We start from the raw sequence: 57,077 nt of genomic DNA on the forward strand, positions 1-57,077 counted from the left end.
TGACACGCATCCCCGAATACGTGTCGCGCGCGTGGACAACAGCGCTCTCCGGCAGGCCTGGTCCCGTCGTCGTCGCTCTGCCCGAGGACGTATTGTCGGCAATGTCCGGCGTCGCGGCCCTCAGCAAACCCGCTGTAATCGCCGAACCCGCTCCCTCTGCCGGCGCTGTTGCTCAGATTGCGGCGCGACTGGATGCGGCAGAGAGGCCACTGATCATCACCGGTGGGCAGGGCTGGACAGCACAGGGCCGCGAGGCATTGCAGGACCTTGCCCACAGATCCGACGTACCGGTTGTCGCCGCCTTCCGGTTTCACGATCAGTTCGACAATCACAGCCCCTGTTATGCCGGTGAGGCCGGTGTCGGCATGCATCCGACGACACAGGCCCTGATCCGGGAAAGCGACGCCATTCTGGCCATCAACATCCGTATGGGCGAGATGACCACCGGTGCCTTTGAGCTGATGACCGTACCCGAGCCTGCGCAGTCATTGTTTCATGTGCACAGCTCGGATGCAGAGCTGGGCAAGGTGTACATTCCTGACATAGCCGTGCACGCAGGCCCCAATGCTTTCTGTGCGGCCCTGCTCGAACAGGTCGCCGAACGCTCGGACAGGGCCTGGCGGGCAAGCGCGCGCGCGGGTTATGAGGCGACATTCAGTGCGCCGGCCCAGCCGGGACCGGTCGATATGGTAGCAATCATGGCATACCTGCGTGATCACTTGCCACAGGATGCCGTTCTTACAAATGGTGCGGGCAATTTTGCGGCCTGGCCGGGCAAGTTCTTTCTGTTCGGGCCCGGTCAGCGTCTGCTAGCGCCCCAGTCCGGCGCGATGGGCTTTGGTGTTCCGGCGGCAATTGCGGCAAAGGTCGCAGATCCGGGACGCACTGTTGTCTGCTTTGCCGGGGACGGTGATTTCCAGATGACATGCCAGGAACTCGGAACCGCCGCACAGGCGGGCGCGCAGCCGATTATTCTGATCCTGAACAACGGTGTCTACGGCACGATACGCATGCACCAGGAAGCACATTACCCGGAGCGTGTTTCCGGCACGACGCTGGAGAACCCGGACTTCGCTGCTCTGGCACGGTCCTATGGTTTTCATGGTGAAACCGTGCACAGCACCGAAGCCTTTGCCGACGCTTTCGAGCGCGCACTGGCGTCAGAAACCGGCGCGGTGCTGGACCTGCGGGTATCCGCTGAGGCACTGACCCCCGGACGTACGCTCAGTCAGATCCGGGATGCGGCGCTTCGTTCCGGCGGCTGACCGTCCTGTTCTGCAGGCGGTCTCCGCGCGGTGCCGGGCGGGGGTTATCTGACCGAGTCACGGTTTGTTCCGGAGATTCGGTGTAAAACATGACAAAATTTGTCGGTTTCCCTTGAGATCGGGCGTAAAGTGGCACATTTAAAGACGAACTTTTTTGGCCTGCAGATCAGGAGTTCGCGTGTCCCTCTTCCTTATCGTCGCCCTGCCATTCCTCGGAGCACTGCTCCCGGGACTGATGAATTCAGCCGGGCGCCAGGCCTGTGCCGGCATCACGTTTACCGTTTCGCTCGCTGCGTTTATCGGTCTGCTGACCAATGCGCCCGCTGTGTTTTCGGGAGAAGTTGTCCAGGCCGGCGTTGACTGGCTGCCTGCACTTGGCATGAATTTCACGCTTATGCTCGACGGCCTGGGGTTCTTTTTCGCACTGCTGATCCTCGGGATCGGATTGCTGATCATCACATACGGCCGCTTTTATCTGTCCCGCGAGGACAATATGGGCGAGTTTTTCACCTATCTGCTGCTCTTTCAGGGCGCAATGGTGGGGATCGTCCTGAGTGACAACATACTGTTGCTGCTGGTTTTCTGGGAACTGACGTCTTTGTCGTCCTTCCTGCTGATCGGGTACTGGAAACACCTGCCCGAGGGTCGTCAGGGCGCGCGCATGGCGCTCACAGTGACGGGTATGGGTGGCCTTGCCATGGTTGGCGGTATGCTGATTCTGGGCCAGATTGCCGGCAGTTATGATCTGAGCGTTATCCTGCAGAACCGCGAGTTGATCCAGGAAAGCCCGCTTTATCTTCCGGCCCTGCTGCTCATCCTACTGGGCTGCTTTACAAAGTCTGCACAGTTCCCGTTTCACTTCTGGCTGCCGCACGCGATGGCGGCCCCGACACCGGTTTCCGCCTACCTGCACTCTGCTACAATGGTTAAGGCCGGTATCTTCCTGATGGCCCGCATGTGGCCTGTCCTGTCGGGAACACCGGAATGGTTTGGGATCGTGACCACGGCGGGTCTGGTGACCATGGTTCTCGGCGCTGTGATTGCTGTCTTCAAGCACGACCTCAAAGCACTGCTTGCATTTTCAACGGTCAGCCACCTGGGTCTGATCACGATGTTGCTGGGGACCGGCACAGCCTTTGGCGCTATGGCGGCTGTCTTTCACATCCTGAATCACGCGACCTTCAAGGCGGCCCTCTTCATGTCCGCCGGTATTGTGGATCACGAGGCGCACACGCGCGACATCCGACGGCTGGGCGGTCTGCGTCACCTGATGCCGATCACATTTGTAATCGCCACCATCGCAGCCTTGTCGATGGCCGGTATCCCCTTGCTCAACGGTTTCCTGTCCAAGGAAATGATGCTCGAAGAAGCGCATCACACTGTGCTGTTCGGATCTCACTGGCTGGTGCCGGCCCTTGCGGTTGTCGGCTCCCTCTTTTCGGCGGCATACTCGTTCCGCCTGATTGCTCATACCTTCCTTGGGCCAAAGCGGAACGATTACCCGGCCACGCCTCATGATCCGGGCCCCGGCATGTGGCTGCCCCCTGCAATCCTCGTCGTTCTGGTTGTTGTGATCGGCGTCGCGCCGTTCCTGGCGGAGCCTTTTGTGAAAATGGTGACCGCCTCTGTCCTTGGCGATGCTGCCGCTGTGCCAAAGGCATACTTCAAAATCTGGCACGGACTGGTTCCGGCGCTCTTTATGTCAATGGCGGCTGTCGCCGGTGGCCTGCTCCTGCTGGCGGCTTTCCGGCCTGCCCTGCGGTTCTGGGACGCAGCGCCGCGACCTGAGGCAAAAACGATATTCGAGGCGCTTATCGCCTCTGTTGTCGCTGCTGCGCAGGGTTTCACACACCGCCTGCACAACGGCGCCTTTTCGCGCTACGGCGCGATCATGGCTGTCACGGTTATTGCGGCCGGTTACTTTGCCTGGACAACAGGAACCGTCGGCGCAGCGACACGCGAAATGCAGCCTGCCGGTCCGGTCCCGATCGCGGGCTGGGTCATGCTGGTGGCGGCGACATCTGCTCTGGTGTTCCAGCACCGCAACCGTCTGCTGTCACTTATCCTCATCGGGATTGCCGGTCTGATGGTCTCGGTCGGGTTTGTTTTCTTCAGCGCCCCGGATCTTGCGATGACACAGATTACCGTCGAGGTAGTAACAATCATCCTGCTGCTGCTGGCGCTGAATTTCCTGCCGAACCACACACCTGTCGAGAGTGATGTGCTGCGTAGGACCAGAGACGCGGTGGTCGCGCTCGCGGGCGGTCTGGCGACTATGGCGCTGTCTTTCCATTACCTGATGCGTGATGCCATCACGACGCCGATTTCGGAATTCCATCTCGCGAACTCCTACAAAGGTGGTGGCGGCACCAACGTTGTAAACGTGATCCTCGTGGATTTCCGTGGGTTCGATACCTATGGTGAAATTATCGTGCTGGGGATCGCGGCGCTGCTGATCTATGCCCTGACCGAAACACTGCTTTCGGGACCGGTGCGCGCAAGACTGCTGAACCGCAAACCCGACAAGCCGCTGGCCGGAGACATGCACCCGACAATGATGGTGGTGCTCACCCGCGTGATCATGCCTGTCGTGCTGATGGTCGGTTTCTACATTTTCCTGCGGGGCCACAACGAGCCCGGTGGCGGTTTCATCGCGGGGCTGGTCGTGTCGATTGCTGTTGTGATGCAGTATATGGCCAGCGGGTTCAGCTGGACATCTGCGCGGCTGAAATACCCGTATCACGGGGTCATCGGTGCGGGGGTCCTGATCGCGGGCCTCACCGGCATCGGCTCCTGGTTTGTTGCAAAACCATTCCTTACTTCGGACTTCACTTATGTACGTATCCCTCCGTTCCAGGAGTTCGAGCTGGCCACTGCGGCGCTCTTTGATCTTGGTGTGTTCCTTGCCGTGGTTGGTGCTGTGATGCTGTCGCTTGAGAGCTTTTCGCGGCTTGCCCGCCGGGCGCATGTGCGCGACAGCGAACATCCTATGGACATCGACCCGTCCCGTGACGATCCGGACACTGCAGAGGGGAGGGCGTAACATGGAATTTCTCGTTGCATCCGCAATCGGTGTTCTGACCGCAGGAGGCATCTATCTGATGCTGCGGCTGCGGACCTTCCCGGTGATCCTGGGCATTTCGCTGCTGACCTATGCCGTGAACGTCTTTCTCTTTGCATCCGGCCGCCTGACCGTGGGCGCGCCACCCATCCTGCAAAAGGGCGTTGAAACCTATACGGACCCGCTGCCGCAGGCGCTGGTTCTGACGGCCATCGTGATTTCGTTTGGTATGACGGCCGTTGTGGTGATGATCGCGCTCGGGGCCTATCTGGGGTCGGATGATGACCATGTGGACGATCCTGCCGGATCCGCCGGCTCCGACGGGAGGGACGCCACATGATTCACTGGATTGTTGCCCCCGTAGTTCTGCCTGCTCTGCTGGCACCATTTATCGTACTGGCGGCCCGCTATCATCTGGGCATTCAGCGTGTCTTTTCGGTGGTCGGTGTTCTGGCACTGATCGTTATTTCCGCAGGCCTCGCATGGCAGGCATCTGACGGAACAGTCACGCTCTATCAGCTTGGGGACTGGGCCGCTCCTTTTGGTATCGTGCTGGTCGGTGACAAACTGTCGACGATGATGGTGCTGCTGACATCCGCCCTTGCGCTCTTTGTCCTGCTCTATGCCATAGGCTCAGGCTGGGATGACCGCGGACGTCATTTTCACGCGCTTTATCAGTTCCAGCTCATGGGCATCATGGGGGCCTTTCTGACCGGCGACCTGTTCAACCTGTTCGTCTTCTTCGAAGTTCTGCTGATTGCCTCCTACGGCCTGATGATCCACTCCGGTGGAAACGAAAGACTGCGCGCCGGCGTGCAGTACGTTCTGTTCAATCTGCTGGGTTCCACCCTTTTCCTGTTCGCGCTGGGCTCGATCTATGCCGAAACCGGTACGCTGAACATGGCTGATCTGGCCGAAAGGGTGGCCTTGATTGATCCGGCTGAAACGGTCGGTATCCGTGTCGCCGCGGTGCTGTTGCTGCTGGTCTTTGCCATCAAAGCCGCGCTTGTTCCGCTGCATTTCTGGCTGCCCTCCAGCTACGCAGAAGCGCCTGCGCCGGTAGCGGCCCTGTTTGCCATTATGACAAAGGTCGGGGCCTACGCGATCATCCGCGTCTATACGATCGTCTTCCATCCTGATCTTGAGGTCACTGCGGGGCTTCACGACACATGGCTTCTCCCTGCGGCACTGATCTCGCTGGCCATCGGTATGGTTGGCGTTCTCGCGGCGCGCGAACTGAACCGTCTGGTCGCCTTCTCGGTGATTGGTTCAATGGGTATGGTGATGATCTCGATTTCGCTTTTCACACCCGTCAGCATAGCTGCTGCGCTGTACTATATTGTCCACTCGACGCTGGCCGCCGCTGCACTTTTTCTGATCTCTGATCTGGTTCGAACCGGGCGGCGCGACCTTTATCTGACGCCCCAGCCGCCGGTTGCGGGCGGTACAGTGACTGCGATGCTGTTTTTTGCGGCTGCCATTGCGATGGCAGGTCTGCCACCGTTATCAGGCTTTCTGGGCAAGCTTCTTGTCATGGATGCGGCCTTTGACAACGGGCAGATGGCGTGGATCTGGGCGGTTATTCTGATTTCCAGTCTTATCAGCGTCGTTGGTTTTGCCCGCGCCGGCAGCGTGGTTTTCTGGAAATGCCGCAGTATCGAGCGGGACCCGGAAGCACCGGAGCCTGCTAGGCCTGCTATAATGTCATACGCGGCCGTGGGTGGACTGCTGGCGTTGCTGGTGGCCCACACGGTGTTTGCCGGGCCGGTGCATCGTTACACATCCGGCATCGCGGCTGACCTGTTCAGCCCGGATGCTTATATCTCGACCGTGCTCGAGACTCCGGGAAAACTGAGTAAACCCAAGGAAGAGGAGGCGCACTGACATGTTAGGCAAAGCTTTCAGCTGGCTACTGCCGCATCCGTTGCTGACAGTCCTTCTCGCGATTGTCTGGACACTTCTGCAAAACGACGTATCCGCCGGAATGGTCGTTTTTGGTCTGATCCTCGGTGTTATCATACCTCTGATGACGTCGATCTGGTGGCCGGAGTCCCCTCGGGGTTTTCACATGGGCCGGATGATCCGCTACAGCATCGTTGTGATCTGGGACATCCTTGTCGCCAACGTTCAGGTTGCGTGGATCGTCCTGACGGTGCCGAATTCGAAACTGAAACCTGCGTGGATCGTTATTCCGCTGGAACTGCGCCAGCCCGAGGCAATTACGCTGCTGGCAGGCACCATCACTCTGACGCCGGGAACTGTTTCTGCAGACCTGTCGAACGAAGGGCACAGTCTGCTGGTCCACGTGCTGCACACCGATGACCCTGATGCCGTCTGCAGAGACATCAATACCCGCTACCAGCGACGCCTGAAGGAGATTTTCGAATGAGCTTTGCTGCTGATCTTCTCGACATCGCAATTATCGTGGCATTTGTCGCCGTTGTGATCGGTCAGATCCTGGCCATGGTGCGACTTGTCATCGGGCCAGAGACCGGCGACCGCATTCTGGCGCTGGATACGATGGTTGTGAATGCCATCGGCCTCATTGTGCTGCTGGGTATTTCACAGGGCACGGGCATCTATTTTGAGGTCTCACTGATCATTGCAATGCTCGGTTTCGTGTCCACCGTCGCCTATACCCGTTTTGTACTCCGGGGGGACATCATCGAATGACACTTGAACTGATAGGAACCTGGGCTGCGGCCCTGTGTCTGCTGATCGGGGCAGGCTTCACGCTCGTCGGATCCATTGGCCTGCTGAAGTTCAACGACCCCATGACCCGGCTTCACGCCCCGACAAAGGTCGGTACTGTCGGCGTTGGTGCGCTGCTGCTTGCCTCTGTTATTCACGCTTTTACGTTCGAGGGCGGATCGCTGCATGAACTGCTGATAATGGGCTTTCTTTTCGTGACCGCGCCGATTTCTGCCAATTTCATCGCCAAAGTGAATATTCACCGTCGCTCCTGCGAAACGCCACCGCCGCCACCGCGTGATGATACCTGGTCGACGCTGGACGTGCCCGAGGCCGACCGGCAGACAGAACCTGTTTCGCAAAGATGACCCCGGCGTCTCGCGGGATTTCCCCGTGGTTTCGATACCGTTTCATAACCAGACGTGGCACCAAGGTTCTTCAAGCCGGAGAGTTGAGGCTTCGATCAAGCTACTTACGACTGTAGGAGGTGTACCGCAGAGAACCTGAGCTGCTGCGCCGCTATAGCTGTAAGGTCTACCGGAGCGGCAAACTGACCCGTGTCTGCGCGCGGGATCGCTCTAGTCTGAACAGGGCGGGACGCCTGCCGATTATTCGGCTGTGACGCCGCAGATCACCTTGACTTCCTGGCCGCGAGCGAGTGTATCTGGCCGGAAATCTGACCCCCGGAGGGATACAATATGCACGCCTATCGCAGCCACTCCTGTGCTGATCTGACCGTTGAAAACGTCGGGCAAACTGTCCGTCTGTCCGGCTGGGTGCATCGTGTCCGTGATCATGGCGGGGTCCTGTTCATCGATCTGCGCGACCACTACGGTGTCACCCAGGTGCTTTGCGACCCGGACAGCCCGGTTTTTGCCGAGGTTGAGAAGGTACGCGCAGAATGGTGCATCCGCATCGATGGTGAGGTCAAAGCGCGGGACGCCTCTCTCGTGAACGACAAGATTCCGACAGGTGCGGTTGAGGTTTTTGTCCGTGACATCGAAGTGCTGGGCCCCGCCGGGGAGTTGCCGCTTCAGGTCTTCGGGGACCAGGAATACCCCGAAGAAACCCGTCTGCGGTATCGCTATCTCGATCTGCGACGCGAGAAGATGCAGAAGAACATGGCCCTGCGCTCAGATGTGGTTGCATCAATCCGCAAACGCATGTGGGACGGAGGCTTCCGCGAATATCAGACGCCGATCATCACCGCTTCAAGCCCTGAAGGCGCGCGCGATTTTCTCGTGCCGAGCCGGCTGCATCCGGGCAAATTCTATGCGCTGCCCCAGGCACCGCAGCAATTCAAACAGCTGTTGATGGTTTCCGGGTTTGACCGCTATTTCCAGATTGCACCCTGTTTCCGGGACGAAGACCCCCGCGCCGACCGCTCACCGACCGACTTCTATCAGCTTGACCTCGAAATGAGCTTTGTCACGCAGCAGGACGTGTTTGATGCGATCCAGCCGGTTCTTACCGGCGTCTTTGAGGAATTTGGCGGCGGGAAATCCGTCGATCAGGAATGGCCGCAGATTTCGTATAAGGACGCAGCGCTGTGGTATGGTTCGGACAAACCGGACCTGCGCAACCCGATCAGAATGCAGGTGGTGTCCGAACATTTTGCCGGCTCCGGTTTTGCCATTTTTGCGAAACTGCTGGAGCAGGAAGGTACTGAAATCCGCGCAATCCCGGCGCCAACAGGTGGTAGCCGTAAATTCTGTGACCGCATGAACGCCTTTGCTCAGAAAGAAGGACTGCCGGGCATGGGTTATATTTTCTGGCGCGACCAGGGAGAGGGCATGGAGGCCGCCGGGCCGCTTGCCAAGAACATTGGCCCGGAACGCACCGAGGCGATCCGTCAGCAGCTGGGGCTTGGTGTCGGCGACGCGGCATTTTTCCTCGGTGGCAGGCCTAAAACCTTTGAAGCTGTTGCAGGCAAGGCGCGCAATGTCATCGGTGCCGAGCTGGGGCTGACAGACAAGGACCGTTTTGCCTTTGCCTGGATCGTCGATTTCCCGATTTATGAAAAAGACGAAGAGACCGGCAGGATCGATTTTGAGCACAATCCGTTTTCTATGCCGCAGGGTGGCATGGAGGCATTGGAGGGTGACCCTCTTGCCGTGCGTGGCTATCAGTATGACCTGGCGTGCAACGGATATGAGCTGGTCTCGGGTGCCATCCGGAACCACCGTCCGGAGATAATGTTCAAGGCCTTTGAGATCGCCGGTTATGGCGAGGAAGAAGTGCGCAAGCGTTTTGGCGGTATGGTCAACGCGTTCCAGTATGGCGCACCGCCGCATGGTGGATGTGCCGCCGGTATCGACCGCATCGTGATGCTGCTGGCCGAGGAGAGCAATATCCGTGAGGTTATCCTCTTCCCGATGAACCAGAGGGCCGAAGACCTGATGATGTCTGCCCCCTCGGAGCCTATGAGCGACCAGCTGATGGAACTGGGACTGCGCGTCATCCCGCAGGACTGAAAACTGCCGGAGCAGGCACCGGAGGCGCAGTATGATCCCTGATGGACAAAGCCCGCAGTTCGGCGCACCTGTGCCGGACTGGAGACAGCCGCCTGCACCAGCCGGCGCGCCCTTGTCCGGTCACTACGTGACACTCGAAGCGCTGGATCCGGCGGCTCACGCAACAGATCTGTTCAGAGCATTTCACAGTGCCGATGCTGTGTGGGATTACCTGCCCTACGGGCCATTCCCCGATTTTGGCGGCTATCAGAACTGGTTGAGAGAGACTGTCGCGCATTCAGGCCACCTCTTTTATGCAATCCGCAATGAAGCAACCGGCAACTGGGAAGGTGTTGCGAGCTATCTGCGTATTGATCCTGCCAACGGGTCGATTGAAGTCGGGAACATCAATTACAGTCCCGCGCTGCAGCGCACCCGGGCGGCGACCGAAGCGATGTACCTGTTGATGAAATGGGCGTTCGAGAACGGATACCGGCGCTATGAATGGAAGTGTAACGCGCTCAACCTGCCCTCCCGCCGGGCGGCCCAGAGGCTGGGTTTCAGCTACGAGGGCGTTTTTCGCCAGGCCACGATTGTCAAAGGGTGCAATCGGGATACGGCCTGGTTTGCTGCTATCGACAGCGAGTGGCCGCGGCTTGAACAGGCGTTTCAGGCGTGGCTGTCGCCGGATAACTTTGATGGTGCGGGGCGCCAGATTACTGACCTTGGCACGCTGACCAGACCGGTGCGTGTCAGCTCAGACCCTGCTTTGGTCGGGTAACCCCCGCCGCTCAGATGGCCAGTTTGCGCGTCAGACGTTCCTGGATCAGATGGGAGAGCCTTGCCGCTTCATTCTTTGCTGACTGACCCGCCGCGCGTTTCGCCGCGATTGCCGCTGCTGCGGCTTCCAGCCCGTCGTCACTGGCGGAACGGGCAACCCCACCCAGAAACTGCGCGACATAATCGAGGGTTGTTTCATCAGACTGCTCGTCCAGAACACCCGCGATATGTGCCATGTCGTCCTGAAAAGCCATGATATCAGGGCTGATCTGATCGTCCGGCAGCTCGCGCAGACCAGCAGGCTGCCGGTCTGGCGGAAGATTGGACAAAACAGACTGCTGGAACACCGACAGCGATGTAATAGGTTTGGCGAGAAAATCATCCGCACCAGCGGCAATACACAATGCCTCGCCGTCCGGATCGCCGGACGTACCAAGCACGACGTCAACGCGTGGATCGCTCTGAGACAGTTCAGCAATCAGGTCAAGGCCGTTACCATCGGGCAGACCGATATCAACGATTACCACAGACGGGCGGTACACCTGCAGGTGCCTGCGCGCGGATTTCAGGCAGTCCGCACGTCTGATCCGTGCGCCGCTGCGCAGACAAAGAAGGCGCATCGCCTCGCAGGCAAAACGGCTGTCTTCGATAACCAGAACAGTAAGCCCAAGAAGCGGTCGCAGGGCAGTCGGCGCCGGGATTACCGGCGCAAAAGGGTCTGTCTCGTCCATCGTTATCTCCAGGCGGGTGACTCGTGATGCGACTCAGCATGGCGATACTTGGCTAACAGCCGGTTAATTTAAGCTCCTGGCTCTGACTGCGGCGGTGCGTCACTTGCACAGCGCCCGCCTGCGCAGCATATACGCAACAGCAAACATCACCGGAGCCGGAAATATGATTGGTCGCCTGAACCACGTCGCCATTGCAGTGCCAGATCTTGAGGCCGCAGCGGATCAGTACCGAAATGCACTGGGCGCAAAAGTGGGCGCGCCACAGGATGAGCACGACCACGGTGTGACAGTTGTTTTCATCGAGCTGCCCAATACCAAGATCGAGCTTCTCTACCCGCTGGGAGAAAACAGTCCCATCCAGGGGTTTCTGGAAAAGAACCCCGCCGGTGGTATTCACCACATCTGTTATGAGGTGGATGACATTCTGCAGGCGCGCGACCATCTGCTGGAAACCGGTGCGCGGGTGCTGGGCACAGGCGAGCCTAAAACCGGCGCCCACGGCAAGCCGGTGCTGTTTCTGCATCCGAAAGACTTTAACGGCTGCCTCGTTGAACTCGAGCAGGTCTGAGGACTGAGTATGGGAATTACATCCGCGCTGGTACTTTTTGCGGTCATCTGGTCGATGACCTTTCTGATTATCCTGCCGATCCGGGTCAAAACTCAGGGCGATCTTGGCGAGATCGTGCCCGGCACGCACGCAGGCGCGCCGGAAGTGCACAACATCGGTAAAAAGGCAAAGATCACGACGGCAATCAGCCTGGTGCTCTGGGCGGTAATCGCCGGAATTATCCTGTCAGAGGTGATTTCCGTCAGGGATCTGGACTGGTACGGTCATATGGGGCCTGAGGCGCCAGCTGATGGAACAGATGGGTAAAGGTTGCAGCCCCGAGGATCGGGATCAGCAGGTTCAGCAACGGGACTGACAGAGGCACGGCCATCAGAATACCTGCGATCCAGATCCGGATCCGGAACCTGCTGCGCAGTTCCCGCGCCCTTTTGCGCCCGACCCTGCGCATTGCTGCAAGGGTAAAATACTCGCGTCCCAGCAGGAACCCGTTCAGCCCCCAGAAAATGAACGGTGCAAACGGCGCAAAGATCACATAGAGCACCAGCGCCACGAGGTTTGCGGCCAGCAGCACACCCAGAAAATTAATGGTATCCCGCAGCGCGTCTCCGAAAGGCACACTCTGGGCCGGCCCCAGCTGTGGATAGTGCTCGTCCTCGACGGCCTGAGCCACCGTTTCGAGAAACATAGAGGTGATGGCCGATGCGACGGGGACCATCAGAAAAACCGAAAGCAGCGCCAGCAGAATTGCAGAGCCCCAGCTGGCCAGATCGTTCAGCCAGCGGACCTCGCCAACAAGCGGCAGGGTTGTCTGATCCCCCACGACCCACCCGATCAGCCAGACGAATCCGGCCGAAGCGCCGATGAGCAGCAGAAGGGTCAGTGCGATTCCGGTCAGAAAAACCCGGCGAAATCGCGGGTCAGAAAGTTGCCCAAGCGACCGGAAGAACGCATCGAGTATCACGCGGACACCCATGTTGTAATTGCTGCCATATCCGGACGCGGGCGTTCCGGCGGCGCTGTTGTTTCCGTCGCAATATGTACAAAACCGGCAATACGTTCGTTTGCTTCAAGGCCAAGTGCGTCGGTCATGAAGCCACGGTCATGGCTGGGCCACCCGGACAACCAGTTCGCGCCCCAGCCGGCCGCCAGAGCTGCATTCAGCAGCGAGAGACAGACCGCACCAGCTGAATATGTCTGCTCCAGCGCCGGGATCTTTTCTGAGGGTTTCTGTACCTCGATGACAGCAACTGCCAGCAAGCCCTGATCGAACTGGTTCCTGCCTTTTGCGATCTGCTCCGCGTCCATTCCCATTGCTGCTCCCCGTGCACTGACCACGTCTGCCAGCCTGGCCATAGCGGACTGTTCGATCACTATGAACCGCCAGGGTTCAAGTTTGCCATGGTCCGGTGTGCGCGCTGCGGCCTGCAACAGAGGCGTCAGTTCCTCGGGGCCCGGCGCAGGTAACTGAAGCGTTTTGGCGGGACGCGACCGCCGTGTTTGCAGAAAGGCGGTTGCGCCGGAATTGGGTGCGGGCATCTTGAGACTCCGTGATGTCACAGCTGACTTGCGAGATAGTCAATTTCTGCTTTGAGAAAAGCGTCAAAGCGCGGTCCGGGCTGACGGATATTCAGGGCATGTGCCATGGGATCAGGCGCTGATTTACTGCTGCCCGACAGCGCTTCGAGGGTCGCGTGACCGCAAAACGGGACATAGACCTCTGAATACCCGCCTTCGTGGACCAGTACCAGACGCCCGCTGCAAAGCTCCTCGGCGGCCTGCCGGACGCGCAGTGTCATCTGGCGGAAGGTCTCGGCAGTTGCCAGCATCCGTGCCAGCGGATCAATGGCCGAGGCGTCGAATCCGCAGGCGACAATGATGACGTCGGGGCGGAAGGCTTCGATCTGCGGCAGTATGACTGTGTCCATCGCGTGCAGGTAGGCACTGTGCCCCGCACCGGCCGGCAGTGGCAGATTGACGTTACAGCCGGTACCCGCGCCCCGGCCTCTGTCGGTCACGGCACCGGTATCCAGTGGATAGTTGCCTTCCTGGTGCAGTGACAGAGTCAGCACGTCATCCCGGTCATAGAAAATAGCTTCTGTGCCATTGCCGTGGTGCACATCCCAGTCCAGCACAACAAAACGCTGCGCCAGTCCTCTGGCCCGGGCGGATTCAATCGCGATTGCGATGTTGGCCAGCAGGCAAAAGCCGTTGGGAAAGTCAGGAAGGCAGTGATGTCCGGGGGGGCGCGACAGCGAGTAGGCGTTTGTCACCGAACCGGTGAGCACGTCTTCCAGAGCGGTTTTCGCCAGCCCGGCGGACAGCGCCGCGATTTCATAACCACCGCGCGCGAAAGGCGTGGCCCGGCCTATTTCCCCGCCCCCCGCGTCTGACATTTCCCTGAAAGCGTCCAGATAGTGCGCCGGATGAACCCGCAGCAGATCTTCGCGCGTGGCCTCCGGAGCACTGCGCATCTCCAGATCGGCGGTGATGCCGGTGACATCCATCAGGTTTTTCAGGCGGCGTTTGGTTTCGGGGTTTTCGGGCAATCCGCCCGCTGCGAGCGGTTGCACATAGCCACCGAGCGGTATTGTGAAAGCGTAGTTTCCGCCCGCATGCCAGAAGCAGCGCTCGTCGTGATAGAACCCGGTTGTCACAGCTTTTCTCCCGCGCAGATGTTATCGCGAAACTGACTTATGGGTCCTGATTTGTCCATCGGCGCGGGACCGAATTCAGGAACCTTCGCGGATAATGGCATCGACATCGAGACGGACGTTGACCATCGCCAGAGTGCCATCTGCGCCGCGGGGCCAGTCGGCGGGCGCACGGTCACGGTAAAGCTCGACCCCGTTCCCGTCCGGATCACGCAGATAGACCGCTTCGCTGACGCCGTGATCTGCCGCGCCATCCAGAACATAACCAGCGTCAAGAACGCGCCTGATGACGGCCCCGAGAGCGGCGCGGTCCGGGTAGAGGAATGCGCTGTGATACAGACCGGTTGTTCCCTGCGCCGGGGCTGCGCCATTCTTGCTGTGCCATGTATTCAGACCGATGTGGTGGTGATACCCGCCAGCGCCCAGAAAGGCCGCCTCGTCGCCGAAACGCTGTGTCAGTTCGAATCCGAGAATGTCCCGGTAGAACTTAATTGCCCGTTCAAGGTCCGCCACTTTAAGGTGAACATGCCCGACGCTTGGGTGTGGTTGCTGGGCCATACCGGTCTCCTTTTCAGCAAAGCTTGAAAGGAGATATTGGCTGCCGGGACCCATTGCCAGCCCCACCGCTGCGCATAATCTGTGCGCAGGCGCAAACAGTCTTTCGGCAGATTTTCGCCTTATGCGGGAGATCAGTGAGACAAAATGCGCCTGGTGTGATATTTTATCCTTTGTTCTGAGGGGGTAAGGAAATGCCACGTTTCGCAAATATTCCGGCTTTGTCCAATCTGATGCAGTCGGTCACCCATTCAAAGCACACTGGCTGGGTCTCTTTGAGCGTGGCGCTTGTGCTTTGTGTCGCCGTGCTGTGGACAGCCTTCTTCTTTATCGTCGTCTCAGGCCTGATCGGTGCGGGCGCAGGAATCTGGCTCCACTACGGCCAGAACCGGGACAACCCTGTTCAGGTGCTGCGCCCTGTACGGGGGATGAAGCGTATCTGGATTGTTCTGATTGTCAGCGGTGCTGGGATTGCGTTCTCACTGAGCCTTTTCTTTTCCGGGCTTTTCACACCGGATACCCGGCCGTTTCTGTCCGGCCTCTATATGACCGCTGCAAATGGCCTGTTCTCGTTCAGCGCTGCGTTCTTTACAGCAGGCCTGCTGGTGATTGCGGACGCGCGCGACCGCATCCTCGCGTCAGATGCTGTTCAGATGCATGCCTGGCAGCAAGACGCCCGGCCGATCGGGTTCGCGTTTCTGCTGCGCAGCCTGCGCAAGGCTTAACGCACCATGCCCATAATCTCGTAGGTCCGCGCCAGGACCGGCGCGGTGATCTCGCGCGCCTGTTCCGCGCCGCGTGCCAGAATACGGTCGATCTCTGCCGGGTCAGCCATCAGTCGCGCCATCTCGCCTGAAATCGGGGACAATCTGGAAACGGCCAGCTCGGCAAGCAGCGGCTTGAAGGTCCCGAACTGCTGTCCGCCGACCTCGGCAAGCGTCTGTTCCACGGTCTGTTCGTTCAGCGCGGCGTAGATATTCACCAGATTGCGCGCCTCGGGCCGGTCGGCAAGACCCTCGACTTCGGAGGGCAGGGCGTCGGGATCCGTTTTTGCTTTGCGGATTTTCTTTGCAATCGTATCAGCATCATCCGTCATATTGATGCGGCTGGCGTCTGACGGATCAGATTTGGACATTTTCTTGGAGCCGTCGCGCAGGCTCATGACCCGCGTCGCAGCACCTTCAATCACCGGCTCTGTGATCGGAAAGAAATCAACACCATAGTCATGGTTGAACTTGGTCGCGATATCGCGCGTCAGCTCCAGGTGCTGTTTCTGATCCTCGCCTACAGGAACGTGCGTCGCGTGATAGATCAGGATATCTGCCGCCATCAGAGCGGGATAGCCGAACAGCCCCAGGGATACGTTCTGGGCATTCTTGCCCGCTTTATCCTTGAACTGTGTCATGCGCTGCATCCAGCCCATGCGGGCCACACAGGAAAAGACCCAGCCCAGCTGTGCATGTTCGGGTACCTGGCTCTGATTGATCAGAATGGATTTCTCGGGTGTCAGACCTGACGCAATGAAACCTGCAGCCAGTTCACGTGTGTTGCGCGCCAGATCCGCAGGGTTCTGCCAGACGGTTACGGCGTGCAGGTCGACCATGCAGTAGATCGTTTCCATGCCTTCGTCCTGCATCTGCACAAAGCGTTTGATCGCACCGAGATAGTTGCCCAGCGTCAGACCGCCCGACGGCTGGATGCCGGAAAAGACACGCGGAGTGAATTGCGGGCTGGTCATTCTGTAGCTCCATTCCTGGCTGGCGTTACGCGTTGGCGTGGCTTACCCATGGGGCACAGCATCGTCAAGGAATGCCGCACAGATGGATGATTATCGCGAAGCCCCGCCGGTGAACCCGCTGCCGCCCGTTGTGGTGGTGCTGTTTCTCGCCATGGCGATCCCTGAGGCACTTTTTTCACTGGGAGCCTCAGGTATGCTCGGCGGACCAGAGGCGGTCGGCTGGCGGCTGGAATTCGTTCAGCGTTTTGCCTTTTCGGGCGACATCTTTGACTGGATGGTGCGCAACGGGCGGTGGCCTCCTGAACATCTGCAGCGGTTTGTGACCTACAGTTTTGTGCATTCCGGCTTCACGGCGGCGCTCTTTGCTGTCGTGCTGACGCTGGCGCTGGGCAAAATGGTGGGCGAAACGCTGGGGCAGCTGGCAGTGGTCGTTCTGTTTTTCGGAGGCGCTTTCTTCGGCGCGCTGGTTTACGGGCTCCTGCTGAATGATCCTGCATGGATCGTTGGCGGATTTCCTGCGGTCTATGGCCTGATCGGCGGATACTCCTTTGTTATGTGGCTGAAACTCAGCCTTGCGGGGGAGCAGCAGATGCGCGCGTTTTCCCTGATCGCAATGCTCATGGGGCTCCAGCTCATCTGGGGTGTGTTTTTTGGGCCATCCACCGAATGGGTTGCTGACCTTGCGGGTTTTGCGTTTGGCTTTGTCGCCTCGGCGCTTCTGGTGCCGGGTGGAATGACCCGGCTGATCCGCGCGCTCAGGCGGGACTGATCAGCCGCGGCGCAGAGCGGCCCGGAACTCGGACAGCCTGAAAGCCCCGAAAAGCTGTCCCGATCCAAAGTAAACAAGCATCCCGATGCCGATCAGAACTGCAAGCGCCAGTGCCCTCCACCATGCCAGGCCAAGGAACGGGTTGAGCGCGGCTGCTGATACCCAGAGCGCTGCCGCCATCACCACCGATGCCACAACCATCCGCCAGATCCGCTGGCGGAACCTGTCGTCAAAGCGGGCAACTTCGCCATACTGGCGCGCGCCGGTCTGCAAAAGCAGCACCATGATCCATGCTGCAACGGTGGTGGCGATCGCGGGCGCCAGCCAGCCGATCACCGGCGCGAGACCTATTGCAAGAACGGCATTGATCACCATCGAGACGACCGCGTAATGAAAAGGTCTCCGGGTGTCTTCGCGCGCAAAGTAAAGCGGTTGAAGGATTTTCTGCAGCACAAAGGCCGGCAGGCCAAGGCCATAGATCGCCACGGCGCTGGCGATAGCGGCGCTGTCATCGGTTGTGGCAGCGCCGCGCTCGAAAAGAACTGACACAAGCGGGAAGGGGATCACAATCAGGGCAAAGGCGGCAGGGATTGTCAGAGCCAGAGAAATCTCGCCCGCCCGGCTGAGCGCGATCCGCGCACCTGTGTCGTCTTTTGACTGAAGTTTGCGCGACAGATCCGGCAACAGAACAACGCCCACCGCGATACCAACCACCCCCAGGGGCAGCTGGTAGAGACGGTCAGCGGCAAAAAGCCAGCCGACGGCCTTGTCGAAATAGCTGGCGACCTGCTGACCGACCAGCAGGTTGATCTGAACAACTCCTCCGGCGAGGGCCGCGGGGATGGCAACGCGCACCAGGTTGCGCATCTGCGGTGTGAGACGGGGTCGCCTTATGCTGAGACGGAATCCGGCGCGGCGCACCGCGATCCAGAGCAGTCCGAACTGGGCGACGCCTGCAACCGGAATGCCCCAGATCAGCGCGCGGGCAATATCCCCGCCGGTTGTCGCGGCGACAGCCATGGCAGCGATCAGCAGGACGTTGAGCAGCACAGGTGCGGCTGCCGCAGCCGCAAAACGGCCAGAGGCGTTCAGCATGCCCGACAGCAGTGCGGCAAGTGAGATAAAGAGCACATAGGGAAAAGCTATGCGCCCGAATTCGACAGACAGGTCAAACTCTTCCTGCCCTGCAAAACCAGAGGCAATTCCATAGATCAGCCAGGGCATTGCGGCCATTGCCACAAGCGTCAGCGCGATCAGAACTGTGGTAAGCCCGGCAAAGGCGTCTGACGCGAACCCGTCGGGATCGTCCCCGCCCTCGACTTTCTTCGAGAACATCGGGACAAAGGCCATGTTGAATGCACCTTCGGCGAAAAACCGGCGGAACATATTTGGCAGTCTGAAGGCCACCACATACGCCTGGTAAAGCGGCCCGGTGCCCAGATAGGCGAGGATCATCGCGTCACGGATAAACCCCAGTACGCGCGACATCAGCGTCCAGCCACCTACAGTGAAAAAGCCGGACATCAGGCGGATGGGCTTCAACTCTTCGCCCTTTCGACGCCTTCTTCGATCGCCGCACGAAGCCGCTTCTCAAGGCTGCGCTGCTTGCTTTCAGAGTGGTACTTCAGGCCGAACATATCCTTGACATAGAAGGTGTCGACCACCTGTTCGCCATAGGTCGCGATCACCGCATTGGCGATATAGACGTTTGAGGCCGCCAGCGTCCGGGCCAGGTCATAAAGCAGGCCGGGACGGTCGCGGGTGTCCACCTCGATGATCGTGTAGATCTCGGAGCCTTCGTTGTCGAATGTGATATGCGTCGGCACCCGGAAAGCACGCTCGCGTTTCTTGACCTTGTCGCGGTCCTTGAGGGCGTCGCGCGCAACGACTTCGCCGTGCAGCGTACGCTCGATCATGCGCCGCAGACGAGGCAGGCGCGAGGCGTCATATGGGTTACCGTCTGCGTCCTGAATCCAGTAGGCGTCTGTGACAAACCCGTCTTTGGTCGTGTAGCTGCGGGCATCGACAACATTGGCGCCGACCAGCGCGAGGGCACCGGCGAGGCGGGTAAAGATGCCCGGATGATCCGCCATCACAAAACAGGCGCGTGTCGCATCACGGTCTTCATCCGGGTGAAGATCAATCCTGATCTCATCTTCTTTGATGTCGCGCAGCATCTCGGCAAAGGTGGCGTGTGCGGTGACGTGCAGACCCTGCCAGTACGGGTCATAGTGGCGGCCGGTTTCCGTCTGCAGATCCTTGCGCGGCCAGTCGCTGAGTGCCTCACGCAGAGCGCGTTTGGCCTCTGCACCGCGGTTCTCGCGGTTGAGATCCTCGAGGCCGGTTTCAAGCGCTTTGCGTGTCTGGCGGTAGAGTGCGCGGATCAGCACAGCTTTCCAGTTGTTCCAGGTATTGGGCCCGACACCACGGATGTCGCAGACCGTCAGAACACAGAGCAGGTCGAGGCGTTTTACCGTCTGTACCGCTTTGGCAAATTCGCGGACAGTACGCGGGTCTGCAATGTCGCGTTTCTGCGCCATATCAGACATCAGCAGGTGATACCGGACCAGCCATTCGACTGTATCTGTGTCCGTCTTGCTCAGCCCCAGCCTGGGCGCAATTTTGCGCGCCATCTGCGCGCCGAGTATCGAATGGTCTTCGGGGCGCCCCTTGGCGATATCGTGCAGCAGAAGCGCTGTGTAGAGCACCTTGCGGTTCACCCCGTCCTTGAGGATGGAGGAGGCAACGGGCAGGTCTTCTTCCAGCTCACCACGTTCTATCTGGCTCAGTGTTGTGACGCACTGAATGATATGTTCGTCGACGGTGTAGGAGTGGTACATGTTGAACTGCATCATTGCGACGATGAACTCGAACTCCGGAATAAACGTACCCAGGACGCCCAGTTCGTTCATACGCCGCAGCGCGCGTTCAGGGTTGCCGTGTTTGAGCAGAAGATCAAAGAAGATGCGTCGCGCCTCGGGTGCGTTCCGCATGTCATCATCAATCAGATCCAGGTTGGCTTTGACCAGCCGCATTGCGTCGGGGTGGATCAGCATGCCGGTCCGCAGACCTTCCTCGAAAATCCGCAACAGGTTCAGTTTGTCGGATAGAAACGCCTCATCGTCCCTGATCGCGAGCCGGTTGTGCACAACAACATATCCCGGGCGTGTGCGCGGACGCCGCCTGAAGATCCGTTCGAGCAGCGGATCTGCCTTGACGTGATCTGCTTCCATCTTGGTCAGGAAAATGCGGGTCAGGTCACCGACTTCAGTGGCATGCCTGAAAAACGCTTGCATAAAGACCTCGACACCGCGCCGGCCCGAGGTGTCTTCGTACCCCATGGCCTCCGCGACCTGGGCCTGCATGTCAAAAGTCAGCTGTTCGGTCGGGCGTCCGCTGAGCAGGTGAAGGTGACCGCGCACGGCCCAGAGAAAGTTTTCGGCCGAAACGAAATTACTGAATTCCTCGGCAGTAAACACGCCCAGACGGACCAGTTCGGCCGTGTCCTTGACGCCATGAACATATTTCGCAATCCAGTACAGGGACTGCAGGTCGCGCAGGCCGCCCTTGCCTTCCTTGACATTCGGCTCCACCACATAACGCTGGCCGTGTTTCTTGTGCCGCGTTTCGCGTTCCGCCAGTTTTGCTTCGATAAAAGCGCGTTCTGATCCGGTGAAAAGATCGGCACGGAGCTTTTCCGCGAGCTTGTCAGCAAGGGCTTTGTCACCAGCCAGATACCGTTGTTCCAGCAGTGCTGTACGGATTGTGAAATCTTCCGCGCCCAGCCGCAGGCATTCTCTGACAGTGCGACTTGCGTGGCCGACCTTAAGCTTCAGGTCCCAGAGCATATACAGCATCGTTTCAATGACACTCTCGGCCCAGGGGGTCATTTTGTAGGGTGTCAGAAACAACAGATCAACGTCCGAAAAGGGCGCCATTTCGCCCCGGCCATATCCGCCCACTGCGATCAGAGACAGATGCTCACCTGCCGTCGGATTCGGGCGACGGTGCAGAACGTCGGTGGCCACCCAAAGTACGGTGCGCACCAGTTCATCCGTCAGGAACGTGTAAGCGCGCGTCATCGGACGGGCATCAAAGGGATTTTCCGCAAAGGCCGCGGCAATCGCGCGCCGGCCGGAAGTCTGTGCTTCCCGGAGAACAGTTACGGTCACGTTGCGTGTTTCAGCAGCCGAGAGTTCGGCCTCAAAAGCTTCCCGAAGCCGTGCCGTCACCCCGGCGCGATCAAACACTGCCTCCTGCGGACAGATCAGGTCTGGTGTCTCCACAGGTATTTCCTGTGGTTCGGTCAGGGTCATGTCTGTGCCTTACAAACCCGCGCCGCCGAAACTCTGCGGGGCAGGGCTGAGAATTTCCACCTGGGCATTGGTAATCGTGGCGACGGCCAGACCGCGCTGATTTGTGCCGTCGGGCAGCAGCCGGAAGATGCCGCTGGCGCCCCGGTATCCTGCGCCCTGGGTCAGCGCTGCGCGGGTCAGGGCGTCGCTGTTGCCCTGGCTTACCAGAGCACCGATGGCGGCAATCCCGTCAAAGGCCAGCCCACCGATCGGGTGCGGGGCCGCCCCGTAGGCAGACTGATACTGACCGCTGAACAGGGATGTGGCGCCCGGATCAGGAACCGCAAACCAGCCTCCCTGAACGCCCGGCAGGCTCAGGGTCTGCGGCGGGATATCCCAGCGGGTCAGGCCGATGAACTGTGCGGTTGCACTTGATACCCCGGCCTCGGGCAGAAGCTGTGACAACAGCGGCAGCGCGGTCGCTGTATCGGTAGTCATAAAGATCGCATCCGCGCCGGTCGACTGAACCGTGCTTTTGATGTTCGGAATCGCTGCAATTACGTCCTGCTGGGACAATGCATAGCTGACTGTGCCCGTTACCGCAGCACCCTGGCTGGTCACAGCGCGCTGGATGGCATCGCGGCCCTGCGTACCGGCGGAGTCCTGCCCGTGCACGGTTACAAACCGGCTTTTCCCCTGCGCGCGCGCGAAGGCCGTCATGCGGTTTGCCGTGTTCTGAAAGGTCTGACCCAGCACGAACACATTGCCGCCCGCAATGGCTGCATTGTTGGAAAACGCCAGGACGTTGACGTTGTCGCCGGCCACTGCGACGCCCACAGCATTCGCAGGCCCTGCAAATACGGGTCCGAGGATAATCTTGGCGCCGTCATCCACCGCCTGCCGCGCGGCACCGGCGGCAGTGGTCGCATCCGCAGCTGTCGGATAAACGCGCAGGTCGATCTGTACGCCGTTAAGGTCACGCATTGCGAGCCGCGCCGCGTTTTCAAGGCTTTGCGCGAGAATATCATTCGTGACATTGCCGGAACCTGCAGGCACAAGCAGAGCAACCGGTACCGGTTTGGAAGGGTTGATCGACGCGCCGGTTCCGAATCCACCGGGAACAGGTTCACAGGCTGCCAGAGCCAGCGCGGCCAGGGGCCAGACAAGCCAGGTCAGAAGCTTGCGGGCGGCGGGGAAAACGGCAAACATAAGCGATACTCCGGTTTTTGCGCATTCTGCGCAGATTTTCGGCAATCATAGACGTCACGAAAGGCGGGTCCAGCTTTGAATTTCCAAAAGGTGCCTCTCGCCGCCGGAGTATGGTTCGTTGGTGTTCCGATCGGGACGGCCCGGGACATCACCCTCCGGGCGCTTGATGTCCTGGCATCAGCAGACGTGCTGGCAGCTGAGGATACGCGCAGCCTGCGTAAGCTGATGGATATTCACGGGGTTCCGCTGAACGGCCGGCGGATTGTGGCGCTGCATGATCACAGCAGAGGCGGGGCAACAGAAGAACTGCTGGAGACTGTCCGGTCGGGCAGATCTGTCGCATATGCGTCAGAGGCAGGAATGCCCCTGATCGCAGACCCGGGGTTTGGTCTCGCGCGGGATGCCGCAGCCGCGGGACTGACCGTCACCTCGGCACCGGGCCCGTCCGCAGTTCTGACGGCCCTTGTTCTGGCTGGGCTGCCCACAGATGCATTCTTTTTTGCCGGTTTTCTGCCGAATGCTTCTGCAGCGCGGCGCTCGGCGCTTGAAGCCGTCAGGGACATACCGGGTACACTGGCATTTTACGAGTCGCCAAAGCGTCTGGCGGCGATGCTCGCGGATGCCTCAGCGGTGCTGGGCGCGGAGCGGTCGGCGGCAGTCTGCCGCGAGCTGACAAAGAAATTTGAAGAAGTGCGCCGCGGAACTCTTGGAGAACTTGCCGGCGCACTGGCCGACGAAAAGGTCAGAGGCGAAATCGTGGTGCTGATCGATCGGGCGCGTTCGCAACCTGTTAGTACTTCCGGGATAGAACAGGACCTGAAAGAGGCGCTGGAGAAGATGTCTGTGCGCGATGCCGTCGATATGGTTGCCAGGGCCCACAACATGGCAAGGCGTCAGATTTACCAGATGGCACTTGTCCTGACCAGGGAGTAATTATGCCAGTCACCAATGCCAGGCGCGTCCGGGGCCAGACCAGTTTCCAGGCGGGTCTTGCCGCCGAGGAGATCGTCAGTCGGGCCTATCTCGCGCGTGGCTATGAACTGGCAGCTGAACGCTGGCGGGGCGTGGCGGGTGAGGTTGATCTGATTTTTCGCCGCAACGGTGCGCTGGTTTTTACTGAAGTCAAAAAGAGCCGTTGCTTTGACACTGCCGCCCTTCGGATCGGGGCCCGTCAGATGGCACGAATTACGGCAGCAGCGCAGGAGTTCGCGGCCGGGGAGCCACGGGGGCTGCTCACGGAGATGCGATTTGATGCGGCACTGGTGGATGGCCGGGGCGGTCTGCGTGTATTGCCAAATGCCTTTGCGGCAGGCTGAGGTTTTCGCCGCGGGCCATTGCACTGCCCGGTTTCCTGGCCCATTTAGTGGGTGTCAACACAGGGAGCGGCCATGAAAATCGCCTTTCAGATGGACCCGATCGGGGATGTGGATATCAACGCAGACAGCTCATTCCGGCTGGCTGAGGAGGCGCAGGCCCGGGGCCACATCCTGTTTTTCTACACACCGGATCATCTTGCCTATCAGGAAGGCAGAATAACCGCCCGCGGGCATGATCTGCAGGTGCAGCGGGTACAGGGAGAGCACGCAACGCTTGGACCTGAGAAAGAAGTTGACCTGGTTGATTTCGACGTTGTCTGGCTGCGCCAGGATCCGCCGTTTGACATGCACTATATTACGTCGACCCATCTGCTGGACCGGCTGGCACCGGGCACGCTGGTCGTGAATGACCCGTTCTGGGTGCGCAACTATCCCGAAAAACTGCTGGTTCTTGATTTTCCGGATCTGACACCGCCGACGACAATTGCCAGAGACCTCGCCACAATCAAAGCATTCAAGGCCAGACATGGCGATGTCATACTGAAGCCGCTCTATGGCAACGGCGGCGCGGGTGTGTTCCGTCTGGATGCGGCAGACCGCAATCTGACCTCGCTGCACGAACTGTTTACAGGATTTTCGCGCGAACCGCTGATTGTTCAGAAATTCCTGCCGGATGTGTCCAACGGAGACAAACGGGTCATTCTGGTGGATGGTGAACCGGTTGGTGCGATAAACCGTGTGCCTGCTGCGGGCGAAACACGGTCTAACATGCACGTGGGCGGGCGACCGGAAAAGATCGGTTTGTCCGAGCGCGATCTCGAAATCTGTGCCGCCATAGGGCCGCTTCTGAAAGAGAAGGGTCAGGTGTTTGTCGGCATTGATGTGATCGGGGATTACCTGACCGAAATCAATGTGACGTCGCCGACCGGGATCCAGGAGCTGGAACGCTTTGACGGCGTGAATATTGCCGAGAAAATCTGGCAGGCCATCGAAAAGCGCGCGAGCGCCTGAGCGTCACGCGCGTGGCCCGGCGACCAGCCGGAAACTGACGGCTTCTGCGATATGCGGCTGCCGGACATCTGCTGAGCCATCAAGGTCGGCGATCGTCCGCGCGACGCGCATAACCCGGTGATAGCCACGAGCGGTCAGGCTGAATTTTTCCGCCACGCGCACCAGCAGATCACGGCCTTCACTGTCCGGTGCTGCAATTTCTTCAAGAGCCTCGCCTGCGGCATCGGCATTGGTGTGCATGTCAGGCCGGTCTTCGTAGCGTTTGTGTTGTACCGCCTGCGCTGATGCGACCCGGGCTGCCACGGTTTCAGAGCTGTCACCGGCCTCTGGCAGATTAAGGTCCGTGTAGCTGACCGGGGGAACTTCGACGCGCAGATCGAAACGGTCCATCAGGGGGCCCGATATACGTCCGAGATAGTCAGTACCGCAGTCCGGCACCCGCGCGCAGGCCCGCGCCGGGTCGGTCATAAAACCGCATCGACAGGGATTGGCGGCAGCAATGAGCATGAAGCGGCAGGGATACCTGATATGTGCGTTTGCCCGCGAGATCATAACTTCTCCGGTTTCGAGTGGCTGGCGCAGGGTCTCCAGCACGTTGCGCTGAAATTCGGGGAACTCGTCCATAAACAGCACGCCGTTGTGTGCCAGAGACACCTCGCCCGGGCGCGCGACGCGACCGCCGCCGATGATTGCTGCCATCGAAGACGTATGGTGTGGATCGCGGAATGGGCGGGTCCGCGAAATACCACCGGCATCAAGAAGGCCCGCCACAGAGTGGATCATCGAGGTCTCGAGCGCTTCATGCGGTGTCAGGGGGGGCAGGATACTGTGGAGGCGTTGTGAAAGCATGGATTTGCCGGATCCCGGCGGGCCAACGAACAGCAGATGGTGACGGCCGGCGGCGGCGATTTCAAGCGCACGTTTTGCCCGTTCCTGTCCTTTGACATCGCGCAGATCAATGCCTGTCTGTGCCTGCAGGACTTCGCCGGGCAACGACGGAGCAACAGGAACCTGGCCGTTGAAATGCCGGACAACGTCACCAAGCGTTTTTGGCGCGATCACCTCGGCTCCGCTGACCCATGCAGCTTCACGTCCGCAATCCGACGGGCAAAGCAGCGTCATTTCTGTCTCAGACGCGGTAACGGCGGCGGGCAGACTGCCTGAGACGGGAACGAGTGTCCCATCCAGCGACATCTCGCCGAGAGCAATCACCGTGCGCGGGGCATCTGCCGGCACGATTTCCATGGCAGACAACAGCGACAGCGCAATTGGCAGATCAAAATGACTCCCCTCTTTGGGAAGGTCCGCAGGGCTGAGATTGATCGTTATCTTCTTTGCGGGAAATGCGATCGCCATACTCGCCAGCGCAGAGCGAACACGGTCCCGTGCCTCGGACACGGCCTTGTCCGGCAGTCCGACAATGCTGAACCCCGGCAGGCCCGGCGTCAGGGAGCACTGCACCTGCACAAGACACGCGTCCACACCGCGAAACGCCACGGAATGAGTGTGACTGATCATGAGGCCCCCGCAACCGGTAATTCGTGGTTAACGCTACCGCCACCACTGTTACCGAAGCGTTAACGCCAGCGTTATTCCGGCCAGGGAACGGTCGGCAGGCTCATCGGATACGGGGATGGGTCATAAGTCTGTTTCAGACCTTCAGCCCGCCATGCCTTAAAGGCCGGATCGGAGATTACCTGCATGCAGTAGGATCGCGACGCAGCAGACACAGGCAGGTCGTATCCGATGATCCGTGCCGCGACCGGCGCGTAAAAAACATCGGCCAGACTGTAGTCGCCAAACAGCCAGTCGCAGGCGATATCCTGAGAGTTGCGCGCCCAGGCCCAGAGGGTCTCGATGCGGTCAAGGTCCGCGCGGACGCCTTCGGGGACGCGAAACCCCCCGTACACATGCTCCAGCTGCATCGGGCAGTCCCGGCGCAACGCGCCGAACCCACTGGCCATCTCTGCGCAGAGCCAGCGGGCCCGGGTGCGCTGGCGCGCGTCCTTTGGCCAGTGTCCTGCATCAGGGTGCCTTTCCGCCAGTGTCTCCGCCATGGCGATCGTCTCGCCGATCACGTCGCCCTCGGGAGTTCTCACCATTGGAACCAGCCTTGCCGGTGCAAAAGGCGCAAGGTCCTCTGCCATTGTGCCCCCATAGAGGCCAATGTCATGCGTGTTGAAAGAAAGACCAAATTTTTCAAACATCAGCCAGCCACGGAGGGACCAGCTGGAAAAAGTACGGTCGCCGATGTAAAGGTCATATGTCATGCCGCGACGCTAGCGCGTGCACACAGGCGACGGCAAATGGTCAATTGTGAGGAATGCGATCACGGAAGGTGATTGATAACACCTGCAATCCCGTTACCGCCCTCGCGGGTAATACTGGTAACAGACAGATTGTCGATCGGCTGCGCCAGAGTATCGTAGGGCGCGACCTGCAGCGCTCTTTGCAACTGGGTCAGAATGACACCGAAATGCGCGACCGCTATGATGTGCTTGCCCGGAAATTCTGCACTGATGCGTTGCACGACTTTTTCAACGCGCAGGGATGTACGGTTCCAGCTTTCACCTTCCGGGGCGCTGATATCACCGGGCTGCTCCCAGAACAACCGGCTCAGCTCGGGATCGCGGGCGGCGACATCGCTGAAGTGCATACCGTCCCAGGCGCCAAAGTGTATTTCACGAAGATCAGGTTCGTGTGGCAAACGGCGGTGGCCGTCTCCGGAAACCGCATCGGCCGTGGCAGTCGCCCGCACCAGATCTGAAGATACAAGCAGAGCCTCTGCGGGCAGATGCGCACGCAGCCTGGCAATCTGTGCAGTGTCCGACAGATCAGCGGGGACATCACGCCAACCAACGAAAGCTTTCTGATGCGTGGGGCCATGGCGTACCCAGTGCCAGGTGGTCACGGCAAAGATCCTTTCAGAACCTGCGGCAGACCTGCTGTGACCAAAACGGCCAGATCAGATGCTTCTGCCAGAGCGATGTTCAGCCGGCCCTGTTCCTCGCGAAACTGTCGGGCCAGCGCGTTGTCAGGAACAATTCCGTGCCCGACCTCATTGGATACGATCACAACCGGTGCCGCGCAGATCCTGATATCGTCCAGCAGGCGGGCCTTTTCAGCGGCGATGTCCATTTCATCCAGAAGGACGTTCGTGAGCCACATGGTTGCGCAGTCAATCAGGACTGCCTGAGTCTCCCGCAGCGTGGAAAGTGCCTGCCCCGGGTAAATATCTTGCTCAAAATTGCGCCAGTCTTCACATCTGCGCGATTTATGAGCGTCCACCCGCATTTTTATTTCGTCATCAAAAATCCGGGATGTGGCAAGGTAAACAGGTTCTAAACCACTGGTTAACAAAAGGTTTTCTGCCCATACCGACTTGCCGGATGCGGCGCCGCCTAGAACGAAACTCAGTTTTGGCAACATTTTATAAACCTTTGCGGTGAACCAATCGCATGTATGGTGCGTATCTATATCAATTGTACACGGCAAGGTGTGCTTCATCTGACTGGGAGATGTCGCTATGGCTTTGGACTCGGCAAGAGATATGTCACTTTCGCGCAGGGCGATGAAAGCAGAACTGCTCGACGCGGAAACGGAACTCCGACTGGCGTACGCCTGGCGCGATGAGCGCTGCGAGGCGTCGCTGCACAGACTGATCACAGCCTACATGCGGCTCGCCATCTCAATGGCATCCAAGTTCAAACGCTACGGCGCGCCGATGAACGACCTGATTCAGGAAGCAGGTCTCGGGCTTATGAAAGCCGCTGACAAGTTCGATCCGGATCGCGGCGTCAGATTCTCCACCTATGCTGTCTGGTGGATCAAGGCATCCATTCAGGACTATGTGATGCGGAACTGGTCCATGGTCCGCACCGGTTCAACGTCTTCGCAGAAATCGCTGTTCTTCAACATGCGGCGTGTTCAGGCCCGGCTAGAGCGCGAAAGCGCCGCCGCCGGCGAAACGCTGGACCGTCATCAGCTGCGTCAGATGATCTCGACCGAGATCGGCGTGCCGCTGCACGATGTTGAGATGATGGAAGGCCGGCTGTCCGGCTCTGACTATTCGCTGAACGCCACACAATCCACCGAGGATGAAGGCCGCGAGTGGATTGACGCCCTTGAAGATGACAGTGTTCAGGCAGCCGAAACGGTCGAACACGCGCATGACACTGAACAACTGCGCGCCTGGTTGTTGCAGGCGATGAACGATCTCAACGATCGTGAGCGTTTCATTGTCCGCGAACGCAAACTGCGTGAATCGCCCCGGACACTCGAAAGCCTTGGTCAGGAGCTGAAACTCAGCAAAGAACGGGTACGTCAGCTCGAGGCTGCTGCATTCGGCAAGATGCGCAAATCACTCGAAGGTCAGTCAAAAGAAGTGTTCCACTTCCTCGCATGAGGTTTTTCAGAAACCTTCTGCTTTTTCTGATCAGCCCGTTGCCTCTGGCAGCGGGCTCATTTGTCGGCGATGTCATTGTCATCGGGGAGTATCATGACAACCCACATCACCATGAAAGACAGGCTGAAATCGTAGCCGAGGTTGCACCCGGTGCGATCGTCTTCGAAATGCTCACCCGGGAGCAGGCCGCGCGCCATGTTCCCGGCGCAGACGCCACAACCCTGGAAAATATGTTCGACTGGCAGAACTCAGGCTGGCCACCGTTCTCGATGTACTATCCGATTTTTGCCGCAGCACCGGATGCCCGTATATTTGGAGCCGGTGTACCGCGGGCTGAAGCGCGGCTGGTGCGCGAAAAGGGCATCGCATTTGCCTTTGGTATCGGCGCCGGCGCATATGGTCTGAATGATCCCCTGCCGGAGTTCGAACAGTCGGCACGCGAAGCGGATCAGATGGCAGCACACTGCGATGCGCTTCCCGAAGAACTGCTGCCCTTTATGGTAGACTTCCAGCGCCTGCGGGACGCGCGCCTTGCTCAGCAGACGGTACGGGCGCTGGAGTTGACCGGCGGCCCGGTGGTGGTCATTACCGGCAATGGTCACGCACGTCGTGACCGGGGCATGGCCGTTTATCTGCAGCGGGTAAAGCCCGCCGCCGCCATCCTGGTGCTGGGTCAGGGCGAGGAGGGATCGCCGCCACCCGCGGGGACCTTTGACCGGATCACGACAGCTCCTGCGGTTGAACGGGACGATCCCTGTACCGCGTTTCAATAACGGACGCAGGGCTGGTGGTCCCGTGTCTGCCGTTTTAAGGTCGCGCAGACAGAAATCATGAACAGGCGTCTTATGCTGGCCGGGAAACACATTCTGCTGATCGTCGGTGGTGGTATCGCGGCGTTCAAATCGCTGGACCTGATCCGACGCCTGCGCGAACGGGGCGCGACCGTAACACCGGTTGTCACTGAGGCAGCAGAGCAGTTTGTCACCCCGCTGTCGGTGTCGGCTCTTGCGGGCACACGGGTTTATCGTGACCTCTTTGATCTCACCGACGAGGCCGAAATGGGGCATATTCAGCTCAGCAGGGTCGCTGATCTGGTTGTCGTGGCACCGGCGACGGCCAACCTGATGGCCCGGATGGCGGGCGGGCTTGCCGACGATCTGGCGACAACCCTTTTGCTGGCGACGGATACGCCGGTGATGATTGCACCTGCGATGAATGTCCGTATGTGGGAACACGCCGCGACCCGGCGCAACGTTGCGCAACTGCGTGCTGACGGTGTTTCAGTTGTCGGCCCGGAAGAAGGCGATATGGCCTGCGGTGAATACGGACCCGGACGGATGGCGGAACCTCTGGACATTGTGGCGGCGATTGCCGGCCATCTCACAGAGGGTCCTCTGACCGGAAAGCACATACTTGTCACATCCGGTCCGACGCACGAGCCGATTGATCCGGTACGCTACATCGCGAACCGCTCGTCCGGGGCGCAGGGGACAGCAATTGCACAGGCGCTTGTGATGCGGGGCGCTTCGGTTACTTTCGTGACCGGCCCGGCGGATGTGCCACCACCCGAAGGTGCCAGAGTCATCCGGGTCACTACAGCCCTGGAAATGCAGAAAGCGGTCGCGTCGGCGCTTCCCGCGGACGCCGCCATTTTCGCGGCTGCTGTAGCTGACTGGCGCATGGCACAGGCCAGCGACACCAAACTGAAAAAATCCAGTGGCGGAGTGCCGGTTCTGGAATTCGCTGAGAACCCTGACATTCTGCGTGAGACGTCTGCGCTGGAAAAAAATCGGCCGGGCCTCGTGATCGGTTTTGCTGCAGAGACGGACGACGTGCTGAAAAACGCGGCTGCCAAGCGCCTGAGAAAAGGATGTGACTGGATCGTGGCCAACGACGTGTCGCCGGGGACCGGGATCATGGGCGGACAGGAAAACGCGGTCACGGTGATTGACGAAGCCGGTGTGGAAAGCTGGCCGCGAATGGACAAGAATGCAGTTGCCGGGCGGCTGGCAGATCGCATCGTTTCTGCGCTGGTTGCGGGCTCTTGAAGGGGCATTCGGTGACAGAGATCAGGATCACGTTCGCCTCTCAGGAAGCTGCAGCGCTTGGACTGCCAGCCTATGAAACACCGGGTGCTGCGGGTGCAGACCTGCGGGCCTGCCTGCCGCAGGGGGCTGTCGCGCTGGAACCGGGCGCGCGCAAGCTCATTCCGACCGGACTTCGCATGGAAATCCCTGCGGGGTTCGAAGTACAGGTGCGCGCCCGGTCTGGGCTGGCGCTGCGCCACGGTCTCACCCTGCCGAACAGCCCTGGTACCATCGACAGTGATTATCGTGGAGAACTGGGCGTTATTGTGATGAACGCAGGCGAGGCTGCGGTGGAAATCACGCATGGCATGCGCATCGCACAGATGGTTGTCGCGCCGGTCGTGCAGGCAACGTTTGCGGTCACCGATACGCTTTCTGAAACTGCGCGGGGTGCCGGCGGTTTCGGCTCGACCGGAGGAAGCTGATGGTTCTGGTTCTTTTACTGGCCGCGGTCCTCTGGGGGATCGGCCATCTGATGGGTGCGCCGAAATCAGCGCGCGCCAGTATGATCGGGTTACTCTATGTTGCCGTTCTGGCGCTTCACCTTGTCCTGCCCGACGGGCATCCGCTCAGGATGGCAACTGGTGAAAGCCCCGCGCTGTGGCTGATCGTTGGTGGCTTCGCCATAATTTCCTTTGCCTACCGGCAGGTCTTGCGCCGTCTGCGGAGCCGCGCAGAGGTTACCAAACAGGAAAAAGGGCAGGCCAATGGCCCCGCGCCGCTGTTCAGTGAAACAGAGCTGAACAGGTATGCGCGGCACATCGTACTGCGAGAGATCGGTGGGCCGGGCCAAAAGCAGCTTAAAGAGGCGCGTGTGCTGATCATCGGTGCGGGCGGCCTTGGAGCACCCGCTCTGCAGTACCTGGCGGCCGCGGGTGTTGGCACCATTGGCGTTGTCGATGATGACCTTGTCGAAAATGCCAATCTTCAGCGCCAGGTGATCCACAAGGATGCATCAATCGGCACGCCCAAGGTGTTTTCAGCCCAGGGCGAAATGCAGGCACAGAACCCCTTTGTCACGGTGCGGCCCTACCACCGGCGGCTGACAGCGGACATCGCGGCGGAACTTTTTGCAGAATATGATCTTGTGCTGGACGGCACGGATAATTTCCAGACGCGCTATCTGGTGAACGAAACAGCCGTTGCCGCGGGCATCCCGCTGGTGTCGGGTGCGCTCAGCCAGTGGGAAGGCCAGCTCAGCGTGTTTGATCCCGGCCGTGACGCCCCCTGTTATCGCTGCATTTTCGACGAGGCACCTGCGCCGGAGCTTGCGCCATCCTGCGCCGAGGCCGGCGTGATCGGTCCCTTGCCGGGCGTGATCGGGTCGATGATGGCGGTCGAAGCCATCAAGCTGATCACGGGCGCGGGAACGCCGCTGCGCGGTCAGATGCTGATCTATGATGCGCTTTACGGCGAGAGCCGTCAGATTGTTGTGAAGCGGCGGCCTGATTGCCCGGTCTGTGGTCACGCCTGATCGCTGCGAACATTTCCCGTCTGCCGGTTGTCGGGGAGGCCCGCGGGACTTAGCTTACACTCCAAAGGAGAATGCCGATGCCCAATGCCCTGCTCCAGGAATGGTCAACACCGTTTCAGATTGCGCCCTTTGATCAGATCAGCGACGCCGATTTCGAGCCAGCTCTGGAAAAGGCTCTGGCTGCTCACAAAGCCGAAACGGACGCCATCGCAGATGCGCCGAAAGCCCCGGATTTCGCCAATACGATTGAAGCACTGGAAGCAGCAGGTCGGGATCTGGACCGTGTGCTGTCGGTTTTCTTTACGGTGGCCGGTGCGGACAGCAACCCGGCACGCGAGGAGCTGCAGCGAAAATTCTCGCCGATGTTATCCGCGCACTTCTCCGAAATCTCCGGAAACAAGCGGCTGTTTGCCCGTGTCGCTGCTGTCTGGGAGCAGCGCGATACCCTTGAGCTGACGGATGAGCAGGCCCGGGTGCTGATGCTGACGCATCGTGGGTTCGTGCGCGCGGGTGCAGCACTGACCGGTCAGGCGGACGAGCGCATGAAAGAGATCAAGGCGCGTCTTGCGGTGCTGGGCACCGGCTTCACGCAGAACCTGCTCGCCGATGAGCGGGAGTGGTTCATGCCGCTGGAGGAGGACGATCTCGACGGTCTGCCGGGGTTTGTTGTGGACGCGGCCCGGGCTGCGGGCGTCGAAAAGGGATCGGATGGCCCGGTTGTGACGCTGTCGCGGTCACTGATCGTACCGTTCCTGCAGTTTTCACCCCGGCGAGACCTGCGGAAGAAAGCTTTTCAGGCCTGGGCTGCGCGCGGTGCAAATGGTGGTGATACAGATAACCGCGCAATCGCTGCCGAAATTCTGCGCCTGCGCGAAGAGCGTGCCCGGTTACTGGGATACGAGAGTTTCGCGGCCTATAAGCTTGAAACAGAGATGGCCAAAACGCCTGATGCTGTGCGCGATCTGCTGATGCAGGTCTGGGCACCTGCGCGGGCGCAGGCCGAGGCGGATGCACAGATACTGACCGCCATGATGCAGGCGGACGGGATCAACGATGCCCTCGCGCCCTGGGACTGGCGGTATTACGCAGAAAAACGCAGGTCCGCCGAGCACGACCTGGATGAAGCTGCGCTGAAGCCGTATTTCCAGCTGGACAGAATGATCGAAGCCTCTTTTGCCTGCGCGTCGCGGCTCTTTGGTCTTGAATTCAGGGCACTTGATGTCCCGCTCTATCACCCCGACTGTCGCGCTTGGGATGTGACACGGAACGGAAAACATATTGCCGTTTTCATCGGCGATTACTTCGCCCGCGGTTCAAAACGGTCGGGGGCCTGGTGTTCGGCGATGCGCTCGCAGGCGCGCTTTCCGGACGTTCAGAGGCCCGTCGTCATAAATGTGTGCAATTTTGCCAAAGGCGACCCGGCGCTGCTGTCCTATGACGACGCGCGCACGTTGTTTCATGAGTTCGGCCATGCGCTGCATCAGATGCTGTCTGATGTGACCTATGAAAGCGTGTCGGGCACATCTGTTGCGCGTGACTTTGTCGAACTGCCCAGTCAGCTTTACGAGCACTGGCTAGAGGTGCCCGAAGTGCTGAGAGAATACGCAACACATGCGGAAACCGGCGAACCGATGCCCGCGGAAATGCTCGAAAAAGTTCTGGGCGCTGCGAACTTCGACATGGGGTTTCAGACGGTGGAATATGTTGCTTCGGCCCTTGTCGATCTGGAATTTCACGACGGATCGGCACCGGCTGATCCGATGCAGAAACAGCGCGAGATTCTGGATGATCTCGGCATGCCCCCGGCCATCACCATGCGGCACGCCACGCCGCATTTCGCGCATGTCTTTGCCGGCGATGGATACAGCAGCGGATACTACAGTTACATGTGGTCCGAGGTCATGGATGCAGATGCCTTCGCCGCTTTTGAAGAGGCCGGGTCTGCTTTCGATGCAGAAAAAGCTGCCTCACTTGAAAAGCATATCCTGTCTGCCGGCGGCAGCCGGGATGCGGCGGAGCTTTATACGGCGTTCCGGGGGCGTCTGCCAGGCGTGGAGGCACTGCTCAAAGGTCGAGGGCTGGCCACCGGATAGCGAGCAGATCAGTATCCCAGCGACCGGTCCACAAGATAAAGAAAAGGCTCGCCGGCCTCACCGCGACGAATGTTTTCTGCGATGACTTCCGAGGCTGTTTTTGCGCGCGTTTCTGCGGCGATATGTGGTGTCACCGTGACACGCGGATGCGCCCAGTAGGGGTGATCCGCAGGAAGCGGTTCGACGCGGAACACGTCGAGTGTTGCATGCGCGATCTGCCCGCTGTCGAGGGCTGCCAGCAGGGCATCGTCATCAATCAGCGGTCCCCGCCCGGGGTTAATGACGAATGCACCGCGTGGCATCAGCGCCAGACGCCGGGCATCAAGGGTGTTGTGCGTGGCAGGTGTGTCGGGCAGAAGCAGCACCAGTATTTCGGCCTGGCGCAGCGCATCGTCCAGCCCGGCATCGCCGTGAAAGGTGTTTATACCGGCGACGTCTTTCGGGCTGCGGCTCCATCCGGAGACGCTGAACCGCAGCGACTGCAGGGTGCGCGCGACAGAAGTTCCCAGCTCTCCGAGACCCAGAACACAGACACGGCGTTCCTCTGCCAGTGGGGGTACCACCGGCGTCCAGTCGCCGCTCTGGTCGAGGATGTGTCTGTCCATGCCAAGGTGGTGCCGCAGAACGTGTCCCGTCACCCATTCGGTCATCGAGCGGGTCATACCGGGGTCAACCATGCGCGCCAGCGGCTGTGTCAGCGTCGTGTTGCCCACAATCGCCTCGACACCGGCCCAGAGGTTCAGAACCGCCTTTGTACGGGTGTAGGGCGTGAAGTCCTGCAGTTCGGAGTTTGGCGCATAAACGATATAATCGACGTCATCAGCCGGAATTTCCTGTGCCAGATAGACATTGAGCCCTGCACCCCCGAAGGCTCTGCGCAGTGCAGGTTCATATGTGGCCCACCGTTCCGGCGTGGCCGCAAAAAGCACGTTGATCGGCATGACGGTTCCTATCTTGGGCGGTGGACGTGGGCACTCTGCATCAGGCCAAAGGCGAGCAGCAGCACCAGCATGGCAGAGCCGCCGAAGCTGACGAGCGGCAGTGGCACACCGACGACAGGTGCAAGGCCCATCACCATGGACATATTGACCGCGAAAAACAGGAAGAAGTTGAGCGCGATACCCAGTGTCAGCAATGATGAAAACCGGTCTTTGTTGGTCAGTGCCGACCAGACACAGAAAAGGATAATCAGCGCATAAAGGCCAAGCAGTGACAGGCCACCGACGAACCCGAATTCCTCGGCCAGAGTGGTGAAGATAAAGTCGGTATGTTTTTCAGGAAGAAAGTTGAGCCGGCTTTGCGTGCCCTGCATGAAGCCACGGCCCGTCCAGCCGCCGGAGCCCAGCGCAATCTTGGATTGCGTAATGTGATATCCCGCCCCCAGCGGGTCGGAACTCGGATCCAGAAATGTGTCGATGCGCCGGTACTGGTAATCCTTGAGCAGCTGCCAGGTCGTACCACGCGACTGAAATACCGCTGTCACCAGACCAATGCCACTGGCGATAACCGCCCCGAAATAGGCCCAGTGCACACCTGCCAGGAACATCAGACCGCCCCCTGCTGCCAGCAACAGGATCGACGTCCCGAGATCAGGCTGCCGCAGAACAAGGAGCACGGGAATGATAATCAGAATGACCGGAATGAGCACCCAGAACGGGTGCGAAGTACGCCTGGCCGGCAACCAGTCGTAATAGGCGGCAAGTAACATCACGAGCGTTATTTTCATCAGCTCTGATGGCTGCAGGCGCATAAATCCCAGATCAATCCAGCGCTGTGCACCCATACCAACTGTGCCAAAAAGCTCGACGGCAACCAGCAGAACGAGGGTGCCGAGATAGGCGAGGCCCGAGAGGCTGCGCCAGAACCAAATCGGGATCATGGCAACCATGATCATCATCACGAACCCGACAACAAAACGCTTCATCTGCGGCTCTGCCCAGGGGGTAAACGATCCGCCTGCCACGGAATAGAGCATGAGGAACCCGACGCCTGCCACTGAGGCCAGCAACAGAGCAACCGCCCAGTTCAGGTGGAAAATCTTGCGAAAACCGGTTGGTGCAGTTTTGACGGCATACTCAAGATAACTCATGCCTGATCCTTCCCGGGTACTGATACCTGGGGCTGTGCATCCCGCAACCGTTCCTGCTGTTCTGTAATGCGTTCACGGTCCTTGGCAGGATAGGCCTCCACCGGGGGCGGCCCGCCGTAAAGTGCCTGCAGAGTGATGTCACGCGCGATCGGGGCAGCTGCCTTTGAGCCACCACCGCCGTGTTCCACGATCACTGCCACCGCATACCTTGGGTTGTCATAAGGCGCGAAGTTTACAAACAGCGCGTGGTCCCGGCGTTCCCACGGCAGATCCTCATTGCGGATAACGCCCGCGCGGCGTTCTGCGGCGGTAATATTACGGACCTGGCTGGTGCCGGTCTTGCCGGCCATGCGCATCTCTTCCTCGATAATGCGTGAGCCATAGGCTGTTCCCCGACGGTCATTGACCACCTCAAACATCGCCTTGCGCATTTTCCGCAGGTTGTTTTCGTTCAGCCCCATGGGTTCGCCGCCGCGGACAGGTTCCTCCACACCGTCAATGGATTTGATCAGCCGCGGCTCGACAGACCGCCCGGTGGCAATCCGTGCGGTCATAACGGCGAGCTGCATCGGGGACGCCAGCATGAAACCCTGCCCGATAGAGACATTCACGGTATCTCCAACCCGCCAGCTCTGGCCGTAGGTCTGGGCTTTCCACTCCATATTGGGTGCCAGGCCCTTGGCCACGGCTGACATCGGCACGTCGTGCTTGATGCCCAGACCGAATTTGCGCGCCATATCAGAAATGCGTTCGATACCGACCTTTACGGCGAGGTCGTAGTAATACACGTCGCAGGACCGTTTCAGGGATGTTTCCAGATCGACCCAGCCATGACCTGCACGTTTCCAGCAGTGAAAGCGGCGTCCGGACACTTCCAGATGTCCGGGGCAATAAGCGGTGTCATCCGGACCGATCAGGCCGTCTTCGAGAGCGGCCATGGCGGTGATCATTTTGAATGTCGAGCCCGGCGGATACACACCCTGCACGGTTTTACTGGCCAGCGGGCGATACTTGTTCGCGGTCAGTTCGCTGTAGTCTTTTGACGAGATCCCGCGCACAAACAGGTTCGGATCGAACGTCGGTGCGGATGAGCAGGCCACAAGGTCCCCGGTGTCGCAGTCCATGACCACAGCACTTGCACTTTCACCATCAAGGCGTGCCTGCACGTATCCCTGGAGCTTTGCATCAATGGTCAGCTGGAGGTCAGAACCGGGGATGCCTTCTCTGCGGTCCAGTTCTCTCATGACCCGCCCGGTTGCGTTTACTTCAACACGTTTGGCACCTGCTTTGCCTCTTAAAAGGGGTTCCAGCTTGGTTTCAACGCCCACTTTGCCGATCTGAAACCGCGGGATCATGAGCACCGGCTCCGGGTCTTCGATTTTGGACAGATCGTAGTCTGAAACCGGGCCGACATAGCCCAGGACATGCGCGAAATCGGACCCCTGGGGGTAAACGCGGCTCAGACCTACCTCTGGGGTGATACCCGGAAGGGCAGGGGCGTTCACGGAGACCCGACTGATGTCGTCCCATGTGACGTCCGAGGCGATTGTCACCGGCAGGAAGGGAGCCGAACGACGCATCTCGTCCTTGACGCGCGTGATGGTTTCCTGATCAAGGCTGATGATCTGGGACAGCCGGTTGAGCACTGCGTCCACATCACCTGCATCTTCGCGGACGATGACAATCCGGTAAGAGGGGGCATTGCGCGCAAGGCTCAGGCCGTTGCGGTCAAAAACCTCACCCCGGGATGGTGGTATAAGCCGGATGTTGATCCTGTTTTCCTCAGCAAGAAGGCGGAACTGATCCGCCTGATCGACCTGCAGGTACTGCATCCGCGCCGCGAGCCCGCCGACAAACAGCAGCTGGGCACCGCCCAGAAGTGCAGCCCGGCGGGACAACCTGCGGTGGCTGATATCATTTTCCGCCCTTGTCTTTTTCATGTCGTTCCTCCGCAAATTGACAGGCAGGTCATCGCAGACCACCTCTGCCGCTGTCAGGTTCGCCCGGAGCTGATTTGCGTACGCCCATCAGGGCATGGGTGATGCCCGCAACAAAAGGATAGCACAGCAGCGTCATCAGCAACTGCGAGAATGACAGTGCGAACGGGGGTGGATCAAGCAGCGTGATCATAAGCGCCAGCCTGTAGGCGATGCTGATACCGGTGAGGATCAGACAAACGGTGAGCCATTCGCCGACAAAAGTTCCATCCCGTACTGCCCGGGCCCGGGACTTGAGGTTTTCGCAGCCCAGCAGAGCCAGTAACGCCCAGAGACCCGGCGGGCGCTGCAGCAGAAGATCCGCCAGCAGAAACAGACCCGCCAGCGCAGATGCCGGGACATATTCAGGACGCCTGACCGCCCATGCGCAGGCAAAAGCCAGCAGCAGGTCGGGACCAGCCCAGCGGGAGGGTGTCGTGCTGAGAGGCAGCAGCTGGAAGAAAAGAATTACACAGACCAGAAAGGCGAACGAAATCCGCATGCTCCAAAGCCGCGTTACAGGGGCGTCATTCACTGGATCGCCTCCTCGGTCACGATCACCGGCAGTTGCGGGCCGATGATCTGCGGATTGTCATCGATGGGCTCCGTGCCATGGTGGCGCAGGACGCGCAGAAACTCGAGCCGCTCGTAGTCGGCGGCAAGACGCACCCGCAGCTGACCACCCGGGTCCGCCGCGACCTGGCCGATCAGAAGGCCGGAGGGAAATACACCGCCGTCGCCGGAACTGACGACCCTGTCACCCGGGCGGACCTGATCAGGGTTTTCCAGAAAATCGATCAGCGGTGCCGCGGTGTTATCCCCGGCAACAATGGTTCTCTGACCAGAGGGCTGGATGGATGCGGGAATGCGGCTGGAAGCATCTGTCAGCAGGATCACCCGGGATGTGTTCTGACCAACACCGGAAATCCGCCCGACGACGCCGATCCCGTCCATTGTTGCCCACCCTTCGATAATCCCGTCACGTGCGCCGACGTTCAGCAGGACGGACTGGCGGAACGGCGAGCCGCTGTCGGCGAGTACAACGCCCGAAATAACAGTCAGGCGCGGGTCCAGACGCACGTTGTTGAGATCCAGCAGACGGGCGTTTTCCTGTTCCAGCTGTACAGCAGCCTCTTTCCAGGCCTGCATCCGTCGCAGCTCCGAGCGCAGTTCCTGGTTCTGCTCGGCCAGTTGCTGATAGCTCTGAAAGTCACGCAACAGGCTGACAGCACCTGTCACCGGCGCCATCGCCCAGTCCAGACCCGGTACAAACCGGTCAGTGATCTGCGCGCGGAACCGTTCGACCCGCGGACTGTCGATCCGCCACAACAGAAAAATACCCAGCAGGCACAGCACCAGCACGGCAATCAGCAACCGGCGCAGGGGGCCGGTGAAGTCGCTGGTCTGAGATCTGTCTCTGGCCATCAGCGGCGGGTCTCCTGCCCCGGGTCAGGCAGGGCAGTCCTGCCGCAGTCGGGGTACGTCGTTTATGATCTCTGCTCAGCTTTCGTAGTCGATCGCGTGACGCAGTTGTTTTTCGTATTCGAGCGCTTTGCCCGTGCCAAGCGCCACACAGTTGAGCGACTCATCTGCGATTGACACCGCAAGACCGGTCTGTTCGCGCAGCGCCAGATCAAGATCGCCCAGCAGGGCACCGCCACCGGTCAGCATCACCCCGCGGTCAACGATATCGGCGGCCAGATCAGGCGGTGTCGTTTCAAGGGCCGTCATCACAGCCTCGCAGATCTGCTGGACCGGCTCTGCCAGCGCTTCGGCGATCTGCGCCTGGGTAACTTCGATTTCTTTGGGAACACCGTTCAGCAGGTCACGTCCACGGATCTGCATTGACGTGCCACGGCCGTCATCGGGCATGCGCGCCGTGCCAATAGAGGTCTTGATCCGCTCAGCCGTGGTTTCCCCGACCAGAAGGTTCTGCTGCCGGCGCAGATAACTGATGATCGCCTCGTCCATCCGGTCGCCACCGACGCGGACCGAGCGGGCATAGACGATATCACCCAGAGACAGGACCGCGACCTCGGTCGTACCACCGCCGATGTCGACAACCATGTTCCCCGTGGGGTCGGTGATCGGCATGCCGGCACCAATGGCGGCCGCGATGGGCTCGGCAATCAGCCCGGCGCGGCGGGCACCGGCGCTCATGACCGACTGACGGATGGCGCGTTTCTCGACAGGTGTGGCACCATGGGGCACACAGACGATGATCTTGGGCTTGCCAAAAAAGGTCGAGCGTTTGTGCACTTTGCGGATAAAATGCTTGATCATCTCTTCGGCGGTATCAAAATCGGCGATCACCCCTTCACGCATCGGGCGGATCGCTTCGATACTGCCTGGCGTCCTTCCCAGCATCAGTTTCGCGTCTTCGCCAACGGCGAGCACTTTCTTGACGCCGTCTTTTATATGGTAGGCAACAACTGATGGTTCTGACAGAACCACGCCCTTGCCTTTCACGTAGACCAGCGTGTTCGCTGTCCCGAGGTCAATCGCCATGTCTGATGAAAACAGACCGCGAAAACTGTCGAATATTGCCATGAGGTATAAACCCTGCCCGAATGCCGTTGATCCGTGCCCTGAAAGGCCCGGTTGCCCAGTGTTATATGCTTAGGCGCGCTATGGTGAAAGGGGCGTTAACGATGATCCGGGCATCATCTTGCCATTACGTTGCGATTGTATCGCAGCGCGCAACAATCGAGCAGGCCCCCCGGGCCGGTCGCAGACCGGTCCGGGCGCTGATTTAGTGGGTCAGCTGACGTCTTTGTAGCTGATTTCGCGGCGGTCTTTTCCACCCTTTTCGCGCCGTACCAGCAGGCGGTTCAGCGCGTGGATATAGGCAAGGGCCGAAGCAACGACGGTGTCTGTATGGGCCGACTGGCCGGTGACGATCCGGCCTTCTTCTTCCATACGTACCGAAACCGTTGCCTGAGCGTCCGTGCCTTCGGTCACGGCCTGCACCTGGTAAAGCTGCAGGCGTGCGCTGTGTTCAACCAGCGCCTTGATCGCGTTGAACGAGGCGTCAACAGGGCCATCGCCGGTCTGGGTCGTCGACTTTTCAGCGCCATCAATCACGAGCGTCATATCCGCTTGCTGGGGGCCGTCTGTGCCGCAGACCACGCGCAGGGATTTCAGCTGGATCCGGTCGTTTTCAGGGTCAGACGAGGTGCGCATCAGGGCAATCAGGTCATCGTCATAGATTTCCTTTTTCCGGTCTGCCAGTTCCTTGAACCGCACAAAGACGTCCTTGAGCTGGTTGTCCCCCAGCTCAAACCCGAGGTTCTCCAGCTTGGAACGCAGCGCCGCGCGACCGGAGTGTTTGCCCATGACGATGTTGGTTTCAGTCAGGCCCACATCCTCGGGACGCATGATCTCGAAGGTTTCAGCGTTCTTGAGCATCCCGTCCTGGTGGATGCCGCTTTCGTGTGCAAAAGCGTTCTTGCCGACAATCGCTTTGTTGAACTGAACCGGAAATCCCGACACGGTGGCCACACGGCGCGAGATATTCATGAGTTTTGTCGCGTCAACGCTGGTCTGGTACGGCATGATGTCATTGCGCACTTTCATGGCCATGACGACTTCCTCGAGCGCTGTGTTCCCCGCCCGCTCACCCAGCCCGTTGATCGTGCACTCGATCTGCCGTGCGCCTGCTTCAACTGCTGCCAGACTGTTGGCTGTCGCCATGCCGAGGTCATTGTGACAATGCGTTGCAAAGGTGATGGTGTCGGCACCGGGCACGCGCTCAAGCAGCATGCGGATCAGTCCGGCAGACTCCCGCGGTGCCGTATATCCAACGGTGTCCGGGATATTGATTGTGGTGGCCCCGCATTTGATCGCGATCTCGACCACGCGGCACAGGTAATCATCCTCGGTCCGGGTGGCGTCCATCGGCGACCACTGCACGTTTTCACACAGGTTACGGGCGTGGGTCACCGTCTGCTCGATGCGTTCCGCCATCTGATCCATATCCAGATTAGGGATCGCCCGGTGCAGCGGCGAGGTGCCGATAAATGTGTGGATACGGGGCTTTGCTGCGTGCCTGACGGCGTCCCAGCAACGGTCAATATCACCCGGTTGTGCACGGGCCAGTCCGCAGATGACGCTGTTTTTTGCCAGCTTTGCGATCTCGCTCACGGCGGCAAAATCGCCCTCAGAAGCGATCGGAAATCCGGCCTCGATAATATCGACGCCCATTTCATCCAGCAGCCCGGCAATTTCCAGCTTTTCGGCATGGGTCATGGTCGCACCGGGGCTTTGTTCGCCATCGCGCAATGTGGTGTCAAAAATGAGGACGCGGTCCTGTCCGGCTTTATCTGTCATATCGGAATTCTTTCATTGTCTGCTGTGTGTCCTGGCGCGCGGGCGATCCCTCTGAGCGGGCGCGCCGAAGGGCACGCTCAGAGGCGCGTTAGCAGCAGTGCTGCAGCGGCGGACAGGGTGCGCGCGGAGAACATATGTTCAGCAGCTTTCGTCATCACGGCAGTTATACCGCAGGCTCCGTAAATGGAAAGAGGCTTTTCGCGGCCTCTTTGCGCTGTGACTTGAACCGCTGTGCCGGGCGGCTAGGTGGCCGGGTATGAGACGAATTCTTATGATTGGTGCGTCGGGCGGCATAGGCGCCGCAATGACGAATGCATTGCGCGCACGGGGCGACGAAGTGGTGACACTGTCCCGCTCTGCCGACGGGCTGGATGTGACGGACGAGGCTTCTGTTGCCACTCTGGTGGGGGCACAGCAGGGGCCTTTTGATCTTGTGTTTGTGGCAACCGGCGCACTGGAGATCAACAAGGCCGCGCCGGAAAAATCCATCAAATCGGTGACATCGCGTGCCATGATGGATCAGTTCGCTCTGAACGCGGTCGGCCCGGCACTGGTGCTGCGCCACGCGGCTGACCTGCTGCCCCGTGACCGTGTGGCCATGGTGGCCGTCCTGTCGGCGCGCGTGGGGTCTGTCGGCGACAACCGCATGGGCGGGTGGATCAGCTACCGGAGCGCAAAGGCGGCGGTAAATCAGATTGTGCACACGGCCGCCATCGAACTGTCGCGAAGCCACAGACACAGCATCTGTATCGCACTGCATCCCGGTACGGTGGCCACGCCCTTCACAGAAAAATACCTTGGCCGGCACCCCGCTGTGGCTGCGGATGAGGCCGCGGACAACCTGATCCGTGTGATGGAGGGCCTGAGCCCGGAGGATACAGGCCGGTTTTTCGACTGGGCCGGAAAAGAGGTGCCCTGGTGAGCCGCCTTGTTCTGGTTCTTGGCGACCAGTTGTCGCAAAACCTGAGCGCGCTGCAGGAAGCGGACCGGGGCAGCGATACGGTCGTCATGGCCGAGGTTGCCGATGAAGCTTCCTATGTCCGGCACCACCCCAGGAAAATCGCGCTGGTTTTTGCCGCCATGCGCAAGTTCGCTGCTGCCCTGCGGGAGGATGGCTGGAAGGTCGCCTATGCGGAACTGGATGATACCGACAACGCCGGATCCATCGTGGGTGAGTTGCTTCGCCGGGCAGAACAGACCGGTGCAGATGAAGTACTTGCCACGGAGCCAGGAGAGTGGCGGCTGATTTCCGCACTGAAACACGCGCCGCTCAGGGTGCGGATCCTGCAGGACACCAGATTCATCGCGTCACACAGTGATTTTGAAACCTGGGCGGAAGGGCGCAAGCAACTGCGGATGGAGTATTTCTATCGCGATATGCGGCGTAAAACCGGCCTGCTGATGGAGGGTGAAAAGCCTGCAGGAGACAAATGGAACTATGATCACGATAACCGGAAACCAGCGCCCGATGAGGTCGATTTCTCAGGACCGATGCAGTTTACACCCGACGAGGTCACAGAAGATGTGCTGGAGCTCGTAGAGGCGCGGTTTGGTGATCATTTTGGTGACCTGCGACCCTTTCACTTTGCCACCACCCGGGGCGAGGCGCGCCGGGCTCTGGCACATTTTATAAAAAACGCTCTGCCGAAGTTCGGTGATTTTCAGGATGCGATGCTGAACGATAACAGGTTTCTGTATCACGCGGTGATTTCCCCTTATCTGAACATCGGGTTGCTGGATCCGCTGGAGGTCTGCGAGGCAGCGGCAGAGGCCTGGAAGGCTGGCGATGTGCCGATCAACGCCGCCGAAGGTTTTATCCGCCAGATCATCGGCTGGCGGGAGTATGTGCGGGGCATCTATTTCCTCGAGGGGCCGGACTATCCCGCGCGCAATGGTCTGGGGCATGACCGGGCGTTGCCGGCGCTCTACTGGGGCGGAAAGACAGATATGAACTGTCTGTCAAAAGCGGTGGAGCAGACGCGCGCAGAAGCCTACGCCCATCACATCCAACGCCTTATGGTGACAGGGAATTTCGGCCTGCTGGCCGGGGTCAGCCCGACCGAACTGCACGAATGGTATCTGGCCGTTTATGCCGATGCCTTTGAATGGGTCGAAGCACCCAACACCGTCGGAATGAGCCAGTTTGCAGATGGCGGTGTGATCGCCTCCAAGCCCTATGTGTCCAGCGGCGCCTATATCAACCGTATGTCGGATTACTGTAAGAACTGCGACTATTCGGTCAGCAAAAAGACGGGTGAGGGGGCCTGTCCCTTCAATCTGCTTTACTGGCATTTTCTTGACCGCCACCGGGACCGGTTCGAGGGCAATCCGCGCATGGGAAACATGTACAGGACCTGGGACCGGATGGATGCGGCGCGACGGGAAACAGTTTTGCGCGAGGCCAGCGAATTTCTGGACCGTCTGGATGCGGGCGAGCAGGTCTAGCGCTTCATACTCTCACGCTGACCGGCATGATCTGTGACGTCGGTTGTGGCGCTGACCTCTCTGGGATCGCAGAGCCGCACAGGCCTGCTCCACCACCCTGCTGCACCCAATCTGCTCAGGTTTTGCGCGCAACCACATAGCGGGACGGAACGGCCCCGCTACCGTCAAAGGTTTCCACGATCTGAAAGCCTGCTGCTGTGATCATCGCGTCATGTTCCCCGATCGTGCGGAATGCAACGAAAGGGACGCGCCCGGTCAGGTGCAGAAGCGGCAGGCCGATACGCAGCAGAGGGAACCACAGCGGAGGCCGCGCCGGCGCCACCGTTGTCTTGGAAATGAACAGGCCACCGGGCTCAAGAAGGCTGTGCACCCGCCGCAGGACGGAAGGCATGTCACGCAGCAGATGCAGCAGGTTAAGAGCCAGTACCGCGTCATATTCACGGTCCAGCAGGCGGGGCTCTGACCAGCCGGCTGTCAGCAGTTCCAGATTGTCAGGTGTCTGTTTGATCCGCGCCTCGGCAATCATACCAGCCGAGACGTCTGTGGCCGTGTACCGCGCCACACCATCCGCCAGCCGGATCGCCGTCGAACCGGTGCCGCAACCCAGTTCAAGGACCCTGTCGCCAGAGCCCAGATAACTGCGGGTGCGCCCCAGCGTGTATTCATAGGACTTCATGTCGCGGATTGGCTGGCGCGCATATTTAGGGGCGATTCTGTCCCAGAAAGCTGTGGGGTTCATAGCATGTCTCCTTACCTGATCAGAAAATGACATATGCAGATAGTGAAAGGAATTGCCTGAAAGTGTCGGGGTGATATGCATATCTGTATGGATCAGCCCACTAACAGTTTTGACTGGACCCAAAGTCGCGCGTTTCTGGCGGCGGTGGATGCGGGGTCGCTTTCCGGTGCTGCGCGGTTGCTGGGTCTGGCGCAACCAACCGTGGGAAGGCAGATATCGGCCCTTGAGCAGGATCTCGGCGTGCTTCTGTTCGAGCGCAGCGGGCGCAGTCTGGCGCTGACCCGCGCGGGCCTTGACCTTGTGGAGCATGTGCGCGCAATGGAGGCGGCTGCCAACCGGGTTGCGCTTTCAGCTTCCGGCCAGTCGCAGGCGGTCGAAGGGCTCGTACGGATTACCGCAAGCGACATCTTCTCGGCCTATCTGTTGCCGCGGGCACTGAAACAGATAGAGGCGCTGGCGCCGCAACTGGAGATTGACCTTGTCGCCTCGAATGAGGTGCGCGATCTGATCCGGCGCGAGGCGGACATCGCCGTGCGGCACGTGCGCCCCGAACAGCCGGACCTGATTGCAAAAAAGGTCCGTACGTCGACCGCACGGTTTTATGCGACCCCGGAGTATCTCAAGCGACATGGCACTCCGGCCACGCTGGAGGCGCTCGCGCAGCATCGTTTCATCAGCTTTACTGATACAGACCAGATGATCGCGCACATGAAGGGGATCGGCCTCGAACTGAAGCGCCGCAACTTCCGTTACGGATCTGCCAGCGGTATTGTCGCGTGGGAGCTGGTGCGGCAGGGCTTTGGCGTCACGATCATGTCAGAAGACGTAGGTGCTATGACCCCCGAAGTCGTACCGGTCCTGCCCGAAATGGATCCTGTCACCTTTCCGACATGGCTTGTCACGCACCGGGAACTGCACACCAGTCGCCGGATCAGGCTGGTCTTTGATATTCTGGCCGGTTTTCTGGAAAAGCAACACCGGGTGTGACCGGTCAGCCGCCTTCGCTCAGCGCGCCGTTTTCCCACGTACCGGAAGCTTCTTCGCCGGTGGCGTAGCGCATGGTGCCCGTGCCTTGGCGTTTGCCCGACCTGAAGGTGCCTTCGTAGACATCGCCGTTTTCATAGGTGGCTACACCCTTGCCTTCGATTTCACCCTCGACCCACTGACCATCATAGGTAAAGCCGCTGGTCATGGTGATTTTTCCCTCGCCGTGGCGCTGGCCGTTCTGAAAGCCACCGGTGTAAACGGTGCCGTCGGGGTACGTGGCCGTTCCCTGCCCGTGGCGCTGACCGTCCAGCCATTCCCCGTCGTAGCGGTACCCGTCGGCATAGGTCATGACACCCTGACCGTGGTTGCGTGCATCCCGGAAGTTACCTTCGTAGACTACACCGTTGGTGTAGGTGGCCTTGCCGAACCCTTCGATTACGCCTGCCTTCCACGCACCGGCATATGTCGAGCCATCCGGATACGTGATCGTGCCTTCGCCGTCGGCCAGTCCGTCAGAAAAAAGCCCGGCGTATACGGAACCGTCCGGGTAGGTCACGCGGCCCTCGCCTTCGATTTTGCCCGCCACCCAGGAGCCTGTGTAGGTATAGCCGTCCTGGGCGGTGAAGGTTCCCTGGCCATTTCGCAGATCGCCCTCGAACTCGCCTTCGTAGACGTCGCCGTTGGCATAGATGACCTTGCCCACACCTTCGCGGCGGCCCGAGACCAGCTGGCCTTCATAGACATCGCCATTTGCCTGGGTCAGGCGTCCGGAGCCGTCGATCTGTCCGTCGCGCCATAGGCCGACGTAAACCAGACCGTCAGGCATGGTCAGCGTGCCCTGTCCTTCGCGCTTGCCGTCGGCGATCTGCCCTTCGTAAACCGCCCCGTCCGGATAGGTGATTTTGCCCGTGCCCTGTTTGACGCCATCAACCCAGTCACCGCTGTATTCATAGCCTCCGGGGCTCTGCATGGTGCCTTTTCCATGGTGACGCGCATCCTGAAAACTGCCTTCGTAGCGGACACCGTTGGCATAGAGCGCTATGCCCTCACCGGTGATCGCACCGCCGGCCCACTGGCCTTCGTACGTGCCGCCGTCGGCGAATGTGATCCGGCCAAAGCCCTCGGGTTTACCCTTGGCAAAGGTACCCTCGTAGACTGATCCGTTGGGAAAGCGCGCAACACCCTCGCCTTTGATCTCTCCGTCGATCCACTGACCGGTGTACTCATAGCCGTTCGGCAGCTTGTAGGTGCCGGTACCGTGCTGGACGCCGCCGCGGAAGGTACCTTCATAGACGCCACCGTCATCGTATTGTTTGGTCTGGACTTCACCGTCCTGCGCAAGCGCGGGCAGTGGTATCAGAGCAAGGCAAAGGATCAGTCTGCGCAGTGTCATGGCTCACCTCAGTGCGTTGTTTTATGGCGGGGCTGCACCCCCGCGCGTCCCGGCTCTGAACCTAATCGCTGGGCCGGTCGGTCGCAACGCCCTTTTGCTGCATCGGCGGCACGAGGGCTTTTCACCGGGGCCTGATCTGCTACATGACGCTCAAAGAGGCAGAGAGGCCGGGCGTTATGGCAGATCGTTTTCGCATCACACTGGGGCAGCTGAACCCGACCGTCGGGGACCTGGCCGGCAACGCCCGGCGCGCGCGGGGGGCCTGGGAAAAGGGCAGAGAGGCCGGTGCTGATCTGGTGGCACTGCCCGAGATGTTTCTGGCCGGATACAATGCGCAGGACCTCGTAATGCGCCGGGCCTTCCAGCTGGATGTGACCACACATCTGAACGCGCTGGCGGCAGATTGCGCCGACGGACCGGCGCTGGCCATAGGCGCCCCCTGGGTCGAGGGCACAAAGCTCTACAACGCCTATCACATTCTCAAAGATGGGCGTATCGCCTCGACGGTGCTGAAGCATCACCTGCCGAATGAGACAGTGTTTGATGAAGTGCGTATTTTTGATGCAGGCCCTCTGGGTGGGCCGTATTCGGTGGGCAACAGTCGCGTGGGCAGCCCGATCTGCGAGGATGCATGGCACGAAGATGTGGCGGAAACTCTGGCCGAGACGGGCGCAGAGTTCCTGCTGGTGCCAAACGGTTCACCCTATTACCGGGGTAAATTCGATACGCGGCTCAATCACATGGTGGCCCGTGTGGTTGAGACAGAGCTGCCTCTCATTTACCTCAATATGGTTGGCGGTCAGGACGATCAGGTGTTTGACGGGGGCAGCTTTGGTCTGAACCCCGGTGGACAGCTGGCATTCAAGATGCCGGTGTTTGACGCAGATATCGCCCATGTTGATCTGGAACGCACGCCGGAGGGCTGGCGGATTGTCGACGGCGAAAAGACTGCGCACCCGGATGCGTGGGAACAGGACTACCGCGTTATGGTCCTGTCCCTGCGCGATTATATGCGCAAAACGGGGTTCAAAAAGGTACTGCTGGGGCTGTCGGGTGGGATTGATTCCGCCATTGTCGCGACCATCGCCGCAGATGCGCTGGGTCCGGAAAACGTGCGCTGCGTGATGCTGCCGTCGGAATTTACGAGCCAGAGCTCACTGGACGATGCAGAGGCACTCGCCAGAGCGCTGGGCTGCCACTATGACTACGTGCCCATCTCGGAAGGTCGCGAGGCCATCACAAGGACGCTGGCGCCGCTCTTTGAGGGCCGCAACGCAGACCTGACAGAGGAAAACATCCAGTCACGCCTGCGCGGTCTGCTGCTGATGGCGATGTCGAACAAATTCGGCGAAATGCTGCTGACCACCGGCAATAAATCCGAGGTCGCGGTGGGCTATGCCACGATCTACGGCGATATGGCGGGCGGCTATAACCCTATCAAGGACCTCTATAAAACGCGTGTGTTCGAGACCTGCCGCTGGCGCAATGCAAACCACCGTGACTGGATGATGGGCCCTGCGGGGGCTGTGATTCCGCAACAGATCATCGACAAGCCGCCCTCGGCTGAGCTGCGTGAGGATCAGAAAGACAGTGACAGCCTGCCTGATTACCCGGATCTGGATGCAATGCTGGAAATTCTCGTAGACCGGGCCGGTTCAATCGAGGATTGTGTGGCGGCGGGCTTTGACCGCGATACCGCGAAAAAGGTCGAACATCTGATCTATATATCTGAATATAAACGGTTTCAGTCTGCGCCTGGCGCACGGCTGACCAAAGGGGCTTTCTGGCTCGACCGGCGTTATCCTGTCGTCAATCGCTGGCGCGATCCGTCCTGAGCACGGGATTGTGAGTTGGCGACAGCGCGCTACCGTTCCAGGTTGCTGAAAAACCCGCTTCCAGGAGTGTCTATGTACCGATTTTCTGCCGCCGTCGCCGGACTTTGCCTTGTATCTGCGGGCGCACATGCCTGTGGACAGGAAACGGATTGCATGGTCGGCGAGCGCAGCTATCGCCTGGTCATGCCTGAAACCCAGGCCGGCGACGAACCGGTGCCGGTCGTGGTCTTTGCGCATGGTTATCGCGGGTCGGCCGCAGGGGTTATGCGTAACGGGTCCCTGCGTCGTATGGCGTCTGACCTCGGTGCGGCACTGATTGCGCTGAACGCAGACGGCGGCAGCTGGATGCTGCCTAACCATCCGCGTGACATGGACAATGATGGCGCCTCAGAGTTCGCATATGTGGATGCGGTGCTCGACGATGCGGCGCAGCGCTTTGAGATAGATGACACACGGATCATGGTCACCGGGTTCAGCGCGGGCGGCATGCTGGTGTGGAATCTCGCCTGTTCCCGAAGCGACCGTTTTGCCGGTTTTGCCCCGATTTCAGGTACTTTCTGGCTGGAACCACCTGACGCCTGCAGTGGCCCGGTCGCCAGTATCATTCACATTCATGGAGACAGTGACCGGACCGTTCCACTGGAAGGCCGCGCTATTGGCCCCACCAAACAGGGTGAGGTGGACGAGGCGCTGGCGATGTACCAGGGCTATGGCGAATACGGTGATTTCAGCGGGCCCACACAATACGGCGATCTGATGTGTGACGAGGCGGACAACTCTGCCGGCGATATGATGAAGTTCTGTCTGTTTGAAGGCGGGCATTCGTTCCGGACGGAATTCGTGCGATTTGCCTGGGAGCAGTTCCGGGAGGTGGGGCGGCTCTGACGAGCCCCCCCACCACACCATGATTTACAGCATCAGCTGGTAGCTGTGCGGCACATAGCGGAAGCCGTCATCGCGGGTTTCCACATAGCCGACGCCGGGCCAGGGCATGTGATACCCTACAAACGCTGTCTTGTCGGCAGCCAGCATATCAAGAATGCGTCGGCGTGTGGCGGCCGCAGCAGCCTTATCCATGTCGAATTTCACTTCCCAGTCGGGATACCCCAGCGACCAGACATAATGGTTGGCAAAATCCGCGCCCAGCACCAGCTGTGTCCCGCCGTTTTCGACCATATAGACCATGTGCCCGGGCGTATGACCAAAGGCTGCCATGGCTGTCAGACCAGAGGCCACGTCGCCGCCGTCTTCCAGAAAGGTGAACTGCTCTGCAAAGGGCTGGATCTTTGCTTTGAAGTTGTCGTTGTCCTGCTTAGCCCATGCGTCGTATTCCGCCCGGCCGGTAACATAACGTGCATTGGGATAGGTCAGGCTGCCGTCCTCAAGGGTCATGCCGCCGATATGGTCGCCGTGCATGTGCGTAATGACCACCACATCCACCTGATCCGCGGTATAGCCCGCAGCCTCAAGTGCCGCGCCCGTACCTGCGCCCGACAGACCGGTGTCAAAAAGCACCAGTTCGGATCCGGTGTTCACCACGGTGGGTGTAAAGAAGAACTGGGCCGCATCGACGGGCAGATTGTTTTCTGCCGAAACCGCGTTGAACGTGTCGGCATCGACGTTCATGCCAAAGATGTTCTGCGGACCTTCAACCGCGCGGGAGCCGGCGAGCAGGGTCGTGACATCGAATTCTCCGACCTTGAGACGCTGGAACGGCGCCATGCTGGTGCCGAGGATCGGGGCAGCAGCCCGGCTGACACCGGCGGTTGCGGCTGCCAGTGGCAGAGCAGCGGCGCCGGCAAGTGCGGCACGGCGTGAGAAGGACGGTGACTGGGTCATTGGAGGTCTCCCTGTTATATGTTCACACGCGAAAGTAGCGCCTGGTCACAGTCAGACCAGTCCGTCACGGGTTTTTGCCCATCACATTTCCGCGCGCACCCGCCCTGCGGCGCCTGTGCATGTGCTGGACAAACGCCCCCCCCTGTGACAACACCGCGCCAACAGGAGACCACCATGACAACCACCCGTTTTGCCCCGTCGCCCACCGGCTATATCCATATCGGCAACCTGCGCACGGCGCTGATGAACTACCTCATCGCGCGCAAGGCAGGCGGGACATTTATCCTGCGGATTGACGACACCGATCCGGAGCGCTCGAAAGAGGAATATGTCGACGGGATCAAACGCGATCTGGAATGGCTGGGCCTGCACTGGGACCGGACAGAGCGTCAGTCTGAGCGGCTGGACCGTTACCACGCGGCGGCAGATCAGCTGCGCGATATGGGCCGCTTTTACGAAGCGTTTGAGACACCGACCGAACTCGATCTGAAACGCAAAAAGCAGCTCAATATGGGAAAACCGCCGGTCTATGACCGCGCCGCTCTGGCGTTGACGGACGCGGAGAAAGACGCGCAGCGCGCCGAGCGCGGCAATGGCGTCTGGCGGTTCAGGCTGGATCAGGAACGCATCGAATGGAACGACGGCATCCTGGGCGATATTTCGATTGACGCGGCATCGGTGTCGGACCCGGTTCTGATCCGGGGTGACGGGCAGATTCTCTATACACTGGCCAGTGTCGTCGATGATACTGAAATGGGTGTGACGAATGTGGTGCGCGGCTCTGATCATGTGACCAACACGGCGACACAGATCCAGATCATTGGAGCGCTTGGCGGAAACGTGCCCGCTTTTGCGCACCATTCGCTTCTGACCGGCTCGCAGGGCGAAGCACTGAGCAAACGCCTCGGAACGCTGGCTCTGCGCGACCTGCGTGAGCAGGGGGTGCAGCCCGCAGCGCTGCTGAGCCTGATGGCGCGGCTGGGGTCCAGCGATCCGGTTGAACTGCAGACTGAGATGTCCGGCCTGATTGACGGGTTTGACATTGAGCGGTTCGGCTCGGCACCGACGAAATTCGATGTGAACGATCTCTTCCCGCTGACCGCGCGCTATCTGGCGGGCCTGTCACTGGAAGATGTTGCAGGGGCTGTCACAGACGCAGGCGTGCCGGACGACATGGCAGAGCAGTTCTGGGCTGTCACACGCGAGAACATCACGACGCTGGACGATCTGGGTCCGTGGTGGGTGATGATGCGTGACGGTGCAGAGCCTGTGATCGATGACGAGGATGCTGCTTTTGTTGCCGAGGCCATGGCACTGCTGCCCGAGGGGCCGTTTGACGGTGACACATGGGGCACATGGACAGCCTCTGTGAAAGAAGCGACGGGCCGCAAAGGACGCGGCCTCTTTATGCCGCTGCGCAAGGCCCTGACCGGTCAGGCCCACGGTCCGGATATGTCAGCGCTGATGCCTCTTTTGCAGGTTGTCAAAGCCCGGGGTTGACCTGATCCGTTGCTGCGCTGAGGCTGCGGCATGGCGGAAGCACAGGCAAAATTCCTCACAGGAAACCTTTTCGGGCATGTAACAGTGATGTCGCTGACGGCGTCACTGGGTCTGCTGGCGATTTTCGCTGTCGATTTCATAGACATGATATTTATTGCGATGCTGGGAAAGGCAGAGCTGGCTGCAGCTGTTGGATATGCTGCAACTATACTGTTTTTCACGACATCATTCGGTATCGGCCTGTCGATTGCTGCGGGCGCGCTGGTGGCCCGTGCACTGGGGCAGGGCGACGGCGGGCTTGCCGGACAGCGCCGTACAAACACGCTGGTAGCGGGTACCTTGCTGAGTGGTCTCTTTGCTGTACCGGTGTGGCTGCAGCTGGACTTCCTCGTGACACTGCTGGGGGCAGAGGCGGAGATCGCGGACCTTGCTGTAGGATATCTGCAGATCATTGTTCCCAGTCTGCCGCTTCTGGTGATCGGGATGATGGCCGGGACGATCCTTCGCGCGCATGGCGATGCGCGGCGATCGATGATGGCCACGATCTGGGGTGGTGTTGCCAACGCCGTGCTGGATCCCATCCTGATTTTCGGGCTTGGTCTTGATCTGACGGGCGCGGCGCTGGCGTCGGTTGCGGCGCGCATCGTTATGGCATGGGCGGCGATGGTTCCGATCATGCGCCACTATGGCGGGATCAGTGTCCCGCGTCCGGGCCCGATGCTGAGGGACATGGTGCCGTTTGCGGCAATCGGGGTCCCCGCAATCCTCACGCAGCTTGCCACGCCGGTCGGACAGGCCATCGTGACCCGTGCGATGGCGACATATGGCGAGGCGGCGGTGGCGGGTATGGCCATAACCGGGCGGCTGAGCATGCTGGCTTTTGCGGTGATTTTTGCCTTGTCCGGTGCGGTGGGTCCGATCCTGGGGCAGAATTTCGGCGCGCGCGACTTCGGGCGTGTGCGCGGCGGTTTCCGGGCCGCGATACAGTTTTCGGGCATCGTCGTTATCTGCGTCTCTGCGCTTCTCTTTGCGTTGCGGGCGCCGATCGCGGATCTTTTTTCCGCCACTGGCATCACGCGCGAGCTTGTGTATCTTTTTTGCGGCCCGCTCTCGCTGCTGTTTTTCTTTAACGGCGTGCTCTTTGTTGCCAATGCGGCCTTTAACAATCTTGGCCATCCGTTCTGGTCGACCTTTCTGAACTGGGGTCGCAATACGGTTGGTATGGTCCCGCTGGTCTGGCTGGGATCGGCCGGTATGGGTGCTGCAGGAGTACTGATCGGTCAGGCGCTGGCGGGCGTGGTTTTTGGTATTCTGGCCTGGGTCCTGGCGGTCCGGGTTATGCGCGATCCGTCCGCGGATGTCGCCGCGGCAAAGGCGGCGCGTTCAGAATTCGGACGCCAGGGCCGTCTCATGTCGTTGCTTCACCTGCGCCGATAGCGCGCTGAGGTGGTCATCCACCAGCGCTGCCTGGCGGTCGGTCAGCACCTGCGCGCGCGGGTAGACCGGTGAGGCGCGGTCATTCACGATGGGTGTGTTCCAGCCGTCTGTTGTGTCAAAGAAGCGTGCGACGCCATCCTCGCCGTAAATCTCATCATACCCCTGCACGACCACGTCCAGATAGCTGAGCAGTATAACGTGGCTGTTGCTTTGCAGCATGTTTTCCTTCTGGACCGCATAGACCGCGATGTCCGGTTCGGCCGGGTGATCGTGGTCGATGCTCCGGCCTGCGCTGATGCGGTTATAGCCCGCTTCGCGCGCGTCCAGCGCTGCCCAGTCTGCGTCGGGAACGGCGGCGATGACGCCGTCAATGCTGTGACCCGCAGCTGGCACGCCCGTGAGCAGCACAACGCCGAACCGCGGGGTAGCCACCCAGGCCCGTCGCCAGCCATTCAGCCGGGCAGGCAGAGCGCCCGGGTAGCTGTGTGTTTTTGTGTTCACAAGACTGCCGTAGCCAAAGAAATGGGGATCGCTCATCCGTGCCTCTCGCGTGTAATCGGGCACACTGAACCATTAAGCAGAAGTGATCACAAGAGCGCTTGACCGAAGCGTATACACCGGCTTACGTTTGCGGCATCTGCACGGGAGAACCGGGTCCGACCCGGTGCCGAAGGAGCAACCGCCCCGGAAACTCTCAGGCCCAAGGGACCGTGCAGAAGACGAACTCTGGAGAGTGATGCGCTTGCATCCGCCGAAGGGATAACGATCTCAGGCCGCGTGACAGAGGGGGCATTCAGCGCACAGCGGTAAGCTGTGCCGGGAATGCCGGTGTGTTTCAGCAAGCAATATCCGGCCGGAAACGGGGAGAAGCCTTATGGGCGAACTGGCCAGGACACCGCTGCATGCACTGCATGTGGAACTTGGGGCAAAGATGGTGCCCTTTGCGGGCTATGAGATGCCCGTGCAATATGGTGTGGGTGTGATGGGCGAGCATCTGCACACCCGCGCGCGGGCAGGTCTTTTCGATGTCAGTCACATGGGACAGGTGATTCTGTCCGGGGCTTCCTGGGAAGCGGTTGCGCTCGCCTTCGAGGCGCTTGTGCCAGTGGATGTGCTTGGTCTTGGTGACGGACGCCAGCGGTACGGATTTTTCACAAATGAAGCAGGCGGGATCGAGGATGATCTGATGTTTGCCCGCCGGGGCCAGGATCTGCTGGTGGTCGTCAATGCGGCCTGCAAAGCGGCCGATATTGACCATATGCGGGCTAATCTGAAAGGCGTTTCCATTGACGTTCTGGAAGACCGGGCGCTGCTGGCACTGCAGGGTCCGGCGGCCGGCGATGTGCTGGCCGGCCT

At 59.9% G+C, this 57,077-nt stretch carries 54 protein-coding genes and 1 riboswitch (2 of these 55 cut by a window edge); of the genes, 30 read left to right on the forward strand and 24 right to left on the reverse strand.

What is annotated here, in order from left to right; all coding sequences use genetic code 11:
- From Q0792_RS17740 to Q0792_RS17780, 9 genes are all read left to right on the forward strand, one after another.
- On the forward strand, positions 1–1,265 hold the 3' portion of the coding sequence (locus tag Q0792_RS17740; protein WP_298843963.1) for a thiamine pyrophosphate-binding protein. It extends 406 nt beyond the left edge of the window; only the last 1,265 of its 1,671 coding nucleotides appear in the window; its start codon lies beyond the left edge, outside the window; the stop codon is at positions 1,263–1,265.
- A gap of 178 nt (positions 1,266–1,443) precedes the next feature.
- Positions 1,444–4,308: a monovalent cation/H+ antiporter subunit A gene (locus Q0792_RS17745; protein ID WP_298843966.1), complete on the forward strand. Its 2,865-nt coding sequence runs from the start codon at positions 1,444–1,446 to the stop codon at positions 4,306–4,308.
- A 1-nt stretch (position 4,309) separates the two neighbouring features.
- The gene (locus Q0792_RS17750; RefSeq protein WP_298843969.1) at positions 4,310–4,666 is read left to right on the forward strand and encodes a Na+/H+ antiporter subunit C; all 357 of its coding nucleotides are present in this window, start codon (positions 4,310–4,312) and stop codon (positions 4,664–4,666) included.
- Positions 4,663–6,210 (forward strand): monovalent cation/H+ antiporter subunit D, encoded by a 1,548-nt coding sequence (locus Q0792_RS17755; RefSeq protein ID WP_298843971.1) that lies wholly within the window; start codon positions 4,663–4,665, stop codon positions 6,208–6,210. Before Q0792_RS17750 ends, Q0792_RS17755 begins: the two co-directional genes overlap by 4 nt.
- A 1-nt stretch (position 6,211) precedes the next feature.
- Positions 6,212–6,715: a Na+/H+ antiporter subunit E gene (locus tag Q0792_RS17760; protein WP_298843974.1), complete on the forward strand. Its 504-nt coding sequence runs from the start codon at positions 6,212–6,214 to the stop codon at positions 6,713–6,715.
- Entirely contained in the window at positions 6,712–6,999 is a 288-nt protein-coding gene (locus Q0792_RS17765; RefSeq protein WP_298843977.1) for a K+/H+ antiporter subunit F, read from the forward strand. The genes Q0792_RS17760 and Q0792_RS17765 overlap by 4 nt, the downstream gene beginning before the upstream one ends.
- Complete coding sequence (locus tag Q0792_RS17770; RefSeq protein ID WP_298843980.1) at positions 6,996–7,385, forward strand: Na+/H+ antiporter subunit G; 390 nt, start codon at positions 6,996–6,998, stop codon at positions 7,383–7,385. The genes Q0792_RS17765 and Q0792_RS17770 overlap by 4 nt, the downstream gene beginning before the upstream one ends.
- A gap of 330 nt (positions 7,386–7,715) precedes the next feature.
- The gene (gene aspS / locus Q0792_RS17775; protein ID WP_298843983.1) at positions 7,716–9,491 is read left to right on the forward strand and encodes an aspartate--tRNA ligase; all 1,776 of its coding nucleotides are present in this window, start codon (positions 7,716–7,718) and stop codon (positions 9,489–9,491) included.
- Between the two features lie 31 nt (positions 9,492–9,522).
- Positions 9,523–10,251 carry a GNAT family protein gene (locus tag Q0792_RS17780; RefSeq protein ID WP_298843986.1) on the forward strand — a complete coding sequence of 243 codons (729 nt, stop codon included), beginning with the start codon at positions 9,523–9,525 and terminating at the stop codon, positions 10,249–10,251.
- A 10-nt stretch (positions 10,252–10,261) separates the two neighbouring features.
- On the opposite strand, the gene Q0792_RS17785 is transcribed toward Q0792_RS17780, so the two are convergent.
- Positions 10,262–10,981: a response regulator gene (locus tag Q0792_RS17785; protein WP_298843988.1), complete on the reverse strand. Its 720-nt coding sequence runs from the start codon at positions 10,979–10,981 to the stop codon at positions 10,262–10,264.
- Positions 10,982–11,144: 163 nt separating this feature from the next.
- On the opposite strand from Q0792_RS17785, the gene mce reads away from it, so the two are divergent.
- Positions 11,145–11,549 carry a methylmalonyl-CoA epimerase gene (mce, locus tag Q0792_RS17790; protein WP_298843991.1) on the forward strand — a complete coding sequence of 135 codons (405 nt, stop codon included), beginning with the start codon at positions 11,145–11,147 and terminating at the stop codon, positions 11,547–11,549.
- A gap of 9 nt (positions 11,550–11,558) precedes the next feature.
- A complete protein-coding gene (locus Q0792_RS17795) occupies positions 11,559–11,855 on the forward strand; it encodes a DUF1467 family protein (RefSeq protein WP_298843994.1) in 297 nt (98 codons plus the stop codon).
- Here Q0792_RS17795 and Q0792_RS17800 read toward each other — a convergent pair.
- The 4 genes from Q0792_RS17800 to Q0792_RS17815 all read right to left on the reverse strand — a co-directional run bounded on the left by Q0792_RS17800 (position 11,791) and on the right by Q0792_RS17815 (position 14,758).
- Entirely contained in the window at positions 11,791–12,522 is a 732-nt protein-coding gene (locus tag Q0792_RS17800) for an EI24 domain-containing protein (RefSeq protein WP_298843997.1), read from the reverse strand. The two genes, Q0792_RS17795 and Q0792_RS17800, sit on opposite strands and share 65 nt — an antisense overlap.
- Positions 12,507–13,085 carry a nitroreductase family protein gene (locus Q0792_RS17805; RefSeq protein WP_298844002.1) on the reverse strand — a complete coding sequence of 193 codons (579 nt, stop codon included), beginning with the start codon at positions 13,083–13,085 and terminating at the stop codon, positions 12,507–12,509. The genes Q0792_RS17800 and Q0792_RS17805 overlap by 16 nt, the downstream gene beginning before the upstream one ends.
- A gap of 17 nt (positions 13,086–13,102) precedes the next feature.
- Positions 13,103–14,203, reverse strand: coding sequence for a class II histone deacetylase (locus Q0792_RS17810; RefSeq protein WP_298844005.1), 1,101 nt, complete (start codon positions 14,201–14,203; stop codon positions 13,103–13,105).
- 75 nt (positions 14,204–14,278) lie between these two features.
- Positions 14,279–14,758, reverse strand: coding sequence for a VOC family protein (locus tag Q0792_RS17815; protein WP_298844008.1), 480 nt, complete (start codon positions 14,756–14,758; stop codon positions 14,279–14,281).
- A gap of 191 nt (positions 14,759–14,949) precedes the next feature.
- Between Q0792_RS17815 and Q0792_RS17820 the strand changes: the two genes are divergently transcribed.
- Positions 14,950–15,480, forward strand: a complete 531-nt coding sequence (locus Q0792_RS17820; protein ID WP_298844010.1) for a hypothetical protein — start codon at positions 14,950–14,952, stop codon at positions 15,478–15,480.
- Here Q0792_RS17820 and trpS read toward each other — a convergent pair.
- Positions 15,477–16,493: a tryptophan--tRNA ligase gene (gene trpS / locus Q0792_RS17825; protein WP_298844013.1), complete on the reverse strand. Its 1,017-nt coding sequence runs from the start codon at positions 16,491–16,493 to the stop codon at positions 15,477–15,479. The two genes, Q0792_RS17820 and trpS, sit on opposite strands and share 4 nt — an antisense overlap.
- Positions 16,494–16,575: 82 nt before the next feature.
- Between trpS and Q0792_RS17830 the strand changes: the two genes are divergently transcribed.
- Positions 16,576–17,262, forward strand: coding sequence for a rhomboid family intramembrane serine protease (locus tag Q0792_RS17830; RefSeq protein WP_298844016.1), 687 nt, complete (start codon positions 16,576–16,578; stop codon positions 17,260–17,262).
- Here the strand turns inward: Q0792_RS17830 and murJ are convergent, their stop codons facing one another.
- Genes murJ through Q0792_RS17845 form a run of 3 tightly spaced genes read right to left on the reverse strand, consistent with a single transcriptional unit; the run spans position 17,263 to position 22,766 of the window.
- On the reverse strand, positions 17,263–18,804 hold the full coding sequence (murJ, locus tag Q0792_RS17835; protein WP_298844019.1) for a murein biosynthesis integral membrane protein MurJ: 1,542 nt from the start codon (positions 18,802–18,804) through the stop codon (positions 17,263–17,265).
- Complete coding sequence (locus Q0792_RS17840; protein ID WP_298844022.1) at positions 18,801–21,578, reverse strand: [protein-PII] uridylyltransferase; 2,778 nt, start codon at positions 21,576–21,578, stop codon at positions 18,801–18,803. Before Q0792_RS17840 ends, murJ begins: the two co-directional genes overlap by 4 nt.
- A gap of 9 nt (positions 21,579–21,587) precedes the next feature.
- Positions 21,588–22,766, reverse strand: coding sequence for a penicillin-binding protein activator (locus tag Q0792_RS17845; protein WP_298844025.1), 1,179 nt, complete (start codon positions 22,764–22,766; stop codon positions 21,588–21,590).
- A gap of 75 nt (positions 22,767–22,841) precedes the next feature.
- Here Q0792_RS17845 and rsmI point away from each other — a divergent pair, with 75 nt between their 5' ends.
- From rsmI to gshB, 3 genes are all read left to right on the forward strand, one after another.
- On the forward strand, positions 22,842–23,699 hold the full coding sequence (gene rsmI, locus Q0792_RS17850; RefSeq protein WP_298844028.1) for a 16S rRNA (cytidine(1402)-2'-O)-methyltransferase: 858 nt from the start codon (positions 22,842–22,844) through the stop codon (positions 23,697–23,699).
- A gap of 2 nt (positions 23,700–23,701) precedes the next feature.
- Positions 23,702–24,082 (forward strand): YraN family protein, encoded by a 381-nt coding sequence (locus Q0792_RS17855; RefSeq protein WP_298844031.1) that lies wholly within the window; start codon positions 23,702–23,704, stop codon positions 24,080–24,082.
- A 72-nt stretch (positions 24,083–24,154) separates the two neighbouring features.
- On the forward strand, positions 24,155–25,093 hold the full coding sequence (gene gshB / locus Q0792_RS17860; RefSeq protein WP_298844034.1) for a glutathione synthase: 939 nt from the start codon (positions 24,155–24,157) through the stop codon (positions 25,091–25,093).
- 3 nt (positions 25,094–25,096) lie between these two features.
- On the opposite strand, the gene Q0792_RS17865 is transcribed toward gshB, so the two are convergent.
- From Q0792_RS17865 to cobU, 4 genes are all read right to left on the reverse strand, one after another.
- A complete protein-coding gene (locus tag Q0792_RS17865; protein ID WP_298844037.1) occupies positions 25,097–26,611 on the reverse strand; it encodes a YifB family Mg chelatase-like AAA ATPase in 1,515 nt (504 codons plus the stop codon).
- A gap of 71 nt (positions 26,612–26,682) precedes the next feature.
- On the reverse strand, positions 26,683–27,363 hold the full coding sequence (locus tag Q0792_RS17870) for a glutathione S-transferase (RefSeq protein ID WP_298844040.1): 681 nt from the start codon (positions 27,361–27,363) through the stop codon (positions 26,683–26,685).
- Positions 27,364–27,422: 59 nt separating this feature from the next.
- Positions 27,423–28,004 carry a histidine phosphatase family protein gene (locus Q0792_RS17875; protein WP_298844042.1) on the reverse strand — a complete coding sequence of 194 codons (582 nt, stop codon included), beginning with the start codon at positions 28,002–28,004 and terminating at the stop codon, positions 27,423–27,425.
- Positions 28,001–28,600 carry a bifunctional adenosylcobinamide kinase/adenosylcobinamide-phosphate guanylyltransferase gene (cobU, locus tag Q0792_RS17880; RefSeq protein WP_367276785.1) on the reverse strand — a complete coding sequence of 200 codons (600 nt, stop codon included), beginning with the start codon at positions 28,598–28,600 and terminating at the stop codon, positions 28,001–28,003. The genes Q0792_RS17875 and cobU overlap by 4 nt, the downstream gene beginning before the upstream one ends.
- 19 nt (positions 28,601–28,619) lie before the next feature.
- On the opposite strand from cobU, the gene Q0792_RS17885 reads away from it, so the two are divergent.
- From Q0792_RS17885 to Q0792_RS17910, 6 genes are all read left to right on the forward strand, one after another.
- A complete protein-coding gene (locus tag Q0792_RS17885) occupies positions 28,620–29,498 on the forward strand; it encodes an RNA polymerase factor sigma-32 (protein ID WP_298844046.1) in 879 nt (292 codons plus the stop codon).
- Entirely contained in the window at positions 29,495–30,271 is a 777-nt protein-coding gene (locus Q0792_RS17890; protein ID WP_298844048.1) for a ChaN family lipoprotein, read from the forward strand. The genes Q0792_RS17885 and Q0792_RS17890 overlap by 4 nt, the downstream gene beginning before the upstream one ends.
- 72 nt (positions 30,272–30,343) lie before the next feature.
- Entirely contained in the window at positions 30,344–31,546 is a 1,203-nt protein-coding gene (gene coaBC / locus Q0792_RS17895) for a bifunctional phosphopantothenoylcysteine decarboxylase/phosphopantothenate--cysteine ligase CoaBC (protein WP_298844387.1), read from the forward strand.
- A gap of 11 nt (positions 31,547–31,557) precedes the next feature.
- On the forward strand, positions 31,558–32,010 hold the full coding sequence (gene dut / locus Q0792_RS17900) for a dUTP diphosphatase (protein WP_298844049.1): 453 nt from the start codon (positions 31,558–31,560) through the stop codon (positions 32,008–32,010).
- Positions 32,010–33,059: a molybdopterin-synthase adenylyltransferase MoeB gene (locus Q0792_RS17905; RefSeq protein WP_298844051.1), complete on the forward strand. Its 1,050-nt coding sequence runs from the start codon at positions 32,010–32,012 to the stop codon at positions 33,057–33,059. The genes dut and Q0792_RS17905 overlap by 1 nt, the downstream gene beginning before the upstream one ends.
- Positions 33,060–33,136: 77 nt before the next feature.
- Positions 33,137–35,152: a M3 family metallopeptidase gene (locus Q0792_RS17910; protein WP_298844053.1), complete on the forward strand. Its 2,016-nt coding sequence runs from the start codon at positions 33,137–33,139 to the stop codon at positions 35,150–35,152.
- 8 nt (positions 35,153–35,160) lie between these two features.
- Here Q0792_RS17910 and Q0792_RS17915 read toward each other — a convergent pair whose 3' ends face one another.
- The 7 genes from Q0792_RS17915 to Q0792_RS17945 form a co-directional block, all read right to left on the reverse strand.
- A complete protein-coding gene (locus Q0792_RS17915; RefSeq protein WP_298844055.1) occupies positions 35,161–36,093 on the reverse strand; it encodes a glyoxylate/hydroxypyruvate reductase A in 933 nt (310 codons plus the stop codon).
- An 8-nt stretch (positions 36,094–36,101) separates the two neighbouring features.
- Positions 36,102–37,241: a rod shape-determining protein RodA gene (gene rodA / locus Q0792_RS17920; protein ID WP_298844058.1), complete on the reverse strand. Its 1,140-nt coding sequence runs from the start codon at positions 37,239–37,241 to the stop codon at positions 36,102–36,104.
- Entirely contained in the window at positions 37,238–39,181 is a 1,944-nt protein-coding gene (mrdA, locus tag Q0792_RS17925; protein WP_298844060.1) for a penicillin-binding protein 2, read from the reverse strand. The genes rodA and mrdA overlap by 4 nt, the downstream gene beginning before the upstream one ends.
- Before the next feature lie 28 nt (positions 39,182–39,209).
- Entirely contained in the window at positions 39,210–39,752 is a 543-nt protein-coding gene (locus Q0792_RS17930; protein ID WP_298844062.1) for a rod shape-determining protein MreD, read from the reverse strand.
- Positions 39,749–40,642 (reverse strand): rod shape-determining protein MreC, encoded by an 894-nt coding sequence (mreC, locus tag Q0792_RS17935; protein ID WP_298844065.1) that lies wholly within the window; start codon positions 40,640–40,642, stop codon positions 39,749–39,751. Before mreC ends, Q0792_RS17930 begins: the two co-directional genes overlap by 4 nt.
- A gap of 75 nt (positions 40,643–40,717) precedes the next feature.
- Entirely contained in the window at positions 40,718–41,767 is a 1,050-nt protein-coding gene (locus tag Q0792_RS17940; protein ID WP_298844068.1) for a rod shape-determining protein, read from the reverse strand.
- Between the two features lie 210 nt (positions 41,768–41,977).
- Positions 41,978–43,546, reverse strand: a complete 1,569-nt coding sequence (locus Q0792_RS17945) for a 2-isopropylmalate synthase (protein WP_298844070.1) — start codon at positions 43,544–43,546, stop codon at positions 41,978–41,980.
- Between the two features lie 256 nt (positions 43,547–43,802).
- Here Q0792_RS17945 and Q0792_RS17950 point away from each other — a divergent pair, with 256 nt between their 5' ends.
- A complete protein-coding gene (locus tag Q0792_RS17950; protein ID WP_298844073.1) occupies positions 43,803–44,468 on the forward strand; it encodes an SDR family NAD(P)-dependent oxidoreductase in 666 nt (221 codons plus the stop codon).
- Positions 44,465–45,991 carry a cryptochrome/photolyase family protein gene (locus Q0792_RS17955; protein WP_298844076.1) on the forward strand — a complete coding sequence of 509 codons (1,527 nt, stop codon included), beginning with the start codon at positions 44,465–44,467 and terminating at the stop codon, positions 45,989–45,991. The genes Q0792_RS17950 and Q0792_RS17955 overlap by 4 nt, the downstream gene beginning before the upstream one ends.
- 115 nt (positions 45,992–46,106) lie before the next feature.
- Here the strand turns inward: Q0792_RS17955 and Q0792_RS17960 are convergent, their stop codons facing one another.
- Complete coding sequence (locus tag Q0792_RS17960) at positions 46,107–46,730, reverse strand: class I SAM-dependent methyltransferase (protein ID WP_298844079.1); 624 nt, start codon at positions 46,728–46,730, stop codon at positions 46,107–46,109.
- Positions 46,731–46,817: 87 nt separating this feature from the next.
- Between Q0792_RS17960 and Q0792_RS17965 the strand changes: the two genes are divergently transcribed.
- A complete protein-coding gene (locus Q0792_RS17965) occupies positions 46,818–47,717 on the forward strand; it encodes a LysR family transcriptional regulator (RefSeq protein WP_298844082.1) in 900 nt (299 codons plus the stop codon).
- A 4-nt stretch (positions 47,718–47,721) separates the two neighbouring features.
- Here the strand turns inward: Q0792_RS17965 and Q0792_RS17970 are convergent, their stop codons facing one another.
- A complete protein-coding gene (locus Q0792_RS17970) occupies positions 47,722–49,110 on the reverse strand; it encodes a 2-isopropylmalate synthase (RefSeq protein WP_298844084.1) in 1,389 nt (462 codons plus the stop codon).
- A 176-nt stretch (positions 49,111–49,286) separates the two neighbouring features.
- On the opposite strand from Q0792_RS17970, the gene Q0792_RS17975 reads away from it, so the two are divergent.
- Positions 49,287–50,945, forward strand: coding sequence for an NAD+ synthase (locus Q0792_RS17975; protein ID WP_298844086.1), 1,659 nt, complete (start codon positions 49,287–49,289; stop codon positions 50,943–50,945).
- 72 nt (positions 50,946–51,017) lie between these two features.
- The gene (locus tag Q0792_RS17980; protein WP_298844087.1) at positions 51,018–51,830 is read left to right on the forward strand and encodes a PHB depolymerase family esterase; all 813 of its coding nucleotides are present in this window, start codon (positions 51,018–51,020) and stop codon (positions 51,828–51,830) included.
- A 24-nt stretch (positions 51,831–51,854) separates the two neighbouring features.
- Here Q0792_RS17980 and Q0792_RS17985 read toward each other — a convergent pair whose 3' ends face one another.
- Positions 51,855–52,784 carry an MBL fold metallo-hydrolase gene (locus tag Q0792_RS17985; RefSeq protein ID WP_298844089.1) on the reverse strand — a complete coding sequence of 310 codons (930 nt, stop codon included), beginning with the start codon at positions 52,782–52,784 and terminating at the stop codon, positions 51,855–51,857.
- 174 nt (positions 52,785–52,958) lie between these two features.
- Here Q0792_RS17985 and gltX point away from each other — a divergent pair, with 174 nt between their 5' ends.
- Both gltX and Q0792_RS17995 read left to right on the forward strand, forming a co-directional pair.
- Entirely contained in the window at positions 52,959–54,284 is a 1,326-nt protein-coding gene (gene gltX, locus Q0792_RS17990; protein WP_298844090.1) for a glutamate--tRNA ligase, read from the forward strand.
- Between the two features lie 30 nt (positions 54,285–54,314).
- Positions 54,315–55,721: an MATE family efflux transporter gene (locus Q0792_RS17995; protein WP_298844092.1), complete on the forward strand. Its 1,407-nt coding sequence runs from the start codon at positions 54,315–54,317 to the stop codon at positions 55,719–55,721.
- Here the strand turns inward: Q0792_RS17995 and Q0792_RS18000 are convergent.
- A complete protein-coding gene (locus Q0792_RS18000) occupies positions 55,668–56,258 on the reverse strand; it encodes a gamma-glutamylcyclotransferase family protein (RefSeq protein ID WP_298844095.1) in 591 nt (196 codons plus the stop codon). The genes Q0792_RS17995 and Q0792_RS18000 overlap by 54 nt on opposite strands.
- A 95-nt stretch (positions 56,259–56,353) precedes the next feature.
- A riboswitch (glycine riboswitch) is annotated at positions 56,354–56,442 on the forward strand.
- Positions 56,443–56,595: 153 nt separating this feature from the next.
- Between Q0792_RS18000 and gcvT the strand changes: the two genes are divergently transcribed.
- Positions 56,596–57,077, forward strand: partial view of a glycine cleavage system aminomethyltransferase GcvT gene (gene gcvT / locus Q0792_RS18005; protein ID WP_298844097.1) — the 5' portion only. Its footprint extends 640 nt past the window's final position; 482 of the gene's 1,122 nt are visible here — the first part of the coding sequence; its start codon is at positions 56,596–56,598; its stop codon lies beyond the right edge, outside the window.

The organism is uncultured Roseobacter sp. (genome assembly GCF_947495025.1).
GTDB lineage: Bacteria > Pseudomonadota > Alphaproteobacteria > Rhodobacterales > Rhodobacteraceae > Roseobacter.

Excerpts from the sequence above, each read along its gene's own strand:
- Q0792_RS17750 (WP_298843969.1), top strand. The coding sequence starts at position 4,310 with ATGGAATTTCTCGTTGCATCCGCAATCGGTGTTCTGACCGCAGGAGGC.
- Q0792_RS17755 (WP_298843971.1), top strand. The coding sequence starts at position 4,663 with ATGATTCACTGGATTGTTGCCCCCGTAGTTCTGCCTGCTCTGCTGGCA.
- Q0792_RS17760 (WP_298843974.1), top strand. The coding sequence starts at position 6,212 with ATGTTAGGCAAAGCTTTCAGCTGGCTACTGCCGCATCCGTTGCTGACA.
- Q0792_RS17765 (WP_298843977.1), top strand. The coding sequence starts at position 6,712 with ATGAGCTTTGCTGCTGATCTTCTCGACATCGCAATTATCGTGGCATTT.
- Q0792_RS17770 (WP_298843980.1), top strand. The coding sequence starts at position 6,996 with ATGACACTTGAACTGATAGGAACCTGGGCTGCGGCCCTGTGTCTGCTG.
- aspS (WP_298843983.1), top strand. The coding sequence starts at position 7,716 with ATGCACGCCTATCGCAGCCACTCCTGTGCTGATCTGACCGTTGAAAAC.
- Q0792_RS17780 (WP_298843986.1), top strand. The coding sequence starts at position 9,523 with ATGATCCCTGATGGACAAAGCCCGCAGTTCGGCGCACCTGTGCCGGAC.
- Q0792_RS17785 (WP_298843988.1), bottom strand. The coding sequence starts at position 10,981 with ATGGACGAGACAGACCCTTTTGCGCCGGTAATCCCGGCGCCGACTGCC.
- mce (WP_298843991.1), top strand. The coding sequence starts at position 11,145 with ATGATTGGTCGCCTGAACCACGTCGCCATTGCAGTGCCAGATCTTGAG.
- Q0792_RS17795 (WP_298843994.1), top strand. The coding sequence starts at position 11,559 with ATGGGAATTACATCCGCGCTGGTACTTTTTGCGGTCATCTGGTCGATG.
- Q0792_RS17800 (WP_298843997.1), bottom strand. The coding sequence starts at position 12,522 with ATGGGTGTCCGCGTGATACTCGATGCGTTCTTCCGGTCGCTTGGGCAA.
- Q0792_RS17805 (WP_298844002.1), bottom strand. The coding sequence starts at position 13,085 with ATGCCCGCACCCAATTCCGGCGCAACCGCCTTTCTGCAAACACGGCGG.
- Q0792_RS17815 (WP_298844008.1), bottom strand. The coding sequence starts at position 14,758 with ATGGCCCAGCAACCACACCCAAGCGTCGGGCATGTTCACCTTAAAGTG.
- Q0792_RS17820 (WP_298844010.1), top strand. The coding sequence starts at position 14,950 with ATGCCACGTTTCGCAAATATTCCGGCTTTGTCCAATCTGATGCAGTCG.
- trpS (WP_298844013.1), bottom strand. The coding sequence starts at position 16,493 with ATGACCAGCCCGCAATTCACTCCGCGTGTCTTTTCCGGCATCCAGCCG.
- Q0792_RS17830 (WP_298844016.1), top strand. The coding sequence starts at position 16,576 with ATGGATGATTATCGCGAAGCCCCGCCGGTGAACCCGCTGCCGCCCGTT.
- Q0792_RS17840 (WP_298844022.1), bottom strand. The coding sequence starts at position 21,578 with ATGACCCTGACCGAACCACAGGAAATACCTGTGGAGACACCAGACCTG.
- Q0792_RS17845 (WP_298844025.1), bottom strand. The coding sequence starts at position 22,766 with ATGTTTGCCGTTTTCCCCGCCGCCCGCAAGCTTCTGACCTGGCTTGTC.
- Q0792_RS17855 (WP_298844031.1), top strand. The coding sequence starts at position 23,702 with ATGCCAGTCACCAATGCCAGGCGCGTCCGGGGCCAGACCAGTTTCCAG.
- gshB (WP_298844034.1), top strand. The coding sequence starts at position 24,155 with ATGAAAATCGCCTTTCAGATGGACCCGATCGGGGATGTGGATATCAAC.
- Q0792_RS17865 (WP_298844037.1), bottom strand. The coding sequence starts at position 26,611 with ATGATCAGTCACACTCATTCCGTGGCGTTTCGCGGTGTGGACGCGTGT.
- Q0792_RS17870 (WP_298844040.1), bottom strand. The coding sequence starts at position 27,363 with ATGACATATGACCTTTACATCGGCGACCGTACTTTTTCCAGCTGGTCC.
- cobU (WP_367276785.1), bottom strand. The coding sequence starts at position 28,600 with ATGAAGCACACCTTGCCGTGTACAATTGATATAGATACGCACCATACA.
- Q0792_RS17885 (WP_298844046.1), top strand. The coding sequence starts at position 28,620 with ATGGCTTTGGACTCGGCAAGAGATATGTCACTTTCGCGCAGGGCGATG.
- Q0792_RS17890 (WP_298844048.1), top strand. The coding sequence starts at position 29,495 with ATGAGGTTTTTCAGAAACCTTCTGCTTTTTCTGATCAGCCCGTTGCCT.
- coaBC (WP_298844387.1), top strand. The coding sequence starts at position 30,344 with ATGCTGGCCGGGAAACACATTCTGCTGATCGTCGGTGGTGGTATCGCG.
- Q0792_RS17905 (WP_298844051.1), top strand. The coding sequence starts at position 32,010 with ATGGTTCTGGTTCTTTTACTGGCCGCGGTCCTCTGGGGGATCGGCCAT.
- Q0792_RS17910 (WP_298844053.1), top strand. The coding sequence starts at position 33,137 with ATGCCCAATGCCCTGCTCCAGGAATGGTCAACACCGTTTCAGATTGCG.
- Q0792_RS17915 (WP_298844055.1), bottom strand. The coding sequence starts at position 36,093 with ATGCCGATCAACGTGCTTTTTGCGGCCACGCCGGAACGGTGGGCCACA.
- rodA (WP_298844058.1), bottom strand. The coding sequence starts at position 37,241 with ATGAGTTATCTTGAGTATGCCGTCAAAACTGCACCAACCGGTTTTCGC.
- mrdA (WP_298844060.1), bottom strand. The coding sequence starts at position 39,181 with ATGAAAAAGACAAGGGCGGAAAATGATATCAGCCACCGCAGGTTGTCC.
- mreC (WP_298844065.1), bottom strand. The coding sequence starts at position 40,642 with ATGGCCAGAGACAGATCTCAGACCAGCGACTTCACCGGCCCCCTGCGC.
- Q0792_RS17940 (WP_298844068.1), bottom strand. The coding sequence starts at position 41,767 with ATGGCAATATTCGACAGTTTTCGCGGTCTGTTTTCATCAGACATGGCG.
- Q0792_RS17945 (WP_298844070.1), bottom strand. The coding sequence starts at position 43,546 with ATGACAGATAAAGCCGGACAGGACCGCGTCCTCATTTTTGACACCACA.
- Q0792_RS17950 (WP_298844073.1), top strand. The coding sequence starts at position 43,803 with ATGAGACGAATTCTTATGATTGGTGCGTCGGGCGGCATAGGCGCCGCA.
- Q0792_RS17960 (WP_298844079.1), bottom strand. The coding sequence starts at position 46,730 with ATGAACCCCACAGCTTTCTGGGACAGAATCGCCCCTAAATATGCGCGC.
- Q0792_RS17965 (WP_298844082.1), top strand. The coding sequence starts at position 46,818 with ATGGATCAGCCCACTAACAGTTTTGACTGGACCCAAAGTCGCGCGTTT.
- Q0792_RS17970 (WP_298844084.1), bottom strand. The coding sequence starts at position 49,110 with ATGACACTGCGCAGACTGATCCTTTGCCTTGCTCTGATACCACTGCCC.
- Q0792_RS17975 (WP_298844086.1), top strand. The coding sequence starts at position 49,287 with ATGGCAGATCGTTTTCGCATCACACTGGGGCAGCTGAACCCGACCGTC.
- Q0792_RS17980 (WP_298844087.1), top strand. The coding sequence starts at position 51,018 with ATGTACCGATTTTCTGCCGCCGTCGCCGGACTTTGCCTTGTATCTGCG.
- Q0792_RS17985 (WP_298844089.1), bottom strand. The coding sequence starts at position 52,784 with ATGACCCAGTCACCGTCCTTCTCACGCCGTGCCGCACTTGCCGGCGCC.
- gltX (WP_298844090.1), top strand. The coding sequence starts at position 52,959 with ATGACAACCACCCGTTTTGCCCCGTCGCCCACCGGCTATATCCATATC.
- Q0792_RS17995 (WP_298844092.1), top strand. The coding sequence starts at position 54,315 with ATGGCGGAAGCACAGGCAAAATTCCTCACAGGAAACCTTTTCGGGCAT.
- Q0792_RS18000 (WP_298844095.1), bottom strand. The coding sequence starts at position 56,258 with ATGAGCGATCCCCATTTCTTTGGCTACGGCAGTCTTGTGAACACAAAA.